The organism is Pseudomonas sp. JY-Q (genome assembly GCF_001655295.1).
Taxonomy (GTDB): domain Bacteria; phylum Pseudomonadota; class Gammaproteobacteria; order Pseudomonadales; family Pseudomonadaceae; genus Aquipseudomonas; species Aquipseudomonas alloputida.
The window spans coordinates 1988356-2046026 of sequence record NZ_CP011525.1 but is presented as its reverse complement, the minus strand read 5'-3'; the positions used below and the strand labels follow the sequence as shown (position 1 = coordinate 2046026).

The following is a 57671-nucleotide window of genomic DNA, read 5'->3' as shown; positions in this document are numbered from 1 at the left end:
AGCTTTTCCAGCTTCGGCTGGCGCTTGGCCTTGTAGTCCAGCTCGCCACTGATGGCACGCTTGATCAGGTCGAGGGCACCGGCCAGCAGCAGCTCAGGGGCGACCACCGCGTCGACGGCCCCCACTTTCAGGGCGTCTTCGGCACGGTTTTCCTTGCCGGCGGCGATCCACTCGATGGCGTTGTCCGAGCCGATCAGGCGCGGCAGGCGCACGGTACCGCCAAAGCCCGGGTAGATACCCAGCTTGACTTCCGGCAGGCCGATCCTGGCGCTGGTGGACATGACCCGGTAGTCGGCCGCCAGGCACATTTCCAGGCCGCCGCCCAGCGCGATGCCGTTGATGGCGGCAACGGTCGGCACTTCGAGGTCTTCGAAGGCGTTGAAGATACGATTGGCTTCCAGGTTGCCGGCGACCAGTTCGGCCTCAGGCAGCTTGAAGTTGTCGACGAACTCGGTGATGTCGGCGCCGACGATGAACACGTCCTTGCCACTGCTGACGATCACGCCTTTGACCGAGGCATCGGCCTGGATGGCATCGACGGCCTGGCGCAGCTCGTTCAGGGTAAGGCGGTTGAACTTGTTGACGGACTCACCCTTGAGGTCGAACTTGAGCTCGACGATGCCACTTTCAAGAGCCTTAACCGTGATGGCTTTACCTTCGTAAATCATCAACTGATCTCCACGATATGGAAGCTGAACTGTACACGCCGATCACTGCAGCAGAAGCAGGCCTAAGCTGCCTTGCCCCAGGCACACCCGTCAGCGCGCTAGTCGGAAGTATGGCTTGGCGTCATGACATACAAACGCTCAATTCATACGCCCGTTTGATTTGGGTGTGCACACATTCTCCGAAAAGATGGGCGTTGTCAAATGCTCACGAGCACGGCGAAAACGCGACTTTCCAGTCATTTTCTATCGTCCGGGTACAAAACATGATGACAGTGATCGCCGGTCATTCATGTCAGCGATTGACCACAAGCATTGGCTGACGGCTTTGCGCTTGCGCGGCGAGCCAGTGCGACTACACTGGCACTTGCTTGAATGAATAACCCGGCCTGCCTGGCCTTTTCTGCGCAGCAGAACGCAAAGCGGCGACTTGGCACCCCACCCCTTCAGGGTTATGCCGAGCCGCCGCTTTGTCGTTGCAGAACAGATTGACCAGCCTGGATGCCCCGTAGGAGCGGGTTTACCCGCGAAGCAGGCACCGCGCAGTTTGGCACCGGCTCTGCCGGTGTTCGCAGATGAATCCGCGCCTACAGGAGTCGCGCATGGGCGGCGCTCAAGCCAAGGTTTCGAGGGCGTAGGCAACATCCTGCAACACAGCAGTATCGCCACGTTCGGTCCAGTACAGGGCAATCATCCGCGCATCGGCCTCGACCTTGTACACACTCGCCGGCAAGCGCGACAACGCGCCCATGAAACGTGGGTCTTCGCAGGGCTCGCGCCACTGGTTCCACCACACCCCGGGGCTGACCTGCCAGAAGCTGAAGCTGTCCTCATGCCCACGGCGCCGGGCTCTGTGATACTGCGGGCAGGGGCTTGGCGGCTCCTTTTCCAGCCAGTGCGGCCACTGCTGCGGCGCCAGTTGCATGGCCAAACCCATGCGCCGCGCCTCCAGGCGCAACTTCATCTGCTCGCTCTGCTTGCGCGAGCTGCGCAGCCAGGAAAGCGGGCTGAGAATCAGCGCAAGGATTGACACCACCAGCAATACCGTCATATCAGTAGTTCCCATAAAGCGTTGCAAATGAGCTGGTTAGCCATTTTTCACGGAAGACCCGCCCGAAAGCGACCATACTTCTTCTATCGCGATTGCCAGGAGTACCGCTCATGGAATACGAACATTTGTTGGTCGCCGTCGACCTGACCGAAGAATGCGACCCGGTGATCAAGCGCGCCATGGCGCTCGCCAAACCTTCGAACGCCAAGGTATCGCTGGTGCATATCGTCGAGCCGATGGCGATGGCATTCGGCGGTGACGTGCCGATGGACCTGTCGCAGCTGCAACAGCAGCAGTTCGACCAAGCCAAGGAGCGCATGGAACGCCTTTTCAACAAGTACCCGGACATCCAGCGTGGCGATTCGCATCTGACCTACGGCCAACCGCGCCAGGAAATCCACCAGCTGGCCAAGGAGCAAAAGTGCGACCTGATCGTGGTGGGCAGCCATGGCCGTCATGGCCTGGCGTTGCTGCTGGGGTCCACGGCCAATGATGTGCTGCACGGTGCGCCGTGTGACGTGCTGGCGGTACGCTTGCTGAAGAAGGATTGACTGGACCTGAACCCGCCTCTTCGCGGGCCAGCCCGCGCCTGCAAGGGTATGGCAATCCCTGCAGGTGCGGCTTTACCCGCGAAGAGGCCGGAACAGGCTAACGCCAATCAGCCTTCCAGCTCAGCCCAGCGCTCCACCAATACATCCAGCTCGCCCTGCAGCTTCTCGATCCGTGCCAGCACCGCCGAAGTTTCTGCAATCGGCCGCTGATAGAAGCCCGCCGCATTCACTTCTTCCTGGGCTTCAGCCATACGCTGCTCCAGCTCATCAATCTGCCCCGGCAGCATCTCCAGCTCACGCTGCAGCTTGTAGCTCAGCTTCTTCTTCGAAGCGTCTTCCACCACCGGCGCCGCAACAGGCTCAGGCTTGGCCTCGACCTTCTCCACTACCGCGCTGTTGAGCGCAGACTTACCGCCCTTGCTCTCGGTCACACCCAGCAGCTTCGGCGAGCCGCCCTGGCGAATCCAGTCCTCGTAACCGCCCACATACTCACGCACCTTGCCCTCGCCTTCGAACACCAGGGTGCTGGTCACGACGTTGTCGAGGAAGGCCCGGTCGTGGCTGACCATCAGCACGGTGCCCTTGTAGTTGGACAGCACCTCTTCCAGCAGCTCGAGGGTTTCCACGTCCAGGTCGTTGGTCGGTTCGTCGAGTACCAGCAGGTTGGCCGGCTTGCTGAACAGCTTGGCCAGCAGTAACCGTGCACGCTCACCCCCCGACAACGCCTTGACCGGCGTACGCGCGCGCTGGGGGCTGAACAGGAAGTCGCCCAGGTAGCTCAGCACGTGGCGGTTCTGGCCATCGATCTCGATGAAATCACGGCCTTCCGCCAGGTTGTCGATTACGGTCTTTTCCAGGTCGAGCTGGTGGCGCATCTGGTCGAAATAGGCCACCTCAAGCTTGGTGCCGCGCTCCACTTTGCCCGCAGTGGGCTCAAGGTCGCCCAGCATCATCTTGAGCAACGTGGTCTTGCCAGTGCCGTTTGCGCCCAGCAGACCGATGCGATCCTGCCGCTGCAGGACCATGGAAAAGTCCTTGACCAGCAGGGGGCCGTCCGCGTGATGGAAGCTGACATTTTCCAGCACCATCACCTGCTTGCCGGATTTGTCCGCGGCTTCGATCTGGATGTTGGCCTTGCCCTGTCGTTCACGGCGCTCGCCACGCTCCACACGCAGGGCCTTCAGTGCACGCACGCGGCCTTCGTTGCGGGTACGGCGGGCCTTGATACCCTGGCGGATCCACACTTCTTCCTGGGCCAGGCGCTTGTCGAACAGCGCGTTGGCGGTTTCTTCGGCGGCCAGTGCGGCCTCCTTGTGCACCAGGAAGCTGGCGTAGTCACCGTTCCAGTCGATCAGGCCGCCGCGGTCCAGTTCGAGGATACGGGTGGCCAGGTTCTGCAGGAACGAACGGTCGTGGGTGATGAACAATACCGCGCCGTTGAAGCCACGCAGGGCCTCTTCGAGCCAGGCGATGGCACCGATGTCCAGGTGGTTGGTCGGTTCGTCGAGCAGCAGCAGGTCGGGCTCGGACACCAGCGCCTGGGCCAGCAGTACGCGGCGGCGCCAGCCACCGGACAGCTCGGCCAGGGTCTTGTCGGCCGGCAGCTGCAGGCGGCTGAGTGTGCTTTCCACCACCTGTTGCAGGCGCCAGCCGTCGCGGGCCTCCAGCTCGTGCTGGACGTGCATGAGTTTTTCCAGGTCTTCATCGCCCTGGATGTTCATGCTCAGGTGGTGGAACTGCGCCAGCAATTCGCCCACGCCGTCCAGACCAGCGGCTACCACGTCGAACACCGTGCGCTCGTCGGCTACCGGCAGCTCCTGTGGCAACTCACCGATCTTCAGGCCAGGCGCACGCCAGATTTCACCGTCGTCGCCCTTCTGCTCGCCCTTGACCAGGCGCAGCATGCTCGACTTGCCGGTGCCGTTGCGGCCGATGATGCACACCCGCTCGCCACGAGCGATCTGCCAGGACACTTTGTCCAGCAGCGGCATGGCGCCGAATGCGAGGGACACATCGCTGAATTTGAGCAGGGTCATGTTCGTCTCCATAAATCGGGCGCGCATTCTACCTGACTTGGCCTTCGACGGCATCCGCCAGGCCAACCAGTGAGCACCTGGTGACATCTGGTCGAACTTAATATCCCGATACAAGCACAGTGCTTTCACCCACTGCCGGCAAACAGCTAAGCTAAGGCAATAGCTTTCAATAGTGCTGGCTCCGCCGACACTTCCCATGGTTCAACTGCCCGGACGTATCATGCGCAGCCGCCTGTTACATATCGCATCCTGCCTGCTGCTTACCGCTGCCACCTGCGCAGCGCAGGCCACCGACCTGACCCTGCAACGCCAGTACTATGACGAGGCCAAGCGAGCGCTGGCCAAAGGCGACAAAGGCCCGTACCTGCGCTATGCCCAGGCCTTGAGCGACTACCCGCTGACGCCCTACCTGGTCTACGACGAACTCACCGCCCGCCTGAAGAGTGCCAGCAACCAGGAAATCGAAGGTTTCCTTGCCAAGCATGGCGACCTGCCCCAGGCCAACTGGATGAAACTGCGCTGGTTGCGCTGGCTGGCCGAACGCGGCGAGTGGGATACCTTCGTCAAGTACTACGACCCCAAGCTCAACTTCACCGAACTGGACTGCCTCAACGGCCAATACCAGCTCAGCCACGGCCTGCGCGCCGAAGGTTACGCCACCGCCGACAAGCTGTGGAGCGTCGGCAAATCGCAACCTGCCGCCTGCGACACGCTGTTCGGCATGTGGGCAGCCGAAGGCCAACTGACCGAGGCCAAGCGCTGGGAACGCACCAAGCTGGCCGCCCAGGCGCGCAATTACGGCCTGGCCAACACCCTGGTCAAGACCCTGACCACCCTCGGCCCGCAGGGGCGCCTGCTGATCGACGTCGCGCAGAAGCCCGAGCTGCTCAACCAGCCGTCGCGCTTTACCCCGGTCAACGAGGCCATGTCCGACGTGGTCAGCCTCGGCCTTCGTCGCCTGGCCCGGCAGGACCCGGAGCGGGCCATGGCGCTGCTCGACGATTACGCCCAGCGCATGCACTTCTCGCGTGACGAAAAGGTGGCCATCGCCCGCGAAATCGGCCTGACCCTCGCACGCCGCTACGACCCACGCGCGCTCGACCTGATGACCCGCTATGACCCCGAGCTGCGTGACAACACTGTCAGCGAATGGCGCCTTCGCCTGCTGCTGCGCCTGGGCCGCTGGGAGGACGCCTACGAGCTGACCAAACGCCTTCCCCAGGACCTGGCCAGCACCAGCCGCTGGAAGTACTGGCAGGCTCGCAGCCTGGAGCTGGCACAGCCAAACAACCCGCAGATCCCGCTGCTTTACAAGACCGCAGCGCGTGAGCGTGACTTCTATGGCTTCCTCGCCGCCGATCGGGCACAGACACCCTACCAGCTGAACAACAAGCCGCTGCTGCTGAGCCCACAACTGGTCAAGAAGGTCCGCAACACGCCCGGCATCCAGCGCGCACTGGAATTCCACGCCCGCGGCCAGATCGTCGACGGCCGCCGTGAGTGGTACCACGTCAGCCGCCACTTCACCCGTGACGAAATGGTTGCGCAGGCACGCCTGGGTTATGAGCTGCGCTGGTACTTCCCAGCCATCCGCACCATCAGCCAGGCCCAGTACTGGGACGACCTGGACATCCGCTTTCCCATGGCCCACCGCGACACGCTGGTGCGTGAAGCCAAGGTTCGCGGCCTGCATTCGAGCTGGGTATTCGCCATCACTCGCCAGGAAAGCGCCTTTATGGAGGACGCACGCTCACCCGTGGGCGCCAGCGGCTTGATGCAACTGATGCCGGCCACGGCCAAAGAAACCGCACGCAAGTTCAGCATCCCGCTGGCCTCACCGGCGCAAGTGCTGAACCCGGACAAGAACATCCAGCTGGGTGCGGCCTACCTGAGCCAGGTACACAGCCAGTTCAACGGCAACCGGGTGCTGGCTTCGGCAGCCTACAACGCCGGCCCCGGGCGCGTGCGACAGTGGCTCAAAGGGGCCAAGCACCTGAGCTTCGATGTGTGGGTGGAGTCGATCCCGTTCGACGAAACACGCCAGTATGTTCAGAACGTGCTGTCGTATTCGGTGATCTACGGGCAGAAGCTGAATTCACCGCAGCCACTGGTGGATTGGCATGAACGGTATTTCGATGACATGTGATTGCTGTTGAGCCTGTACCGGCCTCTTCGCGGGTGAACCCGCGCCTACAACGACCGCGTAACCCTTGTAGGAGCGGGTTCACCCGCGAAGAGGCCGGTTCAGGCAACACATCTACTCCAGGATTTCTACTTCCATCCCCACCTCCAGCCACCCACTGCCATCCACAGCCAGGTTCTGGCCGAACAGCACGTCGCCTTCTTTTTCGCGGAAAGTCTTCAGCGTAGCCATCGGCTCACGGTCAGCGCTACGCTCCCCGGTGGCTGGATCGATGGTCGTGAAGATGCACCGCACACTGGGCTTGAGCACGCGAAACGCCAAGCTGCCGATGCGAATCCGCTTCCAGCCATCCTCGGCAAACGGCTCCGCGCCCTGCACCACCAGGTTGGGCCGAAAGCGCCGCATCGACATGGGCCGGCCAATACGCCGGTTAAGCTCGTCCAGCGAGCCCTGCCCAATCAGCAGCAAGGGGAAGCCATCCGGAAACGCCGCACGGTCACTGTTGAAGCCGTAACCATTGGGCAGGTAACGCGCGCGCTGCTCCGGGCAATGCACCAGGCGTACGGCTTTGCCCAGCAACTCACTCAACCAGGCCGCTGCGGCATCGCCAGCGTCCGGCACACGCAGGGTATCGCGCCAGATCGTCACGCCGCGCAGGGCGTCATCGGCAGGCGGTACAGGCACCCGCAACGGCGCCTGTCCAGGGGCTTGCAGCAGCAACTGGCCGCTGTCGTCATCACTCGCGTCGATCTGGCCAAGTTGTGGCCAGGCACGCTGGGTCAGGAAGCGTCCGTTTTCTTCCTCGACCACCATCCAGCGCCGGTCGCCTTGCAACCCCAGCAACCCCACCGGTGATGCCTTCAGGCTTTGCGCCTGCCCCGACTTCACCGGGTATCGATACAACTCACTGAGAAACATCCCTGCTGCCTCGCTTCATGCCAAAAGCCAAGCTTATACCTGGCCGGCACAACGTTCACGCGGCGGTGGTATCCAGCAGCAGGCGCTGCTTGACCACATCGACCAGGCGATCAGGCTGGAACTTGGAAAGGAAGTTGTCACAGCCCACCTTCTTCACCATGGACTCGTTGAAACTGCCCGACAGCGAAGTGTGCAGCACCACATAGAGCTGGCGCAGACGGGCATCGCTGCGGATCTCGGTGGTCAGCCGATAGCCGTCCATTTCCGGCATTTCTGCATCGGTGAACACCATCAGCAGCTTTTCGCACACGTCCTCGCCGGCGTCGGCCCAGCCCTTGAGCATGCGCAGCGCCTTCAGGCCATCACTGGCCACGTGCAGCTTCATGCCCAACTGAGACAGGGTATCGCGCAATTGCGCCAAGGCCACACTGGAGTCGTCCACCAGCAGCACTTCGCGGCCGCGGGCCCGGGCCAGCACTGGGTCGGCGAGTTTGTCGCCAGAAACCCGGGCGTTGTAGGGCACGATTTCGGCCAGCACCTTTTCCACGTCGATCACTTCCACCAGCTTCTCATCAACCTTGGTGATGGCAGTCAGGTAGTGCTGGCGACCGGCACTGGAAGGCGGCGGCATGATCGACTCCCAGTTCATGTTGACGATGCGGTCGACACCGCCCACCAGGAAGGCCTGCACCGAGCGGTTGTATTCGGTGACGATGATGGTGCTGTCCGGCCCCGGCTGTAGCGGGCGCATACCGATCGCCTGAGACAGGTCGATCACCGGCAGGGTCTGCCCACGCAGGTTGACCACACCACAGACATAGGCGTGGCGCTGGGGCATCAGGGTCAGCTTGGGCAGTTGCAGTACTTCCTGCACCTTGAACACGTTGATCGCGAACAGCTGGCGACCGGCCAGACGAAACATCAGAATTTCCAGGCGGTTCTCACCCACCAGTTGCGTGCGTTGGTCTACCGTGTCGAGAATGCCAGCCATTGGAAAGCCCCCAGGCTTGAGTCTTAAAAGGTGAAATCATCTACCCTGTATCGGCGGCTTCACGCACACCTTGACCCCTGCGGGAAAATGCCGCGCAGATAATTGATATCACTTTACCATCATGCTTTACTGCCGACACGCCAGGGCAAATCAGGGGCACGACAAAAGTTCCCTACCCTAGCCCTTGATCAGGGAAACCCTTAGCGGCAATCGGGTGCAACCTGATGTTCGCGATATCCTTTAGCCATTAATGTGACGCCATTCTCATTGCATGAATGGAGTCAGGCTTTTGCTAGCTATCGTTTCGGCGTGCCCGCCCCCTGCGCCTACCCCACGCGCGGGGACTTGATGATGGACACTGCCTTATCGTTCGATGACGCCCTGCAGGGCTTCCTGCTGGATGCCCAGGTACTGCTGACCCAGGCCCAGGAATGCCTGCAGCATCTGGAGCTTATAGACAATGACCCGGATGCCTGCAGTTGCCTGAACAACACCCTCGACACTATCGCCCGTCAAGCTACGCGCCTTGGCCTGCGTGAAGTTGCCCACTACACCACCGCCCTGCAACAGTTGCTCGCCCCGGCCTGTCACGGTGGTTGCCTGCAGCGTGAAGCCCTACCCGCCATAGGGGCATGCCTGACCTTGCTGGCCTGGCAGTTGGAGCTGGTCGATAGCCGTACAGGGCGGCTGAACCTGGACATCGGCGAGCAACTGGTGCTGCTGGGTGAATTGGCCAAAGTCGTACAAGCACCCTTTGCGCCAGCCTGCGCGTCCTGCGATGAAGAAGGCAGCGCGTGCATTCACCCGCACAGTGACGTGGCAACCGGCAACCGCCCCAGCCGCTCTAATCGCATGCATTAACCTGACGCAAAGTGCAACTAAGCAACTTGATTGAAACCCGACCATGGTCGAACTTGGAAAGTTCACCAGGCTTTCGGTGCATGCCGTTGAATCATTGCCGCGCTAGTTACAGCACAAGTGGGTACAGCGCGATTAAAGGGTGGCACTTTGCTACCCGAAAAGGCCCGACCAGTAGGCGTTTCAACGCGTTACACGGCCGCGACCAATGCAATGCAAAGTGATAATATGCGCCCCCACAAACGCTTGCTGCCGGAACAACGGTGGCAAGAATGCGTGTTCGAAAAAACATCGAAAGTACTGCGCCAAAGCCTCTGACCAGCATTGTGCAAGGCCTCCATCAGCAATACTTCAGTGGCCTCCCTACCTATGTTTCCACGCTTGAAGACTTCTTTGCATTGCTGCTCCCGTGCCGCCGTGCTGCGTTGGGCAACGGTCGGGCTTTGCGTGGCCTCACTGGTTGCCAACATGGCGCTGTACCTGGCCAACCAGACAATCCCGGCCACCCTGCTGGTGCTGCAGTTGGTCGCCACGCTGGGTGCTGTTGTACAACTGGGCCTGAGCGCCAGGTCGATCCACCTGCGCCCGGCCGAGCTGGCCGAGCGCATGCTCAAGGTGCAAGAAGACGAGCGTCAGCATCTGAGCCGGGAACTGCACGACGACATCGGCCAACTGCTCACCGCTGCCAAGCTGCAACTGCAGTGGCTGCAACGGCGCATGCCCGAAGACTTGCAGGGGCACTGCGAGGCCCTGCGCAGCACGCTGGATGACACCCTCGGTAACGTGCGCGATGTTTCCGCGCTGCTCAACCCCCGGCAGTTGGCCAGCCTTGGCCTGGAGGCCAGCCTGCGCGCGCACCTGGTACGCACCCTGGCCAGCAGCGGCGTGCACTGGAGCCTGGCGTGCAACCAGCGCCTGGGCGGCATCGACGAAGCCGTGGCCATGGCGGTGTTCCGTATTACCCAGGAGGCAGTGACCAACATGCTGCGCCACGCCCAGGCACACAACCTGGTCATCCGCCTGCAACGCACCCCTGAGGGGCTGGCGTTGTCGATCCACGACGATGGTCGTGGTTTCGCCCCTGCCCGGCACCCGGCCGAGGCCGGTCAGCGCGGCTTGGCCGGCATGCAGGAGCGGGTAATCGCGCTGCAGGGCAGCCTCGACATCACCAGTCAGCCTGGCCGAGGCACACAGATCGAAGCGATGTTCCCGTGGTCCCCGCGCACTCAGCAACGCGCCAGGAGTATTACCAACCATGACCTGTAGACTACTGCTGGTAGATGACCACTCGCTGATCCGCGCCGGGGTGCGTGCACTGGTCTGCGATATCCCCGGCTATGACGTGGTCGGCGAAGCCGACGACGGCAGCCAGCTACTCGACCAGGTACGCACACTGGCGCCCGACATCATCTTGCTGGACATCTCCATGCGTTCGACCAGCGGCCTGGACGCCCTCACCCAACTGCGGGCCAGCGGCAGTACCTGCAAAGTGCTGATCCTGTCCATGCACACCGACCCGGACCTGATCATGCGGGCCCTGGAAAGCGGTGCCCACGGCTACCTGCTCAAGGACACCAGCGCCACCGAGCTGGAACAGGCGCTGGGTGCCGTACGCCACGGTGAGCGCTACCTCAGCCCGGCCATCGCCCACACCGTCATCAACCAGGCGCTGCGGCACACCAAACTAGGCAAGCAAAGCGCTGGCGAACGGCATAATCTGACTTCACGGCAGCTTGAGATCCTCCGCCTGATCGTGCGCGGCAAGTCCACCCGGGAAATCGCGGCAGGCCTGGGCCTGTCGATCAAGACCGTGGAAACTCACCGCTCACAAATCATGAAGCGCCTGCAGATTCACGACGTGGCCGGCTTGGTGCTGTTCGCCGTACGCGAAAAAATCATCAGCCTGGATGACTGAGCAACGGTGACCCGGCCGGCAGGTGCAGGTGCAACGCCGCCGGCCTTGCCTGAAAGCGCAGGTTGGCAGCTTGCAACGGCTCGCCATCGAGGTTGATGTCCAACCCTTGCGAACTCTTGATCTCGACCCATGGCAGCCTGGCCCGAACGAACAGGCCGTCACCGCCCAACAGGTCCCGCAGAGCCCCCACCACTTCCTGTGGTGCAGGCAGAATAGCGACGTCAAGCAAACCGTCGTTGACCATGGCTTCGGGGCACAGCACCTGCCCGCCCCCAGCCTGTCGGCCATTGCCGATACCCAGCGCCAGCAAATCCCCTTGCCAGTGGAAGCCTGGCCCTTGTAGCTCTACCGAAGCCGCCTGTAGCTCACTGAAGCGGGATAACCCGGTGAACAGGTAGGCGGCAGCGCCCAGCACTTTCTTGAGGTCTTCGGAGGTATTGGCGGTGACCTGGCTGCCAAAGCCACCCGTGGCCATGTTGAGGAACAACTGATCGCCAGCCTGCCCCAAGTCTATTGGTTGTGGCGCGATATTCAGCAAGGCCAGCGCCGACGCTGGCTCCAGGGGGATGCCAGCGGCTTTGGCGAAATCGTTGGCCGTCCCCAATGGCAACAAGGTCAGGCTGGCGTTGGTAGCAGCCAAGCCCATGGCCTCGGCCACATCCCGCAACGTGCCGTCCCCGCCACCGGCGACGATATGGCTGTAACCCGCCGCCAGTGCCTCGGCGACCAGCCGTTGGGCGTCGCCCGCCTCCCAGGTAACCCGTACATCCAGCACCCAGCCGCTATCGCGCAGGTCGCGCACGGCGCTGCGCACGTCTTCGTTCATCGCCTGCTTGCCGTGCAGCACCAACATTGCCTTGCGCCCTTGCATGTGCGCGTCTCCGTAAAGTGGACCACCCCCTATCTCGACCACTGGCCCACCCGGATCGTTGCATGCCCTGGAAAAAACAGTGTGCCGGCGCCAGGCCTGCAACTGGTCACGTCGCCGGTCATTTTTTCCACACCTGACAATCCCGGCTATGCTCAGCAAATACCCCTATTGCCATGGACGCGCCCGGCAGTGGCTCCCCCACTGCTCCCAACGGGCGCGTTTTGCTATCTGCAGCCTTTCGCGAGGACTTCGGGTCATGCGCATTCTCTGGACACTGCCCTACCTGCCTTGGCCGACCACCAGCGGCCACAAGACCCGGCAATACCATCTGCTGCGCGCACTGGCCCAGCGCGGCCACCGGATTACCCTGCTGGTGCAGTCGAAGATCCCTCTCTGCGACGCAGCACGTGAGGCCCTTGAGCCCCTACTCGAACGCCTGATCGTGCTACCCCGCAGACCGCTGCACAGCCCACTCAACCTGCTGGCTTCACCCATCATCGACTACCCCATGCGGGCTATCATCAATGGCCTGGCGCCTTGCCTGCGGCACCGGTTCGAGCAACTGCTGGACGAACCCTGGGACGTGATCCAGATTGAGCACAGTTACAGCTTCCAGCCGTTCGAAAAAGCCCTGCAGGCCCGCAGGCTGCCCTACATGCTTAGCGAGCACACCCTGGAGTCGGTAATGGGCGGCGCCTGCCACGATCGCCTGCCGCTGTGGCTGCGCCCGCTCAACGCCTTCGACCGCTGGCGCTACCGGCGCTGGGAGCACCGTGTGCTGCGTCAGCCCACCGAACTGGTGGCAGTCAGCGCCCATGATGCCGAGCTGATCGCGCAGATCAGTGGGCGCCCGGTGAATGTGGTGGTTAACGGCGTGGACTGTGATTTCTACCAGCAGGTGCAACCTGCGCTGCACAGCCAGCGTCTGTTGTTCGTCGGCAATTTCGAATATGGCGCCAATCTGGAGGCCATCGAATGGGCACTGGACGACATCATGCCGAAGGTGTGGATGAGCAACCCGGCGGTGCGCCTGGCGATTGCCGGGCACGCCATGCCGGCCAACTGGAAGCTTCACTGGAACGACCCACGCATTGAATGGTTCGGCTACCGCCCCGACCTGCGTGAACTGCAACGACGTTCAGCGCTGTTCTTTGCTCCCCTGCGTTATGCCGGTGGCTCGAAGGTGAAAATCCTCGAAGCGATGGCCGCCGGCTTACCCGTGATCACCACCGACAAGGGCGTTTCAGGCCTGACCGTGAACAACGGCGAACACTACTTGGGCAGTGACGACGGTGATCAACTGGCATTGCTGATCACCCAGCTGCTCAATCAGCCCTGGCGCATGAGCCAGTTGAGCGCCGCCGGGCGCCAGTTTGCCCGCCAGCGCCACGACTGGAGCGTGGCTGCCCAACAACTGGAGAATGTGCACATACGCCTGACCCAGGCGGCACCGGCCGAGGCCGCGCCGCTGGCCAGTGCCTGGCTGGGCCGCTCAGCCAAGTAGCTCGCTGAAGGGGATGAATGGCACGATGTCGCCCTGCTTCGGCGTGCTGCCTTCACGCACTTCCACCAGGCCCTCCGCCCAGGCTGCGCTGCGCAGCACACCCGAGCTCTGGTTCTTGTAGATGCGCACTCGGCCCTGTTCGATGCGCGCGCGCAGGTATTCGCGACGCGTACCCGGCTTGGGCCAGTCAAACCCTGCCGGCATGTCGAACCGCAACGGCGTGACGTCAATCACACCCTGACGACGCAGCAGGTAGGGCCTGGTCAGCAGACCGAAGGTGACCAAGGTCGAGGCGGGGTTGCCCGGCAAGCCAATCACCGGCACGCCCTGGAAGTGGCCGAAGGTCAGCGGCTTGCCCGGTTTGATCGCCAGCTTCCACAACGCCAGTTCGCCGGCCTCGCGCAGGGCGGCACCGAGGTAGTCGGCCTCGCCCACCGAGACGCCTCCGGTGGACAGAATCAGGTCTACGCCACCCAGTTCAGCCAGGCAGGCGCGAGTGCGGGCCAGGTCATCCGGCAGGATGCCGGCATCGACCACTTCGCAACCCAGCCGCTGCAACCAGCTGACCAGCAGCCTGCGGTTGCTGTTGTAGATCTGCCCAGGCCCGAGCGGCAGGCCTGGCTCGACCAGTTCGTCGCCGGTGGACAGCACCGCCACTTTTACCTTGCGCACCACGTCCAGACGGCCATGCCCCAAGGTCGCCGCCAGGCCCAGTTCGATCGGCCCAAGGCGGGTGCCGGCGCTCATCACCTGCTCGCCCTTGCGGGTCTCCTGACCTTGAGGGCGTATGTTCTGCTCGGTGCGCAACGCTTCGAGAAAGCGCACCCGGCCATCTTCGAGTACTTCGGTGTTTTCCTGCATCTCGACGCAGTCGGCCCCCTCCGGCACAGGCGCGCCGGTGAAGATCCGCGCGCAGGTACCCGGTTGCAGCGGCTGGGGCGCATGGCCGGCGAAAATACGCTGGCTGACCGGCAGCGGCTGGCCCTGCCAATCAGCCAGGCGCAAGGCATAACCGTCCATGGCGCTGTTCGGCCAAGGCGGCAGGTCGAGGGAGGCCACCAGGTCAGTGGCCAGCACGCGGCCTTCGGCTTCGGCCAGCGGCAGGTTTTCGGTCTCGCGGATCGGTGCAGCTTCGGCCAGCGCCAGCAGTTGCTCCAGCGCCTGTTCCACCGGCATCAGCGGCCGGGCCTGGCTGACCTCAGCCACGGCTGTCACAGGCCGCTGCCTGCTTCAGGTGCGCCACGAAGTTGCACGGGCGATGACGGGCATCAAGCTGCTCGGCAAGGATGCCATCCCAACCGGTGCGCACAGCGTTGGTCGAGCCCGGCAGGCAGCACACCAGCGTGCCGTTGGCCAGCCCGGCCAAGGCTCGCGATTGCACGGTGGAGGTGCCAATGTCGGCCACGGAAATCTGCCGGAACAACTCACCAAAGCCGTCCACTTGCTTGTCCAGCAGGCAGGCCACCGCCTCGGGGGTGCTGTCGCGGCCAGTAAACCCGGTACCGCCGGTAATCAGCACCACTTGCACGCTGTCATCGGCGATCCAGGTGGCAACCTGGGCTCGGATCTTGTACAGGTCATCCTTGAGCAGCACGCGCTCGGCAAGGCGGTGACCGGCGGCGCTCAGGCGGTCGACGAACATCTGGCCAGACGTGTCGGTGTCGAAGGTACGGGTGTCGCTGACCGTGAGTACGGCGATGCTTAGCGCCACGAAGGGGGTATCTGCCTTGGCTTTCATGGGTGTCCGTCACAACAGGATGAGATGGACGCAGTTATATCACAGCGCACCTTTTCCAGCGTTGCCCCCCTCAGCCTTGCCTTGGGTCAAGAGAACGAATTAATCGCTATGCTGCACTTGGAGTGAACTTGCACTAACGTCCTGCGTCATAAAAGTCATCTAGCACCATCGCACTTGGAGAAACACGATGATCAAACGGACCCTACCCGCCTTCCTGCTTGCCTTGGGTTTGGGCGCCCTTGCTGGCTGCTCGACCCCAACCGTCATTACCCTGAACGATGGCCGGGAGATCCAGGCAACCGACAAACCGTCCTACGACGAAGACTCTGGCTTCTATGAATTCGAGCAACTCGACGGCAAGCGCACGCGCCTGAACAAGGACCAGATCCGCACCGTCAAAGAGCTCTGATCAAGGCCCCGTTCAGGCCATGGCCCTTTAAACAACAAGGGCTTGCGGGCAAAAACGGGATGCAGTAGGATTTTGGTCATCGGAGTGTAGCGCAGCCAGGTAGCGCGTCTCGTTCGGGACGAGAAGGCCGCAGGTTCGAATCCTGTCTCTCCGACCAAATCCTTGTCGAAAAGCCCGCCTTGCGCGGGCTTTTTGTTGTGTGCGAAAAATACGTCAGTGCGCCGTTTCAGCCTCCAGGGGCACATGCAACCCCTGCAGACCCAGTCAGGCGGTCAGCCGGGAGGTGACTTCGCCCAACTGCCCTGACAAACCATGCAGGCGCTGCCCCGCCTGCTCGGTATGCTGCACCGCTTCCTGGTTGGCCGTGGCAATCCGGGTAATTTCGATCAGGTTACGCGAGATATCTTCGGCCACGCTGGTCTGCTCCTCGGCCGCAGTGGCGATTTGCCTGTTCATGTCGCGGATCGCCTCCACCGCCTGGGTGATACGCTGCAGCATCTGCCCGGCCTGCTCGACCTGCTCAGCCCCTTCCTGGCTGCGTTGCTGGCCGCTTTCGATGGCCTTGACCGCCTCCACCGCCCCTGACTGTACCGCTTCGATGATCTGGTGAATTTCTGCAATCGACGCTGCCGTGCGCTGGGCCAGGCTGCGCACTTCATCAGCGACCACCGCAAAACCACGCCCGGCTTCGCCCGCACGGGCCGCTTCGATGGCCGCGTTAAGCGCCAGCAGGTTGGTCTGCTCAGCAATGCCGCGGATCACTTCCAGCACTTTGCCTATACGTGTGCTGTCATGCTCCAGGTCGCGAATTACCGACGCCGTGCCGGCAATTTCGCGGTTGACCGCGCCGATAATGTCGATGGTCTGCTGCATCACCTGCTCGCCGGCCTGAGCGCTGTGGTCGGCGTCATTGGCCGCGCGGGCAGCCTCGGCGGCGTGGCGAGCGACCTCTTGGGCAGTGGCGGACATTTCGTGCATGGCCGTGGCCACCTGGTCGGTACGCTGGAACTGGTCATGAGTACCGCGGGCCATGTCACCGGCAATACTGCGCAACTGCCCGCTGGCACCTTCCAGCTCCTGAGCGTTGTCCTGCAGCCGGCCGACAGTATCGGCAAGGAAGTCACGCAGGGTGTTGGCCGCCCGCGCCAGGCGCCCCAGCTCATCCTCCCGACGGCTGTCGACCCGGGCAGCAAAGCAGCCCTGACTGAGCTGCGCGACGTACTCGATCAACTGGCGGATCGGCTCGATCAGGCTACGGTTGACCAGCCACAGGCTGAGCAGCCCCACCAGCACCGCAGAAGCCAGCATCACCAGCAGGCCCAACCATACCGTGCGCTCGGCACTGGCATTGATGCTGGCGGCACGCTGGCGGGCATCGGCGCGCAGTTGCTCGACCAGTTCGCTCATTTGCTCACTGGCGGCACGGTCCACGCCTTTGACCGCCCGGTCGCCCGCTACCGGGTCGCCGCCTGCCGCCAGGAAGGCCTGGCGACCTTGCGCATAGGCCTGGCCCAACTGGCGGTGGCTGTCCCGCAATTGCTGCAGCGACACCTTGAGCCTGGCATCGCTGTTGTCGATCAATTGCCCGAGCAGTTGTTGAACTTGCTGTTCTCGGGCCTGGAACTGCTGCCAGTACTTGTCCATTTCCGCAGGCTGGCGCCCGCGCAACAGCACGTTCTTCCATTCCTGCACCTGGATCTTGAACTGCAGGTTGGCTTCGTCAATCAATTGCGAGGCCCGCAGCGGCCCGTCGACCAGCTCGGCGTAGCCCCGCACGCTGGACGACAGGAACTGGAAACACACCAGGGCGATCAGCAGCATCGCCAGCACACTGCCGCCGAGCAGCGAGAGAATTTGCACTCTGAGGGATTTACGCAACATCGAGGGTCTCGGAACCAGAGGGAGTAGGCTGAGGCCGCTGTGCAGCCTCATTACTGGCAGGCCAAAAAAAAGCTGCCATCACGCAATGGCAGCCAGGTCGAGCACTTACGCAACAGTTGAAGCAAATCTTCTCAGGCAATTACTACAGAAATGTTACAAAGCCACGACACGCTAGCCCGTGGTGAACTGCAGCGCTGCCAGCCGCGCATACAGCGGGCTGTCCTCGATCAACTGACGGTGGGTGCCCACCGCCACCAGCCGGCCTTGGTCGATGACCGCGATGCGCTCGGCATGCTGTACCGTGGCCAGGCGATGGGCGATCACCAGCGTGGTACGGCCGGCCATCAGGCTGGGCAGCGCTTGCTGGATCAAGTATTCGCTTTGTGCATCCAGGGCACTGGTGGCTTCGTCCAGCAACAGGATCGGCGCATCGACCAGCAAGGCCCGGGCAATCGCCAGGCGCTGGCGTTGCCCGCCGGAAAGGCCGATGCCGCCCTCCCCCAGTTGTGTCTGGTAGCCTTGGGGCAGTTGCCGGATGAATTCGTCGGCATGGGCGCCGCGGGTTGCTGCTTCGACTTCAGCCAAGGTCGCCTCGGGCCGGCCATAACGAATGTTGGCCTCCACCGTGCCACGGAACAGCGAGGGGTTTTGTGCCACCAAAGCAAACTGCCGGCGTAGCTGGTCGGGATCACATGCGGTAACCGGCTGGCCATCGAGCAGGATGCGCCCTTGTTGGGGGTCGTAAAAGCGCAGCAACAGATCGAACAGGGTCGACTTGCCTGCCCCGGAAGGGCCAACCAGGGCGACGGTCTGCCCGGGTTCGATGGTCAGGCTCAGGCCGTCGACAGCTGCCACCGTGGGCCGTGAAGGGTAAGCGAACACGACCTGTTGCAGTTCGATATGCCCGCTGGCCCGCGGCTGCGGCAGCACCTGCGCCACGTCGGGGGGCAGGATGGCACTGCGCGCTGCCAACAGTTCGGCAATGCGCTCGGCGGCACCCGCGGCCCGTTGCAGTTCGCCGATCACCTCACTGAGGGTACCGAAGGCACTACCGACGATCAGGCTGTAGAACACGAATGCAGCCAGCTCGCCTGCGGATATACGCCCGGCGATCACATCCATGCCGCCGACCCACAGCATCACCCCCACCGCCCCCAACACCAGCACGATCACCAGGGTTATCAGCCAGGCACGCTGTGTAATCCGCTTGCGGGCAACAGTAAACGCTGCTTCGACCGTATCGGCGAACAGTTCGCGGTCGTGCGCCTGGTGGTTGTAGGCCTGCACGGTCTTGATCTGCCCCAGCGTTTCAGCCACGTAGCTGCCCACATCGGCGACCCTGTCCTGGCTCTGCCGCGACAGGCTGCGCACCCGACGGCCGAACAACAGGATCGGTGCCAACACCAGTGGCAGCGTTACCACCACGATGCTGGTGAGCTTGGGGTTGGTGATGAACAGCAAGACCACACCGCCAATGACCATCAGCGCGTTGCGCAGGAACATCGACAGCGATGAACCGATCACCGATTGCAGCAAGGTGGTGTCCGCAGTCAGCCGAGACTGGATCTCGGAACTGCGATTGTCCTCGAAAAAACCTGGGTGCAGGCCGATCAGGTGATCGAAGACCGCACGACGGATATCGGCCACACAACGCTCGCCAATCCACGACACCAGATAGAAACGGCTGAAGGTACCCACCGCCAGCGCCAGCACCAGCAGCAGGAACAGCCCGATGGTCTGATTGAGCTGATGCGCGGAGCGGGTCATGAAGCCTTGATCCACCAGCAGGCGGATGCCTTGGCCCATCGACAGGGTAATGGCAGCGGTGACCACCAGCGCCAGCAATGCCAGCAGCACCTGGCGGCGATAAGGGCGAACGAACTGCCAAGCCAGGCGCAAGGCGCGGCGTTGGCGCGGGGAAACCGATTCGGGCATGGCAACGACCACAAAGGGTGGGGAAGCCGCAGCCTACCACTCATCCCGGTCGGGAGACTGCATGAAGGTTGCTATAACGCATCGATCTAACCAGCTTATGGAGCTTTCACAGGGTTTCTGCTGGACTGTTGCTGCCGTGACCCGGAAGCTGTCACAGGCCAGTCACGGCGCAGGGCTACCCTGAGCTTGAACCTGAAGAGGAGACAGTGCATGAGCTTGCAGCATGGCAGTGATAACCAGAAGCCCCAAACCTCCCCTCAACCGCAAGTATGCGGTTCGATCATCGACGCCAAGGGGCGCGAAGTGCCGATCACCGAGCAGATGATCCAGCAGGCCTGCAAGGCCCTGGAAGAAAGCCGTGTCGAGCGCGTACGCAAAGGTTGATCGGCGAATTTTTTGCAACCCGGCGCTTGCGCCGGGTTTTTATTGGCCCAGCCAGTGGGCTTGGCCGCCCCCACAGGTAACCGCACCTACCTGCAAGATCAAGGCAAGGCGTGCTTAGACCAACACCCCACCCAGGGCACTGACCAACTGCGCCAACTGCGGCGCCTCCCCGTGCAAGCGCACGGCCAGCCCCTCGATCTCGCGCCTTGGCGGGTATTGCTTGCGCAACTGGTCGAACGCTGCTCGCTGTTGCTGCGGATCATCGCTGAGGCTACGGCGGAAATCGGCATCATCACGGCGCGGGTCATACACGGCGCGACACAGGGTGGCCAAGGCCCAGGACAGGTCGGTGCTGGCATCCAGCTCGATCTGCGCCAGCGGTGGCTTGGGCAGCAGCTCGGCCAGTCGCACCTGCTCATTCACACCGAGGAAGCGACACAGCGCCTGGTAGATCTGCGCCGTGCCACGCTGGCGGCCATCGAGGCTATAGCCGGCAATGTGCGGCGTAGCCAGGGTGCACAGGTCGGCCAACGTCAGGTCGACCTGCGGCTCCCCTTCCCACACATCCAGCACCGCGTGCACGTCTTCACGGTCCAGCAGCAGCTCGCGCAGGGCCACGTTGTCCACTACCGGGCCACGGCTGGCGTTTACCAGCCAGGCACCCGGGCGCAACTGTGCCAGCTGCGCCTGCCCCAGCAGGTGCCAGGTCGGGTGCTGGCCGCCGCGTTGCAACGGGGTATGCAAGCTGATCACATCGCACTGCTGCAGGATGGTTTCGAGGCTGACGTAGTCGCCGCCCTCCGCGGCCTGACGCAATGGGTCGCACACCAGCACCTTCCAGCCCAGGCCATGCAGCACCCGCACGAGGCGGCCACCCACTTCACCCGCGCCGACAACGCCATACACGCGCTCAGGCAATGCCACGCCATCCAGTTCGGCCAGGGTCAGCAGGCTGCCCAGCACGTAATCGACCACGCCGCGGGCATTGCAGCCAGGTGCGCTGCTCCAGCGGATGCCAGCTTCTGCAAAGTAGTCCAGGTCCAGGTGATCAGTGCCGATGGTGCACGTGCCGACAAAGCGTACACGGCTGCCTTCGAGCAACTGACGGTCGACCTTGGTCACCGAGCGCACCAGCAGGATATCGGCGTCCTTGACGCTGGCAGCATCGAGGCTTCGGCCGGGGTAGCGGCGAATTTCACCGAAACCCTGGAAGAAGGCATCGAGCAGCGGGATGTTCTCGTCGGCAACTATCAGCATGGCGCTCTCCTGTCTGGGGAGCGCAGTGTAGGCGCAACGCCGGGCGTGTTCCAGAGCGATTCAGTCGGCTTTCTTGCGGATCCAGTACAGGAAAGTGCCGGCGTCCTCTTGTTGCTGCAGCAGCTCGTGGCCGAGGAAGTTGCAGAACTTGGGGATGTCGCGGCGGGTCGACGGGTCGGTGGCGATGACCTTGAGCAGGCCGCCGGCGGCCAGGTTGCGTACGTGCTGGTGCAGCATCATCACGGGTTCCGGGCAGTTCAGGCCGGTGGCATCGAGGATGGCGTCGGGGGTGAAATCGGTCATGGGGGGCTCCGAAAATGATCGCTATTGTCGCGCATAGCGCGACGCGGTCCAAGCACGGCTTTCAAACCCAGCGCTCTTGATCTTGATCTTGATCTTGATCTTCGCGACTTCAGGAGGCCGAACGCAGGCCTTGCGGAGGGAGGTGACGGGCATGGATGCCCGTCAAGCGCTGGGCCCCAGGATGGGGCCTGCAGCGCGGTCCTCCCGGGAGCGAGGCCGGAGAGAGGGAACCCCGGAGCGCAGCGCAGGGGCCGGATGATGGGAGCGCAGCGTTTTTTGGTGGGCCTGCCCCGTGACAACGGACGCCAAGAAGCGATACTTACATCGCTATCTTGGAGGTTGTCATGTACCCAACCACTCGCCGCAATTACACCGATGAGTTCAAGATTCAGGCCGTTGCGCTGGCTGAAACGCTTGGCAGGACGGAAGCTGCTCGCCAGCTGGAGATGTCTGTGAAGACGTTGGACAACTGGGTCAACGCTTCCCGCAACGGCCAGCCGTTGAGCTCTCCTGACCGTCGCGCAATCACCCGAGAGGACAGCGAGTTAGCACGATTGCGAGCCGAGAACGCCGAGCTGAAACTGGAGCGTGAAATCCTAAAAAAGACGGCGGTATTCTTTGCCAAAGAGTCCAGGTGAGATACGCCTTCGTCGCTGAAGAACGGGCTCAGTTCCCGGTGCGTCTGTTGTGCCGGGTAATGGGTGTCTCGGTTTCAGGGTTTTACGACTATCAGCATCGCCAAGGCCGTCCAGATCCGGATGCACAAATACGCATCGATCTACACAAGGTTTACGCGGCTAGCCGCAAGACCTATGGCCGACCACGGCTAGTCGAGGCGCTAAGGCAGCAGGCCTATGCGGTAGGTCATAAGCGCGTTGACCGGCTGATGCATGAAGAGCACATACAAGGCCGATCCAAGGGCGGTTTCAGGCCGTGCACCACCGACAGTCACCATGCGCTGCCAGTGGCGAGCAATTTATTGGGTCGTCAGTTCTCCGTTCAAAGCTCCACCCCAGCCTGGGTCAGTGATATCACTTACATCGCTACGAAAGAGGGCTGGCTTTATCTGGCAGTGGCACTGAGCATCCAAACCCGCCAGGTGCTAGGTTACAGCCTGGCGGACAGGATGCCTGACGACTTGGTCGAGCGCGCTTTTATGAACGCCTGGAACGCATGTTTGGGCGTCTACGGAGTGATTTTCCATTCCGATCAAGGGCGCCAGTACGCGAGCAGCAGGTTTCGTCTCGCTTTGGCCAAGAAGGGCTTCGCGCAAAGCATGAGTCGGAGAGGAAACTGCTGGGATAACGCCGTAGCTGAAAGTTTCTTCGCTACATTGAAGAGAGAGGAAGCCTGCGCGGTCTACCCCACAAAGAAACAGGCTCACCTGGCAATTGCCAGCTACATCCATGGGTTTTACAACAGCTGTCGACTGCATTCAGCACTGGGTTACCGTTCACCGAACGAATACGCAAAAGGCTTAAGGCAGTTGGCTTTGTAGCCAGCTTCTTGGCGTCCGCTGTCACGGGGCAGGCCCAGTATTCATTTGCGAAGGTGGCGCATAGTCACCTTTCCGCCCTTACGGCGGGTCCCTTTTTGTCGTGGCAAAAAGGAACCAAAAACCGTCGGCTCCCATCATCCGGCCCCTGCGCTGCGCTCCGGGGTCCCCTCGCTCCGGGCTTGCTCCCGGGAGGACCGCGCTGCAGGCCCCATCCTGGGGCCCAGCGCTTGACGGGCATCCATGCCCGTCACCTCCCTTCGCAAGCCCTGCACTCGGCCTCCTGAAGTCGCAATCTGCGTCGCCTGAACTATCGCGCGCTTAGAAGCAACAGCAAAAGCAAAAGCAAAAGCAAAAGCAGACGCAGACGCAGACGCAGAAGCACAAGCAGAAGCAGAAGCAGAACGACGCGCTGGCCTCAGCGGGGCTTCAAGTCGAGCCGCCGCAGGTGGCAGGTTACTTCTTCACGGTCGTGGTACAGCTGCTTGCAGGCAATCGACACCTTGATCTTGCGTGCCTTGAATGTTGCCTCCATACGGTCGAGCAGGCGCCGTACTTCGGCATAACGCTGCTTCATCGGCAACTTCAGGTTGACCACCGCCTCGCGGCACAGCCCCTCACCCAGCCAGGTTTCAATCAGCGAGGTGGTACGCGCCGGCTTCTCGACGATATCGCACACCATCCAGTCTACCGGCTGCTTCGGCTGCCAGGTAAACCCATCGGCCATCAAGTGCTGGACCAGGCCTGTGTCCATCAGACTTTCGGCCATCGGCCCGTTATCGATGGCTGTCACCAGCATGCCACGGCGCACCAGCTGGTAGGTCCAGCCACCCGGTGAGGCTCCCAGGTCGACGCCGGTCATGTCATCCCCCAGGCGCTGCTCCCACTGCTCACGCGGAATGAACTGGTGCCAGGCCTCTTCCAGCTTGAGTGTCGAACGGCTAGGTGCCTCGCGAGGGAACTTCAGGCGCGGGATGCCCATGGGCCACAAGGCGCTGTTGCTGGCCGATGCCACGCCGACAAATACCCGCCGGCCGCTGATGAAGGTCAGCAGCAAGCGTGGGCGACCGGGGTCGTCGACCAGGCGGCCGGCCTTCTCCAGGGCCTTGCGCAACGGCACTTCGAACTTTCGGCAAAAAGTGGACAATTCCTTGCCTTCGTTGCTGTCCAGCACCTCCAGCCAAAGGCTACCGAACACCGGGAAGTCAGCCAGCTGCGCCAGCAGTACGCTGATGCGGTCACTTTCCGGCAGTTCAACGTAACCGCCACGTGCCCACTGCCGCGGGAAAATCAGCTGGTTGAAACGCAGTTCCCCCATCAAGCGCTCGGCACCGCCCTCCTCGCTACAGACAAACTCGGCACTGGCACTTTGCGGCTTGCCTTTGGCATAGCCGGCAACACCCAGGCGGGCGGCATGTTCGCTGATTTCGGCGCAAACCTCGCCCTCGAAACCGGGCCGGCAATGCATGAACAGGGTATTCATCTCTCACTCCACGACGGCTGGCGCACCACAGGCGCCGGCAGGGCGGCGATGATAAAGGAAGTTCGGAACCTGCGACACGCCCCGCCGGTCCAGAAAAGGGTCAGGTAGCGTAAACCGGTCTAACCTGACCATTCAGCCAGGTCCGTGCCGTGCGGACCGATACAGAGCGGTGCTGCCGGCAAACCGTGAATATTTGCCGGGCACCGGTGCAGAAGGAGTTGGCAATGCCCTCGCTCGATAGCCTGAACACCCTCAAGCCCCTCAAGGTCGGCGACCAGACCTACCACTACTTCAGCCTCACCGAGGCCGCCCGCCAGCTGGGTGACCTGCAGCGCCTGCCCATGTCGCTGAAAGTGCTGCTGGAAAATCTGCTGCGCTGGGAGGATGGCGCGACCGTCACCGGCGACGACTTGCGCGCCATTGCCCAATGGCTTGGCGAACGCCGCTCGGACCGCGAGATCCAGTACCGCCCGGCGCGGGTGTTGATGCAGGACTTCACCGGCGTACCCGCCGTGGTCGACCTGGCGGCCATGCGCGCCGCCATGGCCAAGGCTGGCGGCGACCCGCAACGGATCAACCCGCTGTCACCGGTCGACCTGGTGATCGATCACTCGGTAATGGTCGACCGCTACGGCACGCCGCAAGCCTTTGCCGAAAACGTCGACATCGAAATGCAGCGCAATGGCGAGCGCTATGCCTTTCTGCGTTGGGGCCAGAGCGCCTTCGACAACTTCCGCGTAGTTCCCCCGGGCACCGGCATATGCCACCAGGTCAACCTGGAATACCTGGGCCGCACGGTGTGGACCCGTGAGGCCGACGGCCGCACCTATGCCTTCCCCGATACCTTGGTGGGCACAGACTCGCACACCACCATGATCAACGGCCTGGGCGTACTCGGCTGGGGTGTCGGCGGCATCGAAGCGGAAGCGGCCATGCTCGGCCAGCCGGTATCGATGCTGATCCCCGAAGTGATCGGCTTCAAGCTGACCGGCAAGCTGCGGGAGGGCATCACTGCCACTGACCTGGTGCTGACCGTGACACAGATGCTGCGCAAGAAAGGCGTGGTGGGCAAGTTCGTTGAATTCTACGGCGACGGCCTGGCCGAGCTGCCCCTGGCCGACCGCGCGACCATCGCCAACATGGCACCGGAATACGGCGCCACCTGTGGCTTCTTCCCGGTCGACCAAGTCACCTTGGACTATCTGCGCCTTTCGGGCCGCCCCGAAACGACCGTGCAGCTGGTCGAACATTACTGCAAGGCGCAGGGCATGTGGCGCCTGCCCGGCCAGGAGCCGTTATTCAGCGACACGCTGGCGCTGGACATGGACGACGTCGAAGCCAGCCTGGCAGGGCCCAAACGGCCACAGGACCGCGTAGCGCTGGGCCAGGTCAGCCAAGCCTTCGACCACTTCATCGAGCTGCAGCCCAAGCCGCTGGCCAAAGAAGTTGGCCGCCTGGAAAGCGAAGGTGGCGGCGGTGTCGCGGTGGGCAACGCCGACCAGACCGGCGCAGTCGACTACAGCCATCAGGGCCAGACCCACACCCTGCGCGATGGCGCCGTGGTGATTGCCGCGATCACCTCATGTACCAACACGTCCAACCCCAGCGTGATGATGGCTGCCGGGCTGGTGGCAAAAAAAGCACTGGAAAAAGGCCTGCAACGCAAACCTTGGGTCAAGAGCTCGCTGGCGCCAGGCTCCAAGGTAGTCACCGACTACTTCGAGGCAGCCGGGCTCACGCCTTACCTCGACCAACTGGGTTTTGATCTGGTCGGTTATGGCTGCACCACCTGCATCGGCAACTCCGGCCCGCTGGACGAGGCTATCGAAAAAGCCATTGGCAGCGCCGACCTGACCGTGGCCTCGGTGCTATCGGGCAACCGCAACTTCGAGGGCCGCGTGCACCCACTGGTCAAGACCAACTGGCTGGCCTCGCCCCCGCTGGTGGTGGCCTACGCCCTGGCCGGCAGCGTGCGCCTGGACCTGACGCGCGATCCGCTGGGCTCAGGCAAGGACGGCCAACCGGTCTACCTGCGTGATATCTGGCCGACCCAGCAGGAAATTGCCGAGGCCGTGGCCAAGGTCGATACGGCGATGTTCCACAAGGAATACGCCGAAGTGTTCGCCGGTGATGCGCAATGGCAGGCCATCGAGGTGCCACAGGCCGCCACTTACGTGTGGCAGGCTGACTCCACCTACATCCAACACCCACCGTTCTTCGACGGCATCGGCGGGCCGCCGCCACAAATTGCCAATATTCACGGCGCACGGGTGCTGGCGCTGCTGGGCGACTCAGTGACCACCGACCACATTTCCCCCGCGGGCAACATCAAGACCGACAGCCCGACCGGGCGCTACCTGCGGGAACAGGGTGTGGAGCCTCGCGACTTCAACTCCTACGGTTCGCGGCGTGGCAACCACGAAGTGATGATGCGCGGCACCTTCGCCAACATCCGTATCCGCAACGAAATGCTGGCAGGTGAAGAAGGCGGCAACACCTTGCATGTGCCCACTGGCGAGAAGCTGTCGATCTACGACGCGGCCATGCGTTACCAGCAGGAGGGCACCCCGCTGCTGGTGATTGCCGGCCAGGAGTACGGTACCGGCTCGAGCCGCGACTGGGCAGCCAAGGGTACCAACCTGCTGGGGGTCAAGGCCGTGCTGGCAGAAAGCTTCGAGCGTATTCATCGCTCCAACCTGGTGGGCATGGGCGTGTTGCCGCTGCAATTCAAGGCCGGGCACAACCGCAAACAGCTGGGGCTGACCGGCAAGGAACAGATCGATGTACTGGGGCTGGACGGCGCACATATTCGCCCCGGCATGAGCCTGCCCTTGCGCATTACCCGCGAGGATGGCCAGCAGGAACAGATCGAGGTGCTATGCCGGATTGATACCCTGAACGAGGTGGAGTACTTCAAGGCCGGGGGGATTCTGCACTATGTGTTGCGCCAGATGATCGCCGGTTGAGACGGAGCGTCTGGCCGAAGATGTGTTCCGCTCTCTAGACCGAGCGCTGCGCGGGCGGCGCTCGGTCTCCTACACGCCAATACCTCAAAGCTATATGCTTTAAAGTCCCACGCGACAGCACTGGCCCTTGGCCATCCATTCGGTCATCATCTGACTTACCCGTCATTGAGTGCAATCAATGAACCAAATATCCATTCAATAAAACCAGCGGCTTGCCGATACCTGTCGAAAGCCCTGCGGACTATCACCCATGCGTAACAACCAGCCGATTACCCAGAGAGAACGGACTTTCCCTGCCCAGCAGCGGTTGATCTCCACTACCAACGCCAAGGGTGTGGTCACCTACTGCAACGATGCCTTTATCGAAATCAGTGGATTCACCCGCGAGGAGCTGACTGGCGCACCGCACAACCTGGTGCGTCACCCCGACGTACCGCCTGCCGTGTTTGCCCATATGTGGCAAACCCTCAAGCAGGGCCAGCCGTGGATGGGCATCGTCAAGAACCGCTGCAAGTCCGGTGACCATTACTGGGTCAACGCCTATGTCACCCCCATCTTCGATAACAACCAGGTTGTCGGTTTCGAGTCGGTGCGGGTCAAGCCCACCGCCGAGCAGATCCGCCGCGCCGAGGCCCTGTATCAGCGCATCAACCAGGGCAAGCCACCGGTACCGCGCCGCGACAAGTGGCTGCCAGTGCTGCAGGACTGGCTACCGTTCATCCTGATCAGCCAGGTGGGCTTCCTGATCGGCAACTGGCTGGGTCATTCCTGGGGCTTTGCCTTGGCCGCAGGGCTATCGGTACCACTGGGCCTGCTCGGCCTGAGCTGGCAGCAGCGCGGCCTCAAGCGCCTGCTGCGCCTGGCCGAGCAAACCACTTCCGACCCACTGATCGCGCAGATGTACACCGACAGCCGTGGCGTGCAGGCGCGCCTGGAAATGGCCATGCTCAGCCAGGACGCACGCATGAAAACCTGCCTGACCCGCCTACAAGACAGTGCCGAACTCCTGAGCGACCAGGCACGCCAGTCCGATGCCTTGGCGCACAAGAGCTCTACGGGGCTGGAGCGCCAGCGGGTGGAGACCGAGCAAGTCGCCGCTGCGGTAAACCAGATGGCCGCCACCACTCAGGAAGTGGCCAACCATGTGCAGCGCACCGCCGATGCCACCCAGGAAGCCAACCGCCTGACCAGCCAAGGCCGGCAGATTGCCGGAGAAACCCGCGAGGCCATCGAACGTCTGTCGGCGGCAGTGGGCGAGACCGGCCAGACGGTTACGCAACTGGCCAAAGACAGCGACGAGATTGGTGGCGTGGTCGACGTGATCAAGGGCATCGCCGACCAGACCAACCTGCTGGCACTGAACGCAGCCATTGAAGCGGCGCGCGCCGGTGAAATGGGCCGTGGTTTTGCCGTAGTGGCTGATGAAGTGCGTCAGTTGGCCCAGCGCACCGCCGAATCCACCGGGCAGATCCATGGCCTGATCGCCAAGCTGCAACAGACCGCCAGTAACGCAGTGCAGACCATGGAAACCGGCCACCGCCAGGCACAGGAAGGCGTCGACCGGGTAATGCAGGCTGACGAGGCGTTGGTAGGCATCAGCGAAGCGGTGGCCAATATCACCGACATGGCCACCCAGATTGCAGCTGCAACCGAGGAGCAGACCGCAGTGGCTGACGAGATCAGCCGCAACATCAGCACCATTGCCGAACTGGCCGACCAGACCGCCGAACAGGCGCAGCACTCGGCACTGCTGAGCGAGGAACTGACCAGCACGGCGGGCAGCCAGTATTCGCTGGTGGAGCGCTTCAACCGCTGAAGCTCGCGACTTGGCCCTCCGCCGCGGTGGAGGGCACCGGCTCTGCCGGTGTTCGCGGGCAAGCCCGCCCCTACAACGGAATGTGCCGAACCACCGATGCGTGCGTAGGAGCGGGTTTACCCGCGAATACGGTAGCGGCGGCAACGGTGAACGGCGGGTGGAGATTGGCCAGCAGGGCCGGCCCTTTCGCGGGTGAACCCGCTCCTACGACGGCCTGTGCCGAACCACCTACGCGTGCGTAGGAGCGGGTTTACCCGCGAATACGGTAGCGGCGGCAACGGTGAACGGCGGGTGGAAATTGGCCAGCAGGCCCGGCCCTTTCGCGGGTGAACCCGCTCCTACACGCGGCCTGTGCCGAACCACCGATGCGTGCGTAGGAGCGGGTTTACCCGCGAATACGGTAGCGGCGGCAACGGTGAACGGCGGGTGGAGATTGGCCAGCAGGGCCGGCCCTTTCGCGGGTGAACCCGCTCCTACACGCGGCCTGTGCCGAACCACCGATGCGTGCGTAGGAGCGGGTTTACCCGCGAATACGGTAGCGGCGGCAACGGTGAACGGCGGGTGGAGATTGGCCAGCAGGGCCGGCCCCTTCGCGGGTGAACCCGCTCCTACACGCGGCCTGTGCCGAACCACCGATGCGTGCGTAGGAGCGGGTTTACCCGCGAATACGGTAGCAGCGGCAACGGTGACCGGCGGGTGAAAATTGGCCAGCAGGCCCGGCCCTTTCGCGGGTGAACCCGCTCCTACACGCGGCCTGTGCCGAACCACCGATGCGTGCGTAGGAGCGGGTTTACCCGCGAATACGGTAGCGGCAGCAACAGTGAACGGCGGGTGGAGATTGGCCAGCAGGCCCGGCCCTTTCGCAGGTGAACCCGCGTGCTGTGTTACCAGTCCAACCGCAACCGGCTCTCGAAGTAGCGCTCTTCGCCACTCAGCGGGTCCTCGAAACGCAGGCTCTGCGCCAACAGTTTCAGCGGCCGCTGGTAGTCATCCTCTTCATTGAGCAACTGCGGATAGAACGGGTCATTGCTGATCCCTGCCCCCAAGGCCGCCATGTGCACACGCAACTGATGGGTCTTGCCGGTCACGGGCGATAGCCCATAGCGCCATCGCTCACCGTTCTTCTCCAGCACCTCGGCCAGGGTTTCACTGTTGGCCTCACCCTCCACCTCATGCATGCGGAAAAATGGCTCGCCATGCACCAGGCGGCTTTTGTGCACCAGCGGAAATGCATGCTGCGGCATGGCAGCGGCAATGGCCTGGTAACGCTTGTCGATACGCCGCTCGGGGAACAGCCGCTGGTAGGCGCTGCGGCTGTGCGGGTTGGCGGAAAACAGCACGAGCCCAGCGGTGTGCCGGTCGATGCGGTGCAACGGCACCAGGTGCGGATTGTCCAGGCGACGGATCAGGCGACGCAACAAGGTCTGCTCGACGTATTCACCGGTCGGCGTCACCGGCAGGAAATGCGGTTTATCGGCCACAACCAGGTGCTCGTCCACATGCAGCACCACCTCCTGCACCGGAATCGGCCGTTCGTTCGGCACTTCGCGGAAGTAATGCAAACGCATGCCACGCTTGTAAGGCAGGTCGGCGGCAACTGCGTGCCCGTTGGCATCCAGCACCCGGCCACGGGCAAAGCGGTCAAGCCACTGGGCGCGGTCGATGGCCTTGAAATGGTCACACAAGCAATCGAGCACCGTCACCCAGTTACCAGGTGGCAGGCACACCGTACTGGCTTGCTGGCGGGCGGGGTCGAAAGGCGTGGTCATGGCTGGGCTCGAGACGTTCATGGCCGCGCATTATCGCCCAAGCCCGCCCCCTCAACCAGCCTGGGCCATCGCCTCGCAGCGCTCCTTCAGCCAGCGCAGTACCTGCACCGGCTCCCAGCGGCCAGGGTCGTAGAGTGCATAGAGCAACCCCTCATAACCCACCACATCCAGCCCTCGGTGGTAACCGGCCCGCTGGAACAAGGCCTCGATCTCGGCGAAGCAGGTATTGAAGTGCACTTTGCCGAACGGCGTGCAGTCGCCCGTCACCAGGCCTTCGAGGCGCAGTTCCAGAACGGCGTCAGCCACCCGATCCACGGGCATGCGATTGACGCTGTACTTGAGTTGCTCGACATTGAGCATGGCTTCACCTCGATACTGTATTTATATACAGCATACGAACATCCCCTTGCTGCCGTCAATGCGCTTCATTGCAGCCCCGCCAGGTAGCCGCTGCCTTTACGCAGGGTCAGCACCTGCCTGCGCGGCGTGCCGCGCGTCACCGACAGGTGCACCCATTTATCGAATTCCAGGATCAGCTGATCGAAGGGCACCGTACTTTCGCTGACTCGCCGAACGGTCTCGCGCGGGCTGACCTCGATCACCGTGAAGTCCGCCGCCAGCCCTTGCACGTGCTGGCTATCGGAGGCGCCACCGATCAACCGATTGACCCTTTCACAGCGATACCCGCTGCTGATGATGATGGGCGCGTCGAACAATGCACGTACCTGTTCCAGCGCACAGCACAGCAATTGCAGGTTGGCCCTGGCTTCGAGGGGCGGTGCATTATCGAACCCTTCGCGGGCGGCGAGCTGGGAAACGGTCATTTCATCGAAGGTGAAATGTGGAGTGATGAACATGGCGAGCTATTCCGATGATGGAGAAGGTTACCGGCGACGGTGCGCCTCCACCGGATCATCAGCTCGCTTCACAGATCATGGAGCAGGGTTGCAACTCCTCTGCAGCCATCATTGCCCAAGAAAAGCCACCACTTGTTCGGTATCGAACGGCCAGTGCAGCTCGGCGCCGTTGTCACAGCGCCGCAGCACCGGAATGATCAGGCCATAACGTTCGAACAAAAGCTCGCTCTCGGCGATATCGACCAGCTCTACCAGCAGGCCATGATCGACGAGAGGCATCAACACAGCCTCGGCCACTTCGCAGAGGTGGCAGCCGAGGGTGCCGAACAGTTGACATTCAGGCAGCATGTGGCAGGTCCCGGGTTGGCATACACAGAAGCCTATTCTAGGCGCGCCACGCCCACCCTGCACCTGACCAGGCTCAATCCTGGCTGGTAGCACCGATCCGGTGCAGCGACAGGTCCGCGCCCTGGAACTCCTGCTCATGGCTCAAGCGCAGGCCATGCAACGCACGAATGGCTCCGTACACGGCAAAGCCACCGGCCAAGGCCACCAGCACGCCCATCAGGCTGCCCAGCAACTGGCTGACCAGGCTGACACCGCCCATGCCGCCCAGCGCCACCTGGCCGAACACGCCACAGGCGATGCCCCCCCACACGCCACACAGGCCATGCAACGGCCACACACCCAGGACGTCGTCGATTTTCCAGCGATTTTGCGCGGCGGTGAAGGTCCAGACAAACAGAGCGCCGGCCACCAGGCCGGTGGCGAGCGCACCCACCGGGTGCATCAGATCGGAACCTGCGCAAATCGCCACCAGCCCGGCCAGCGGGCCGTTATGCAGAAAACCCGGGTCGTTGCGCCCGGCCAGCAACGCCGACAGGGTGCCACCCACCATCGCCATCAGCGAGTTGATCGCCACCAGGCCGCTGACGCCCTGCAAGGTCTGGGCACTCATGACGTTGAAGCCAAACCAGCCGATGATGAGGATCCACGAGCCCAACGCCAGAAAGGGAATGCTCGACGGCGCAAACGCCACCAATCGGCCCTCGCGGTAGCGCCCACGGCGCGCCCCCAGCAGCAGCACCGCCGCCAGCGCCAGCCAGCCCCCCATGGCGTGTACCACCACAGACCCGGCAAAGTCGTGGAACGGTGCGCCGAAGCGTGCCTGCAGCCAAGCCTGCACGCCCAGGTTGCCGTTCCACACCACGCCCTCGAAGAACGGATAGACGAACGCCACGATCAACGCCGTGGCGCACAACTGCGGCACGAACCGCGCCCGCTCGGCAATGCCCCCGGAGATGATCGCCGGAATCGCCGCCGCAAAGGTCAGCAGGAAGAAGCACTTGACCAGCGCATAGCCATGGTCGACAGCCAGCGTTGTCGCCGGCTGGAAGAAGTTGACCCCGTAGGCGATCCAGTAGCCTATAAAGAAGTAGACCAGCGCCGAGATGGCAAAGTCGCTGAGGATCTTCGACAAGGCGTTGACCTGGTTCTTGTGGCGCACCGTGCCCACTTCAAGGAACGCGAAGCCGGCATGCATGGCCAGCACCAGAATGGCGCCCATGAGAATGAACAGGGTGTTGGAACCGTGGACCAGAGAGTCCATAGCGCTGTGCATGTTTTCCATGAAATAGGCAGACCTGCTGAAAAAGGCACCAGGACAGTTCAAGAACCTGCATCCCTGCACCGAATCGGTGCCAGCCCCTACCCTGTTCAGGTGAGCGGGGTGAAGCCTGCGTGGTTTTTTCTTGGGTTTGTCGTGGATTGGGTTAAGGTTTATCGGTATCCGCTGCGTGGGCGCCCTGAATCGGCGCAAAACCGGTCATAGGCGCTCCGCAACGTGGCAAAAACTTAGCAAGGCCCATACCAGCAGCCGCACTTGAACCTTCCATGCGTGCTGTCACTCGAACTACCAACACTCATCGACAGGGAGAGACCCATGGCCAGCAAATCGGCAAAGAATGCACAAGAGATATTGATGGCTGACTTCCAGGCCTTGGTGCGCGACACCGAGAAGCTGCTGGCCGACACCGCCAACCTGGCCGGCGACCAGGCCGACGAGTTGCGCGAGCAGATTCACGAGCGCCTGACCCAGGCCCGCGAAACCCTGCAACTGACCCAGGACTCGGTACGTGAACGCGGTCAGGCAGCGCTTGGCAGCGCCGAGCAGTACGTGCAGGAAAACCCGTGGCGGGCAATCGGCATCGCGGCCGGCGTCGGCCTGTTGATCGGTCTGCTGGCCAACCGGCGCTAAGGGGAACCCATGGAGAATGACGCCAACGGCGCCGGCGCTTCGGGTAAGCGCCTGGGCGCGGCCATGCTGGGGCTGCTGCACAGCCACATCGAGCTGTTCGGTATCGAGTTGCAGGAGCAGAAGGGCCGTACCTTGAGCCTGCTGCTGTTCGCCGGCCTGGCGCTGGTGTTCGCCCTGCTGCTGCTGACCGCGCTGTCCGGGCTGCTGCTGGTGCTGCTGTGGGACAGCTATCGACTGGCCGGTATCATTGGCCTGTGCGTGTTCTATGGCATTGCCGCCCTGTACTGCGGCGTGCGCCTGAAGGCGGCGGTGTTCGACGAATCATCGCCCTTCGGCGCCACCCTCGACGAACTTGCCAAGGACAGGGAGCGCCTGTTGCCATGAGCCTGCCAGAACTGCCAAACACGCGTAACCCGCGCGAACTGCGCAAGGCGCTGCTGCGCCTGCGCATGGAGATGCACCGCCAGGAAATCCGTCATGAGTCCGGTCAGTTGCTTGAACCGCTGCGCCGCGTGCGCGGCATGGGCAGCTCGCTACATGAAGGCCTGGGTATCAAGCATGCGCCACTGTGGGGCATCGGCGCTGTGGTGGCGCTGGGCTTTCTCACCGGCAAGGGCGTACGCAGCGGCAACCTGACGCGCCTGGTACGGTTGGGCAGCACCCTGCTGCCGCTGGTACGCCTCTACCTGCAAGGCGGCCGCCGGCCCTGACGCTCGCCCCGGCAGAAGCAGCCTTGTGCTGCGAAGAGGCCCGTACGATCGATACAAATGCATCAAAGGGCCGGTCTTTTCTTCGCAGCACAATGCGCTCCCTGCAGGGTATGCTGCTGCCTTCGAACGACAGGAGACCGCGCCTTGGACTGGCACACCTTGCTTACCCGCGAACGGCTGGGCAAAGCCCTGTACAGCGCCGATGAACTCGGGCGCAGCCCCTTCCACAAAGACCATGACCGCATCATTTTCTCCGGTGCCTTCCGCCGCCTCGGCCGCAAGACCCAGGTGCACCCGGTGTCGAGCAACGACCATATCCATACGCGCCTGACTCATTCGCTGGAAGTCAGCTGCGTCGGCCGCTCGCTGGGGATGCGCGTCGGCGAGACCCTGCGCGACAACCTGCCGGACTGGTGCGCCCCCAGTGACCTGGGGATGATTGTGCAGTCAGCCTGCCTGGCCCACGACATCGGCAACCCGCCATTCGGCCACTCCGGCGAAGACGCCATTCGCCACTGGTTCCAGCAGGCCGCCGGGCGTGGCTGGCTGGACGACATGAGCGATGACGAACGGGCCGACTTTCTCAACTTCGAAGGCAATGCCCAGGGCTTTCGTGTGCTCACCCAACTGGAATACCACCAGTTCGATGGGGGGACCCGGCTGACCTATGCCACCCTCGGCACCTACCTCAAGTACCCGTGGAGCGCCCGCCATGCCGACGCCCTGGGCTACAAGAAGCACAAGTTCGGCAGCTATCAGAGCGAACTGCCCCTGCTCGAACAGATCGCCCGCAAGCTCGGCCTGCCGCAGCTGGAACACCAGCGCTGGGCGCGCCACCCACTGGTGTATCTGATGGAGGCTGCCGATGACATCTGCTACGCGCTGATCGACCTGGAAGACGGCCTGGAAATGGAGCTGCTGCAATACGCAGAAGTCGAAGCGCTGTTGCTTGACCTGGTCGGCGAAGACCTGCCAGAAACCTACCGCCAGCTCGGCCCACGCGATTCTCGTCGGCGCAAACTGGCCATCCTGCGCGGCAAGGCCATCGAACACCTGACCAACGCCGCCGCCCACGCCTTCGTCGAGCAGCAGCAGGCGTTGCTGGCCGGGCAACTGGCGGGCGACCTGGTGGAACACATGCATGGCCCAGCCAAACGCTGTGTACTGCAAGCCAAGGACATGGCACGCAACAAAATCTTCCAGGACAAGCGCAAGACCCTGCACGAAATCGGCGCCTACACCACCCTGGAGATTCTGCTGAACACGTTCTGCGGTGCGGCCCTCGAGCAGCACGGTGGACGTACGCCATCGTTCAAGAGTCGCAGGGTGCTGGACCTGATCGGCAACAATGCGCCAGACCCGCATGCCTCGTTGCACAGCGCCTTCCTGCGCATGATCGACTTCATCGCCGGCATGACCGACAGCTATGCCAGCGAAATGGCCCGAGAGATGACCGGGCGCTCCAGCCCGACCTGAAACGCGTCGGTGCAGCGCGGGCTCGGCCAGGCGCTGCACCACGCTGCAGGAAACTTCCTACACCGAGGTAACCACACTAAACGGCACGAATAAAAACTAATGAAAAGTTACCAAAATCGCTTTGACAGCGAGTTAAGCACACCTATTCCGTAGCCCATTTTGCTTTATCTTGTAAGCCGTTTCCCATATAAGCCTAACAGCCATTCCTCGCACGCCTGACGACTTCCAACTGCGATAAGGTGCCCACTGTCACCCTCAATCGACCGCAGGGAAGTTGAACATGCATTCCATATTTATCGTTGACGACCATCCGGTGATTCGCCTGGCCGTCCGTATGCTGCTGGAAAACCAGAACTACAAGATTGTCGGCGAGTCGGACAACGGCGTAGACGCCATGCAGATGATCCGCGAGAGCAACCCCGACCTGGTCATTCTCGACATCAGCATCCCCAAGCTAGACGGCCTGGAGGTGCTGGCCCGCTTTCAGAGCATGGCCCTGCCCTTGAAGGTTCTGGTACTGACTGCACAGTCCCCGGCATTGTTTGCCGTACGTTGCATGCACTCGGGCGCAGCGGGTTATGTTTGCAAGCAGGAAGACCTGAGCGAACTGCTCAGTGCAATCAAGGCCGTACTGGCCGGTTATAACTACTTCCCCAGCCAGGCAATAAAAAACAACCAGACGACCGACAGTGACCTGCAACTTTTCCGCCAGGTAAATGACCGCGAACTGATGGTGCTTCAACTTTTCGCCCAAGGCCGCAGCAACAAGGAAATTGCCAAGGGCATGTTTCTCAGCAGCAAGACTGTCAGCACCTACAAGAAGCGCCTCATGCACAAACTGCAAGTCAATACGCTGGTCGATCTGATCGAGATGGCCAAGCGCAACGCGCTGGTCTGAACATGGTCATGGCCCGAGCTATCAACTGCCTGCTGCTCGTTCTGCTGCTGCTCAGCGGCGCAACACAGGCTGGCCATCGTGAAGCCGCGTCTTTTACGTTACTGGCGCGCTCATCGGCCCGCCCGGTCCAGCCCGTGCTCACGCCCGAACAACGGCAATGGCTCGAAGGCCAGCAGGAACTGGTACTGGGCACGTCGGCCCCCGACTATCCGCCGTTCGACATCACCGGTGGCGGCAACGACTACCAGGGCCTGACCGCCGAGTATGCAAGCCTGATCGGCAAGGCCTTGCAGTTGCCAGTGAGGGTGCTGCGTTTCTCCAGCCGGCAGGCGGCGGTGGAGGCGCTCAGGCACGGGGATATCGACCTGCTGGGCAGCGCCAATGGCTACGAAGCGGCCAGTGACGGCCTGGCACTGTCGCGCCCCTATGCCGTCGACCAACCTGTACTGGTAACGCGTGAAGACGAAAACCGGGCACTGGACATGGACCTTGCCGGCATGCGCCTGGGTATGCTCTACCACTATTTGCCCAGACAGGAAGTACTCACCGCCTACCCCAAGGCCGAGCTGCTGGCCTTTGGCTCTTCCAGCCAGGCACTGAATGCTGTCGCATTCGGCCAGGCCGACGTGTTCATCGGCGACACCATCTCCACGCACTACCAGCTCAACCGTGGTCATCTGCCCCGCCTGCGCATGGCCAACTTCGGCAAACACGAGGCCATCGGCTTCGGTTTTGCCTTGCGTCAGCAAGATACCGTGCTGCTGGACCTGGTGAACACCATCCTGGACAGGCAAAGCCCGGCCATACGCTCCAGTATCTTCAAACGCTGGAGCGCCGGCAGCGACCTGTTGCTGAGCGATCGCCAACTGCAATTGAGCGCGGCCGAGCAGCAGTGGCTGCAGAAGCATCCCGTGATGCGCGTGGCAGCCGATGACGCGGCTGCACCACTGTCCTATTTCGATGATTCGGGGCATTTCCGAGGCATCACCGCCGACCTGCTGGAACTCATTCGCCTGCGCACCGGGTTGCGTTTCGAAGTGCAGCGTGCCAGTGGCATTGCCGACATGGTCGCCCGCCTCAAGGATGGCCGGGCCGATGTCATCGCCGCACTGGCCAGCGCCGGTAAACCAGGGGACGACCTGCAAATCAGCCGCCCCTACCTCGAAAGCGCCTATGTGCTGGTCAACCACAAGGACAACAACACACTGAGTTCACTGGAGCAGTTGCAGGGGCATCGCATCGCCATTACCCGGGACAGCACCATGAACGCCATGCTGTCCCGGGACTACCCAAAGATAAGCTGGGTCGAGACCGAAAGCGCGTTCTACTCCATGGCGTTGCTCAACAGCGGGGCCGTCGATGCGGTGATCACCACCCTGATCGACGCCAACCACGCCTTGGCCAGCAACCCCGAACTGGTCATCCGCACCTCGGTCGGCAGCGAACCCGCCAACTTCGCCATGGCCACCACGGCTCCGTCACCGGCGCTGTTGTCTATCCTCGACAAGGCTTTGCTGAGTATCTCACCCGAGGAGCTGGGGGTAATCAACAACCGCTGGCGCGGCTTTGGCAGGCATGAGGATGACAACACCAAAGTCTACAGCCGCCTTGCCCTGCAGGTGGTGCTGGCCACGGTCGTGCTCTTGTTGCTGGCCCTGCTCTGGAATGCCCGCCTGCGCCTGCAGATTCGCCAGCGCCAGCGCGCCGAACGCGCGCTGAACGACCAGTTGGCATTCATGCGCGCCCTGCTCAACGGTACGCCCCACCCCATGTATGTGCGCGACCGCGAGGGTTGCCTGAAAAGTTGCAACTACAGCTACCTTGAAGCCGTGCAGGCCCGCTCCGATCAAGTGATCGGCAAAAAACTCAAGGACAGCCTGTTTGCCGATTCCGAGCAGGCTCGGCAGATCCAGGCTGATTACCAGAAAGTCATGGCGGCGGGCTCGCCGCTGATCAAGGACCGCCCACTACGGATCAAAGGCCGGGCATTGACTATCTACCACTGGATCTTGCCGTACCGCGACTCTCTGGGTGAGGTACAGGGGATCATCGGCGGCTGGATCGACATCAGCGAACGCCGGCAACTGGTCATGGAGCTGCGCCAGGCCAAGCAGCAGGCCGACGATGCCAACCGCGCCAAGAGCACGTTCCTGGCGACCATCAGCCACGAAATCCGCACCCCGATGAATGCCGTCATCGGCATGCTGGAACTGGCGGTCAAGCGCGCCGACCAGGGCCGGGTGGACCGCAGCGCGCTGGAACTGGCACACCATTCGGCCAAAGACCTGCTAGGCCTGATCGGTGACATTCTCGACATCGTGCGCATCGAGTCCGGGCACTTGTCCCTGGCCCCGGAGGTGGTCGACCTGGCGGCGCTGGTCGAATCGGTGGCGCGCATTTTCGATGGCCAGGCGCGACAGAAAGGCCTGGCCCTGGAGGTGCAGATCGCCCCGGCCGCACGCTGCCCTGTCCTGCTTGACCCGCTGCGCTTCAAGCAGGTGCTGTCCAACCTGGTGAGCAATGCCATCAAGTTCACCGAGCATGGTCAGGTGCGCATCTGCGTCAGTCTGCTGGATGACGGTACCAGCACACCCGCCGTATTGGAGCTGGAGGTGCGCGACAGTGGCATCGGCATCCACCCCGACGACCTGCAGCGCCTGTTCAACCCGTTCATCCAGGCCAACCCGCACAGCCAGGGCGCCCGCGCAGGTACCGGGCTGGGCCTGGCCATCTGCCGTAACCTGTGCGAAATGATGGGCGGCAGCCTGTCCATGAAAAGCCTGGAGGATGTCGGTACCCAGGTGCGCCTGAAGATGCCGCTGCAACGGGTGGATGGCGCAGAGCAGCCGAAACCGCTGCCCGAGCAGCTCGACGTGCCCGACCCACGGCTGAACGTGCTGGTCATTGATGATCACCCGGCCAACCTGCAACTGATGGCGCAACAACTTGGCTACCTGGGCCTGGAGCACGCCAGCGCCCGCGATGGGCGGGAAGGCCTGGCGACCTGGCGGGAAGGCGACTTCGATGTGCTGGTACTCGACTGCAACATGCCGCACATGAACGGTTACCAGCTGGCGACTGCCGTGCGCGCCGAAGAACGCCAGGGCAAGCGCCCCCCCTGCACCATCCTCGGCTATACCGCCAACGCACAGCCGGAAGTACGCCGCAAGTGCCTGACCGCCGGCATGGACGACTGCCTGCTCAAGCCCATCAGCCTGAGCACCCTCAGCCAGCGCCTGGCTGGCATTCGCCCGCGCCGCCAGCAACGCCCCCGCCGCAAGCTGTACCAGCTGGACGGCCTGGCCGCCGTGGTCGGGCCTGACCCGGTCGATCGCCAGCGCTTCCTGGAGGCCCTGCACCAGAGCCTTCAGGCCGACCTGGCCAGCCTGATGGCGCTTCACCCGCAACACGACAGCGGCGCCATTGCCGAGCAGGCCCACAAGGTGCTAAGCGCCGCACGCATGCTGGAAGCCCCTGACCTGATGGCGGCCTGTGAAGCCCTCGAGGCCAGCGACTTGCCCACTGCCCAGGTGCGCCTGCGGCGCCAGGCACTGGCACGGCATATGTGCCGAGTGGAACGTGCCCTGGCCAAGGAATTGGCCACCAGCAGAGATACTCAGGCAGGCAACCAGACGTGTTAACTGGTAGACTGCGCGGCGTTATTACCTAAGAGGATTGTTTCATGGCCACAAACCGCTCCCGTCGTCTGCGCAAGAAGCTGTGTGTCGACGAGTTTCAGGAATTGGGCTTCGAGCTGAACCTGGAATTCAAGGAAGATCTGGATGACCAGGCAATCGATGCTTTCCTCGACGCGTTCCTGGAAGAAGCCATGGACGCCAACGGCCTGGATTATGTAGGCGGTGACGATTTCGGCCTGGTGTGCTCGGTCAAACGCGGCTCGGTCAGCGAAGAACAGCGCGCTGCCGTTGAAGCCTGGCTCAAAGGCCGCAGCGAACTGACCAAAATCGAAGTCAGCCCGCTGCTGGATGCCTGGTACCCGGAAAAGCCTATCAACAAGGCTGAGTGATACTTGTCAGCTTCGAGCTGAAAGGTTGATTGCTGAAAAGGCCACCCCATTCGGGTGGCCTTTTTATTGGCGATGCTTTTCCGTCGAACGTGACGCATCGTGGCTGCGCTTGGGGCATAATGCGTAGTGTTTACGTCGTGGGGCCATCATCTCTTACAGCCCCAAAGCCCTTTTCCCTCGCCGCAGGGTATTCACTCACTATGATCAAAACGCTTCGTCCCCTCGTTCTTGCCGGCCTGCTGTTGCCACTTGCCTTGCCCAGCCACGCCGCCGTCAATACCACCCTGCCTGCCAAAGTGCAGCAGGCGCTCAAGGCCAACAAGCTGCAGGACACAGCGCTGTCGCTGGTGATGCTGCCGCTGGATGGCCCCGGCACCCCGACCGTGTTCAATGCCGATGTGTCGGTGAACCCGGCCTCGACCATGAAACTGGTCACGACCTACGCTGCCCTCGAACTGCTTGGCCCGACCTTTCAGTGGAAAACCGAGTTCTACACCGACGGCACCCTGAGCAACGGTGTGCTTAACGGTAACCTGTACCTTAAAGGTGGCGGTGACCCCAAACTGAACATGGAAAAGCTGTGGCTGCTGATGCGTGACCTGCGCGCCAATGGCGTGCGCACCGTCACCGGTGACCTGGTGCTGGACCGCAGCCATTTCGTGCAGCCCAACCTGCCGCAGTTCAACGACGACGGCGGCGATGATAACAAGCCGTTCCTGGTCAAGCCCGACTCGCTGCTGGTCAACCTCAAGGCCCTGCGCTTCGTGGCGCGCAATGATGGTGGCAAAGTCACCGTCGCAGTCGAGCCGCCGATTGCCAGTATCCGTATCGACAACCAGGTCAAGCCGGTAGCCTCAAAGAAATGCACCGGTGATGTGCGCTACAACCCGGTGCCCCAGGCCGACGGCATCAGTGTCACGGTCAGCGGCCAACTGGGTGACGGCTGCAACTCGCAAACCTACTTGTCGCTGCTCGACCATTCCACCTACGCCGCCGGTGCCGTGCGCGCAATCTGGAACGAACTGGGTGGCAACATCCAGGGTGGCGACCGCATCGAGAATGTGCCCAAGAGTGCTCGCCTGCTGGCCCGCGCCTTCTCGCCAGACCTGGTGGAAGTGATCCGCGACATCAACAAGTACAGCAACAACACCATGGCCCAGCAGCTGTTCCTGAGCCTTGGCGCGCAGTTCCGCACCGATGCCGATGGTGACGACGCCCGTGCTGCCCAGCGCGTGGTACGCCAATGGCTGGCGAAAAAAGGTATTACTGCGCCGCATCTGGTGATGGAAAACGGCTCTGGCCTGTCGCGTGCCGAACGGGTCAGTACCCGGGAAATGGCCGAGATGCTGAAAGCCGCCTGGAAGAGCCCTTACGCTGCCGAATTCATGAGCTCGATGCCGCTGGTGGGCATGGACGGCACGATGCGCAAGCGTCTCAAGCGCACCGCGATGACCGGTGAAGGGCACATCAAGACCGGCACACTGAACACTGTGCGGGCGATTGCCGGCTTCAGTCGCGACAGCAACGGCCATACCTGGGCAGTGGCAGCGATTCTCAACGACCCTAAACCGTGGGGTGCCTCGCAGGTGCTGGATCAGGTGTTGCTTGACCTGTATCGCCAGCCGAAGCTGGCTGGCAGTACAGCAGCTAATTGATTGGTTAGCCTGTATTGGCCTTTTCGCGGGTGAACCCGCTCCTACAGGGGTGAGCACGGCTTACCAAACCTGTGCAACCTGTAGGAGCGGTTTTCGCCGCGAAAGGCTCGGTACCGGCAACCGACAGCGCTTAGGCCGACTCCCCCTCCACCCGGTCCCGCCCGGCCTGTTTGGCCGCATACACGCCGGCGTCGGCGCGCAACAGCAAGGCATCAGCGCCTTCGCCCGACCGCCAACCCGCCACCCCAAAGCTTGCAGTCACCTGGCCCACGCCTTCCACCGGCACATTGCGCACCCCTTGCCACAACTCCAGCGCCAGCAACCGCGCCTGATCGACATCGCTGCCCGGGCAAAGCACCATGAACTCTTCCCCGCCCAAGCGGCAAAACACATCGGTACGCCGTAAACGCTGACCGATGCGCTGGCACAGGCTACGCAGCACCCGGTCGCCGACGGCATGGCCGAAGCGGTCGTTGATGCGCTTGAAGTGATCGATGTCGAGCATGATCACCGCCAGCGCCAAGCCATCGCGCTGGGCCCGTTCCAGTTCGATCTTGAGCCGCTCCTGGAAGTAGCGACGATTATGGATACCGGTCAGGGAGTCTGTGACCGACAGCGCCCGCAACTCTTCCTCCACGCCCTTCAGGTCGGAGATGTCAGTCAGGTAGCCATGCCACAGCGTGCAGCCCTGCTCGCCCACTTCCGGGGTCGCCTCGCCACGCACCCAGCGCAGTCCGGCCCGGGGCAGGCAGACCCGATACTCCTCGCGCCAGGGTGACAGGTGTTCGGCTGAATAGCGCACCGAGCGGCGCACGCGCTCCAGGTCATCGGGGTGGATACGTTCGAACACCCCCGAGGCATCCTCACGTAATTGCATGAGGTCGACCTCATAAATGTCATACAGGCCCATGCTGGCATATGGAAAACACGAATGGCCGTTGGCATCCAGGCGATATTGGTAGATGCCGCCCGGCACCTCGGCACTGAGCTTTTCCAGCAACCGGTCACGCGCTGCCAACGCCTCATGCACCCGGCGCCGCTCGGTCACGTCAATGCAGATGGCCAGGTAGCCAACCCACAACCCCTGTTCGTCGAGCATGGCAGTCACTAGCATGTTGGCGACCAGCTGGCTGCCATCAGCCCGTAGCAAGGTCCACTCGCCAGGCTCGGCCCCGTGTTCCTGTACCGTTTCAGCGAACATCGCCTGGCCCCCAGCAATGGCGCGGCCAAAACGCAAGCTCAAGGCATGGGCACGCAGGTTGAGCTCCTCCGGCAGCACCAGGTCTTCAAGGCGCAAGCGGCCGATCGCTTCGCTGGCCGCGTAACCGAGCATGCGTTCGGCACCGGCGTTGAACGTGCTGACCACCCCCTTGAGGTTGGTGGCGATGATCGCCACCTGGGTCGCGGCATCCAGCACACTGCGCAGTTGGTTGTGGGTGCCACGCAACGACTGCTCGCTGACCTGCAACTCGGCCGTACGCTGAGCGACCAAGGCCAGGGCGCGCTGACGCTGGCTCAACAGGCTGTAGAGCAGCACGCTGAGCAACAGGCTCAACAGTCCGCCCAACAAACCGACCGCCAGCACTGCCGAGGAGCGGTTCGCCTGCACGAACGCCTGGCTCGGCTGAATGCTCAGCTGGAAATAGTGATCGGCCAGGCGCAACAACTGATTGCTGGCCAGGGCCAAGGGCGCGACCTGATTTTGCGAATCGAACATCACGACGGGGCCTTGTAACCCAGACGGGTCCGTGATGCGCACGACAAGGTTGTCATCAGTCGCTACCGGCCGACCGTCGCTGACCAGCTCGCGCATGCTCAGCAAGGCCACCACATAACCCGCTGCAGCACCGCGGGGGTCGGCATCGGAAAATACCGGCGCGACCATCAACAGGCCGCGCTCTGCCGAGTGGGTATCGAACAGGGCCAATGGCTCGGACACCGCCATGCTGCCTGGCCCCAACGCCCGCGCCAAGGCCGCCTGAGGCTCGCTTCGGCCAGCGAGGTCCAGGCCGTAGGGCAACCCGGGCAGTTCGCCCGATTGGGTATAGAGTACCGGGAAGTAATGATCGCGCTGCGACGCCGGGCGCCACTGGCCTTGCGCGTCCTTGTCCCGGATCACATAGCCTGGGCCGGTATGGTCACTGGCCAGGCGCTCGAATTCGGCGCGTTGCGCAGCCTCGACGCGCGGCGCCCAGGCATAGGCCAGGGTGCGCTGTAGCAGTGGCCGGGCATAGCCGTCAAATTCGCGCGGGCTGATGTCGTTGGAAAAGCTGAAAAACCGCCGCAGCCCGTCCAGGCGCTGCTGCTGTTCGTCAAAGCGCTCGGCAATACGGCTGGCGCGCTCGCTGGCCAGCAGCTCGAAGCGCTGGCGCAGTTGCTGTTTGTAGAAGGTGTGCGCGGCAAATGCCAAGGCGGCGGTCAACAAGCCGCCCGCCACCAGTGCAATCAGCGCCATCGCCCAGGCGGACGCCCTCTCTGTGCACAAGCCAAGCAACCGCGCACGCACGCCACACTTTGACATACACCCATCTCGTCACGTCAGCGTCCTGCGGATTATCTTGCCCTGCCCTCAGTTATAGCTATTGGCCATTAGCCGTGCAATGTACCTCGTCGCCTCAACGAAGCTGCAAACGCCAGGCGCGATGGATACGGTTATTACGGGCGAAGTCCGGGTCCAGGGTCTGGGCGCTGATTTCTTCCACCACGTAACGCGCCATCAGGTGCTCGTCCAGCTGGAACTTGCGGAAGTTGTTGGAGAAATACAGCACACCACCCGGCGCCAGACGGGCCATGGCCAGGTCCAACAGCTGAACATGGTCACGCTGCACGTCGAATACACCTTCCATGCGCTTGGAGTTGGAGAAGGTTGGCGGGTCGATGAAGATCAGGTCGTAGCTGTCACGGTTGCCTTCCAGCCACGCCATTACATCGCTTTGCTCCAGGCGGTTGCGCTCGGAATAGCCATTGAGTGCCAGGTTACGCCGCGCCCAGTCCAGGTAGGTTTTCGACAGGTCGACGCTGGTGGTGCTGCGCGCACCGCCCTTGGCCGCGTGCACGGTGGCCGTGGCGGTGTAGCAGAACAGGTTGAGGAAGCGCTTGCCGGCAGCCTCGCGCTGGATGCGCATACGCATCGGGCGGTGGTCGAGGAACAGCCCGGTATCCAGGTAGTCGGTGAGGTTGACCAGCAGCTTGACGCCACCTTCGTTCACTTCCTGGAAGCGGCCCTCGGTAGCCTGACGTTCGTACTGGCGCGTGCCGCTTTGCCGCTCGCGACGTTTGAGCACTACACGCTGCGGCGAAATGCCCAACGCCTGCGGGATGGCCGCCAGTGCATCGAGCAGACGCGCCTGAGCCTTGTCCGGGTCGACCGAACGTGGCGCGGCGTATTCCTGCACGTGTACCCAGTCCTGGTACAGGTCGACCGCCAGGGCATATTCAGGCATGTCGGCATCGTACAGGCGATAGCAGTCGACCTGCTCGCGACGGGCCCACTTGCCCAGTTGCTTGAGGTTCTTCTGCAGGCGGTTGGCAAACATCTGCGCCCCTTCCGACAGCCGCGCGGGCTCGCTGGCCTGCGGCACCTGCTGGCGGGCCTCGGTGCCTTCAGGCTGCGCTTCGCGGCGTTCACCGGTGACGAACTGGTCAGGCTGCACCTTGAACAGCAGCAGCTTGCATGGCAATGCGCCGTTCCAGAACGCGTACTGCTTGTGGCTACGAATGCCCATGCGCTTGCCCAGTTGCGGCGCACCAGTGAATACCGCTGCTTCCCAGCCCATGCAGGCCTGGCGCAGGCGCTCGCCCAGATTCTGGTAGAGGTACAGCAGGCTGGCTTCGTCACCCAGACGCTCACCGTAGGGCGGGTTGCTGATGACCAGGCCTTTCTGGTTCTGGTCCGGGCGTGGCTCGAAGGTACTGACTTCGCCTTGGTAGATCTTCACCCAGTCGCCCAAGCCGGCACGCTCGACGTTGTTGCGGCCCGGCTGGATCAGTCGCGGGTCAGCCTCGTAGCCACGGATCCACAGCGGTGGCTTGGCCAGGCCGGCCTGCGCGCGCGCCTGCGCTTCGTCATGCACCTTGCGCCACAGCGCCGGCACATGGCCGAGCCAGGCACTGAAGCCCCAGCGTTCGCGCTTGAGGTTGGGGGCGATATCGGCGGCGATCATCGCGGCCTCGACCAGGAAGGTACCCACACCGCACATCGGGTCGGCCAGCGCACCACCTTCGGCAGCAATACGCGGCCAGCCAGCACGGATCAGCACCGCTGCCGCCAGGTTTTCCTTCAGCGGCGCGGCGCCTTGCTGCAGGCGGTAGCCACGCTGGTGCAGGCTGTGCCCGGACAGGTCGAGGGACAAAATGGCCTCGCCGCGGTCCAGGCGCAGGTGCACACGCACGTCAGGGTCGATCTTTTCCACTGACGGGCGCAGGCCTTCGCGGTTACGCAGCTTGTCGACGATCGCATCCTTGACCTTCAGCGCACCGAAGTGGGTATTGTCGATGCCTGAGCCATGGCCGCTGAACTCCACAGCCAGGGTGCCGTCGGCTGCCAGGTGGTCAGCCCAGTCGACCGCGTGCACACCGTCGTAAAGGTCGTCGGCGTTCTTCATCGAGAAGCGCTTGAGCACCAGCAATACGCGGTTGGCCAGACGTGACCAGACACACAGGCGGTAAGCAGTTTCCATGTCGGCGGCGCCGCGAATGGCCGAGGTGTGCTCGCGCACCTCGTCAAGGCCGAGGCCCTTGGCCTCTTCGGCGAGCAGGCTTTCAAGGCCTTTGGGACAGGTGAGGTAAAGTTCGAAACGGTCCGACATGAGTATTCCAGCGCCTTGGGCTATTTGACTGACGGGGCGACGCATCGCCCCGCGATGTTTGCCCGTACACCTTTCCAGCAGGCGTGCGGGTGGCCCTCTGCGGCACACAACGTGCTGCAGAAAAGCCGGGCCGCCTGACCGATCCGTGCTTGGCCCAGTGGCAAAGACAGCTTAGATCATCAGGCAGTACGCGTAATTCTGGCGATCTGCGGGCCAATGTGACCCTTCGTCGCATTTCAAATTATTTCTGTCATCCGCAAACAACGCTGGCGAAATGACGTCAAAGAACGGCAAACCCCGATCATTGCAGGGCTAAACACCAAACAAGGTTGAGTCGCATTTATTTACTTATCCCCTCACCCTTGGAAAGGTTACGTGCTTATGACAAATCGATCATTCACACCGTGACTCGCATTCGATAGAACTGGTCTCAGGCCGCTTCGCAACGAGGCGGCACTTTCAGCTCGCCACGCCGGCAGCGAGCGCAAACCGGCAGAACGACTCTGCCCGGCCTCGGAGAGGCCGACGGGACATTACAGTCAACAAGTGAGGGCAACACCCTATGAGAAGACTTAAGCGTGATCCGTTGGAAAGAGCATATTCACGTGGCTACCAATACGGGGTTACCGGCAAATCCCGCGAACTTTGCCCCTTCAATCTTCCTTCTGTTCGCCAAGCCTGGATCAACGGCTGGCGTGAAGGTCGCGGTGATAACTGGGACGGAATGACTGGCACCGCTGGCATCCATAGACTCAACGAAAATCACGCCGTTGGCTGAACGAGGACACTGAATTCGATTTACCATGCACGCCCCATCCGGGCGGCGGGCGAAGGCCCAGGGGCCCCTTGAAGGGGCCCTTTTTTATGCCTTGGCAAACCTCATAAGCTGTACCCACTATCCCTGCAAGAGCGGGCTTGCCCGCGAACCGGCCCGTCAGGTCACCGCGGCATTGCCGCGATAGCATCCACCGCTTCGCGAATCAGCGCCGGCCCTTTGTAAATGAAGCCCGAGTAGATCTGCACCAGGCTCGCCCCGGCCGCGATCTTCTCGGCAGCATGGCGGCCTTCGGTAATGCCACCGGCGGCAATGATCGGCAACTTGCCGCCCAGCTCACCTGCCAGCACCTTGACGATATGAGTGCTCTTCTCCCGCACCGGTGCGCCCGACAGGCCGCCCGCCTCACCACCGTACGGCAGTGCTTCGACACCTTCACGCCCCAGCGTGGTGTTGGTGGCGATCACCGCATCCATGCCCGACGCCATCAGCGCGGCGGCCACCAGCGCCGTTTCTTCGTCGCTCATGTCCGGTGCGATCTTGATTGCCAGGGGCACGCGCTTGCCATGTGTACCGGCCAGTTGCTCGCGTCGCTCGGCCAGGGCATCGAGCAACTGCTTGAGCGAGTCGCCGAACTGCAGGCTGCGCAGGCCCGGGGTGTTGGGCGAGCTGACATTGACCGTGATGTAGCTGGCGGCGGTGTAGACCTTGTCCAGGCAGATCAGGTAGTCATCGACGGCACGTTCGACCGGGGTATCGAAGTTCTTGCCGATGTTGATGCCCAGCACCCCCTTGTAGCGCGAGGCGCGTACGCGCCCCAGCAGGTGATCAACGCCCAGGTTGTTGAAGCCCATGCGGTTGATGATGGCCGTGGCTTCCGGCAGGCGGAACAACCGTGGCTTGGGGTTGCCTGGCTGCGGACGCGGGGTGACAGTGCCGATTTCGACAAAGCCGAAGCCCAGCTGGGCGAAGCCGTCGATGGCCGCGCCGTTCTTGTCCAGGCCAGCTGCCAGCCCCACCGGGTTGGCGAAGTTCAAGCCCATGACCGAAACCGGCAATGACGCCGGTTGCTTGCACAGCATGCCGTTGAGGCCCATACGGCCACCGGCGCCGATCAGGTCCAGGGACAGGTCGTGGGAAGTTTCCGGGGAAAGCTTGAACAGCAGCTGGCGGGCCAGGGTATACATGGGCGGGCAAGGCTCAGGGTGAGTGAGGGGGCGATTATAGCCAGCGTGGGGCTGGCAGGACAGCAAATCGTGGAGCGCTTGGCACATCGGTTGCACCTGTTCAGCCCACAGCCTTATCAGTAAGGGCGAGGACTCTTGTGAACACTGTACCCCGAGCAACGCCCCTGGCCTGGGTCAACGGCAGCGACGCGCCGGAAAAAACCAGCCTGAACATCGGCTACATGGCCCTGACCGACTGCGCCTCGGTCGTGGTCGCCGCCACCCAGGGCTTCGCCCAGCAGCACGGCCTTACCCTCAACCTCAAGCGCCAGGGCTCGTGGGCCGGGCTGCGCGACAAGCTGGTCAGCGGCGAGCTGGACGCCGCGCATTGCCTGTATGGCCTGGTCTACGCCGTGCATCTGGGCATTGGCGGCGTACCCGCCAGCGACATGGCCGTGCTCATGGGCCTGAACCAGAACGCCCAGGCTATCAACCTGTCCCCTGCCTTGCAGCGCAAGGGCGTGACCAACCCTGAGGCGCTGGCGCGCCTGGTGCACCAGCATGGCGCACGCCTGACGTTCGCCCAGACCTTCCCCACCGGCACCCACGCCATGTGGTTGTATTACTGGCTGGCCAGCCAGGGCATCCACCCGCTGCGCGACGTCGACAGCGTCGTGGTGCCACCGGCGCAGATGGCTGCACACCTCCAGGCCGGGCGCATTGACGGCTTCTGCGTTGGTGAGCCCTGGGCCGCCGACGCGGTGGCCAAAGGCCAAGGCTTCACCCTGGCCACCAGCCAGTCGATCTGGCCGGATCACCCGGAAAAGGTCCTGGCCTGCGCCCGCGTCTTTGCCGAGCAATACCCCAACAGCGCCCGTGCGCTGATCAAGGCGATCCTCACCGCCAGCCGGTTCATCGAGCAAAGCCCGGAAAACCGCCGCAGCACCGCGCAACTGCTCAGCGCAAGTGCCTATCTGGACACCCCGCTGGACAGCATAGCCCCCCGCCTGCTCGGCCACTATGAGGATGGCCTGGGCAACCAATGGCAAGACCCACATGCCCTGCGCCTGTTCGACCAAGGCCGGGCCAACCTGCCCTACCTGTCCGACGGTATGTGGTTCATGACCCAGTTCCGCCGCTGGGGCCTGCTGCGCGAAGACCCCGACTACCTCGGCGTGGCCCGGCAAGTCCAGCAACTGCAGTTGTACAGCGAGGCCGCACACAGCCTGGGCATCGCTTGCCCAGGCCAACCGATGCGCAGCAGCCTGCTGATCGATGGCTCCCGCTGGGATGGCAGCGACCCCTTCGGCTATGCCCGCAGTTTCAGCTTGCATGCCTTGGGTGACTTGCCCGATGCCCGTGTCGGCGCGTGAGGGGGACGAACATGCTGCGCATCCTGCTGATCGACGACACCCAGAGCAAGCTCGGCCGCCTCAGGGCGGCGTTGAGTGAGGCCGGCTTCGAGATCATCGAAGCCCCAGACCTGACCATCGACCTACCCGCCTGCGTCGAAACGGTGCGCCCCGACGTGGTATTGATCGATACCGACTCACCAGACCGCGATGTGATGGAACAGGTAGTGCTGGTGAGCCGTGACCAGCCGCGGCCCATCGTGTTGTTCACCGACGAGCACGACCCCGGGATGATGCGTCAGGCGATCCAGGCCGGGGTCAGCGCCTACATCGTCGAGGGTATCCATGCTGCGCGGCTGCAGCCGATCCTGGACGTGGCCATGGCCCGCTTCGAGAGCGACCAGGCACTGAAGGCGCAGCTGCTGGCGCGCGACCAGCAACTGGCCGAACGCAAGCGCATCGAGCAAGCCAAGGGTTTGCTGATGAAGATGAAGGACTGCAACGAAGAGCAGGCCTATACCCTGATGCGTCGCCAGGCCATGAGCCGGCAGCAGAAGCTGATCCAGGTGGCCGAACAGATCATTGCCATGCATGAGATGCTCGGCTGATGCGCTGAAAATCTCAAGCCAGCCCCACCAGAAGTTGGCCCATCTCTTGCTCAACAAAACTCACCGGTAGCCAACGGCGGTTACCCCACTTGAATCCCGACAAAGACGTCGCTCTCCCCTCCACGCCCGTGGAGCGGGTAGCGGCGTTTTTTTCGTTCCGTTGTACTACCGAGTGAGGTGTTCGATGAGTACCAGCTTCTGGAAATCCGGGCATGTGCCCACGCTGTTCGCCGCATTTCTGTATTTCGACCTCAGCTTCATGGTCTGGTATCTGTTGGGCCCGTTGGCGGTGCAGATTGCTGCCGACCTGCAACTTAGCGCACAACAACGGGGCCTGATGGTGGCCACGCCGATCCTGGCCGGGGCGATCCTGCGCTTTGCCATGGGCGTTCTGGTCGACCGCCTGTCGCCCAAGACGGCTGGCCTGATCGGCCAGGTGGTGGTCATCGTCGCCCTGGCCGCAGCCTGGTACCTTGGCGTACACAGCTATGAACAGGCCCTGCTGCTCGGCGTGTTCCTGGGCTTTGCCGGTGCGTCCTTCGCCGTCTCGCTGCCGCTGGCCTCACAGTGGTACCCGCCACAGCACCAGGGCAAGGCCATGGGCATCGCCGGCGCCGGCAACTCCGGCACGGTGTTCGCGGCCCTGCTGGCACCGGCACTGGCAGCGGGCTTTGGCTGGGACAATGTGTTCGGCTTTGCGCTGATCCCGCTGTCACTGGCGCTGGTGGTGTTCGCCCTGTTGGCGCGCAATGCCCCGCAACGGCCCAAGCCGAAAGCCATGGCCGACTACCTCAAGGCACTGGGCGACCGTGACAGCTGGTGGTTCATGTTTTTCTACAGCGTTACCTTCGGCGGTTTCATCGGCCTGGCCAGTGCCCTGCCCGGCTACTTCAGTGACCAATACGGCCTGAGCCCGGTCACCGCCGGCTACTACACCGCCGCTTGCGTGTTCGCCGGCAGCCTGATGCGCCCGCTTGGCGGCGCCCTGGCTGACCGTTTTGGCGGCATCCGCACCCTGCTGGGCATGTACGGCGTCGCCGCCATCTGCATTGCCGCCGTCGGCTTCAACCTGCCCTCTGCCGCGGCCGCACTGGCGCTGTTCGTCAGCGCCATGCTCGGCCTGGGTGCCGGCAATGGCGCCGTGTTCCAACTGGTGCCCCAACGCTTCCGCCAAGAAATCGGGGTAATGACCGGTCTGATCGGCATGGCCGGTGGCATCGGCGGCTTCCTGCTGGCGGCCGGGCTTGGCACCATCAAGCAGCACACTGGCGACTACCAACTGGGGCTGTGGCTGTTCGCCAGCCTGGGCCTGCTGGCCTGGTTCGGCCTGCACGGGGTGAAACAGCGCTGGCGCACCACCTGGGGCTCGACTGCAGTCACTGCAGCGCGGGTCTGAGGCACGCCGATGAGCCTGCAACTGAGCTTTGCCCAGGCCAGCGCCACCGGGCCGCGCGCGGAAAACCAGGACGCCCTGCGCCTGGTGACACCGGCACCAGAACTGGCCGCCAGCAAAGGCTACCTGTTCGCCCTGGCCGACGGCGTCAGCCAATGTGCCGACGGCGGCCTGGCGGCACGCGCCAGCCTGCAGGCACTGGCCCTGGATTACTACGCCACGCCGGCCACCTGGAGCGTGGCCCAGGCCCTCGACCGTCTGCTGCTGGCGCAAAACCGCTGGTTGCGCGCCCAGGGCAGCGGCCAGCCGTTGTTGACCACGCTTAGCGCGTTGGTGTTGCGCGGCCGACGCTTTACCCTGGCCCATGTAGGCGACTGCCGGGTGTACCGCTGGCACGGAGGGACGCTGCAATGCCTGAGCGAAGACCATGTCTGGGACCAACCGGGCATGCAGCATGTACTGAAACGGGCATTGGGCCTGGACCAGCACCTGCTGGTGGATTACCTGGAAGGCGAGCTGCAACCGGGTGAATGCTTCCTGCTGCTCAGCGACGGGGTCTGGGCCAGCCTGGGCGAACAGCACATCCAGGCCGTGCTGCGCGAGCAAACTGACCTGCAACTGGCCGCCGACACCCTGGTGGCCAGTGCGCACCTCAACGGCAGCAAGGACAACGCCAGCGCCTTGCTGGTGCAAGTCGATCAACTGGGCACGGCCAACCTGGGCGATACCCTGGCGCAACTGCAACAATGGCCAGTGCCCGGCCCGCTGCGCGAAGGCCAGGTGATCGACGGCTGGCAGGTCGAAACACTGCATGCGCACAGCCGCCAGTCCTTGCTGTACAAAGTGCGCGATAGCCAGAACCAGCCTTGGCTGCTCAAGACCCTGCCCCCGGCACGCGAACAGGAACCGGGGGCGGCACAAGGGCTGTTGCTGGAAGAGTGGTTTCTGCGCCGCATCGCCGGCCGGCACTTCCCCGAGCTACACACCGCCAGTCAGCGTCAGCACCTGTACTACGTGATGCGCGAATATCCGGGCCAAAACCTGGCGGCGTTGCTGGCCGAACAAGGCCCGCTGCCCTTGCCGCAATGGCTGGAAGTCGCCCGGCAACTGCTACAGGCAGTCGGTGTGCTGCATCGGCACAACTTGCTGCACCGCGATATCAAGCCAGACAACCTGCACCTGGGCCGTGATGGCCAGCTGCGCCTGCTGGACTTCGGCCTGGCTTATTGCCCGGGCCTGTCCGAAGACCCGCTGCACGAGCTGCCCGGCACACCCTCGTACATCGCCCCGGAAGCATTCGAAGGCCACCCGCCCAGCCCGCGTCAGGACTTGTATGCAGTGGGCGTGACCCTGTACCACCTGCTGACCGGACATTACCCGTACGGCGAGGTAGAGGCCTTTCAGCGCCCGCGCTTCGGCCAGCCGGTCAACGCCGCGCGCTACCGACCCGACCTGCCGGAATGGCTGCAGCACAACCTGCTGCAGGCCGTGGCGAGCGACCCGGCGCAGCGCTTCGAAACCGCCGAACACTGGTTGCTGCTGCTCGAGCGCGGCGACCGCCAGGAACTGCCCAGTCGACCCCGGCCGCTGCTGGAGCGCGAGCCGCTGAAGGTGTGGCGCACCCTGGCCCTGTTGTCGTTGCTGATCAATTTGATACTGCTGTTCACCCTGCTCAAGGGCTGAACGCACCTTGCCGATGAGGAAACCCTGATGAATGCAAAAGTATGGCTGGTCGGTGCCGGCCCTGGTGACCCTGAACTGCTCACCCTCAAGGCCGTGCGTGCGTTGCAGCAAGCCGCCGTGGTCATGGTCGACGACCTCGTCAACCCGGCAGTGCTCGAGCATTGCCCGCAGGCCCGGGTAATGACCGTGGGCAAGCGCGGCGGCTGCCGCTCTACACCGCAAGCGTTCATTCAGCGCCTGATGCTGCGCCACGCGCGACAGGGCCGTTGCGTGGTGCGGCTCAAGGGCGGCGACCCTTGCATCTTCGGCCGTGGCGGTGAGGAGGCACTGTGGCTGCAGGGCCATGGCATCGAAGTGGAGGTGATCAATGGCATCACCGCCGGCCTGGCCGGGGCCACGCAGTGCGGGATCCCCCTGACTTCACGGGGCGTGAGCCGAGGGGTGACGCTGGTGACGGCGCACACCCAGGACGATAGCGAGCTGAACTGGGCAGCCTTGGCTCAGGGCGGGACAACACTGGTGGTCTACATGGGGGTGGCGCGGCTGGAACAGGTGCGCCAGGGATTGCTGGCGGGGGGTATGGCGCCGGGAATGCCGGTGGCGATGATCGAAAACGCCTCGCTGCCGCAGCAGCGGGAGTGCAGAAGCGATGTGCAGGGAATGGTGGAAGCTGCGCGGGCGTTTGGCTTGCGTAGCCCGGCAATCCTGGTGATTGGAGAGGTGGTGGGAGAGCAACAGGCTGTGGGGCGGATCGCAATCGCAGGCTAACAGCAGGAACAGCCTTCGAGGCCGGTTAAACCCCAGGCAAAGAAAAACCCGGCCGAGGCCGGGTTTTTCATGAAGCTTCAAACCAATTACTTGGCCTGGGCTTCTACCTGAGCTTCAACGCGACGGTTGATAGCACGGCCTTCTTCGGTGGCGTTGTCAGCAACCGGACGGGTTTCGCCGTAGCCAACCGAGTCAACACGGCTGGATTCTACGCCGTACTGCTGGGTCAGCACTTGCTTGACAGCGTTGGCACGACGCTCGGACAGCTTCTGGTTGTAAGCGTCTGGACCCACGGAGTCAGTGTGACCTTCAACCACGGTGGTGGTTTGTGGGTACTGCTTCATGAAGTCAGCCAGGTTTTTGATGTCGCCGTAGCTGTTAGGCTTGACGACCGACTTGTCGAAGTCGAACTTGACGTCCAGCTCAACGCGAACGACTTCGGCAACAGCCGGGCAGCCGTCGGCGTCAACGGTAACGTTGGCCGGGGTGTCTGGGCACTTGTCGACGTTGTCGCACACGCCGTCGTTGTCGGAGTCGGAGCAGACTTCAGCAACTGGAGCAGGAGCAGCTTCAGCTTGCTTCGGGCTACCGCCGAAGTTCAGGCCAACACCAACGCTCGGGGCCCACTCGGTGTCGCCCTGGTCGATGTTGTACTGAGCTTCTACGCCGGCACGGGCATAGAACATGTCGGTGATGTACCACTTGGCGCCAGCGCCAACGTTGGCGAAGGTGGAGTGGTCACGACCGCCACGGCCGGTCTGGCCCAGCGACTGGTGCGAGAAACCAGCGGAAACGTACGGACGGATGGCGTCGTACGGGTTGTTGAAGTGGTAAACGGCGTCCAGGGCGGTGTTCGAGCCCTTGATGTTCTTGCCGTCTTCGCCACGAGCGTTGTGCACTTCGTCGTAGCCCAGACGCAGCTCAACGTCGTCGGTCAGGAAGTAACCGATCGAGCCGCCGAACAGGTTACCGTCGTTCTTGAAGTCGCGCTGGCTGTCGAAGAATTCTTTCTTGTAGAAGATTTCAGTCTCGACGGCGCCTTGACCTTGTGCCATAGCGCCAATCGAAGTGGCGGCTACAAGCGAACCAATGGCCAAGCCCAAGGTGTTTTTCAATTTCATCCGTTAAATCCCCATCTGGTGATAGTTAAGCAGTCCCACCACAAACAAGAGGGACAACTCGACGGCGAGTCTAGCAGAACTCGCCGGTTCGTTAGAGATATTTGCACGCCCCTAAGTTTCATCAAGGCCGGCAAATTTCTCCCGAAGCTTGTCTAGCGCGCGCTTGTAACGCATTTTCGTCGCGCTCAGGCCCATGTGCATGATGTCGGCAATTTCCTGAAATTCCAGCTCTGCGACAAAACGCAGCACCAGAATTTCCCGGTCAATCGGGTTCACATGCACCAGCCACTTGTCCAGCCCGCCTTTTTCTTCCGGCTTTGGAGCCTTGTCCTCGGACGCCTCTTCAACAGGGTCCAGACTCAAGGCATCCATCAACCGACGTTTGCGGCGCTCCTTGCGGTACTGGGTAATGCACTCGTTGTAGGTGATGCTGTAGAGCCAGGTCTTGAACTTCGACTTACCCTCGAAGTTTTTCAGCCCGTACAGCACTTTTAGCATCACTTCCTGACAGACATCGTCCGCGTCACGGTCGTTCCCCAGATAACGCGCACAGACGTTGAACAGGGTCCGTTGGTAGCGCCGCATGAGCTCTTCATAGGCGCGGGTAACGTGGTACAGCTCCTCATGCGAACGCGCCACCAACTCTTCGTCTGTGAGCTCGCGGGGGTCATAGCGCATGGGCGGCGAATGAACTTTATTCAAAACGGATCTGGCCGACAGTCAGGTCAATGTCGCCGCGCGACCCCGTGGGTCGAATTTCGCGGCGGCATACATTAACAGCTTTTGTGCGGTTAGCGGCTATTGACGCGCTGTTCAAGCAGCTCGCGGTTAGACAGCGACACCAGTTCGCCATCATCGGTCAGCAGCGTCGTCTTCACCGTACCGATCTCCTCGATATGCCCTTCGACCTCTCCAATCCGCACCTGCTGGCCCACTTGGTACAGCTCGCGCACGTAGATGCCGGCCAGGATCTGCCCGGCAATTTCGCGACTGCCAAGGCCCATGGCCAAGGCAACGGCCAGACCAACGGTAATCAGCCCGATAACGATGACGTGGTTCAGCAGGTCGGTTTTCACTTCCAGCTGGCTGATGGCCACCGAGATGCTGATGATGATCACAAGGCCTTGGGTGATACGCCCCAGGCCTGCCGAGTATTCCAGGCCGATGCCTTCGGCAGC

At 62.8% G+C, this 57671-nt stretch carries 50 protein-coding genes, 1 tRNA gene and 1 pseudogene (2 of these 52 only partly in view); 27 read left to right on the top strand and 25 right to left on the bottom strand.

From position 1 onward, the window contains the following. Nucleotides 1-668: the start of a fatty acid oxidation complex subunit alpha FadB gene (gene fadB, locus AA098_RS09145; RefSeq protein ID WP_003248763.1), read on the bottom strand. The gene continues 1480 nt to the left of window position 1, outside the view; the window shows 668 of its 2148 coding nt (coding positions 1-668); the start codon lies at nt 666-668; its stop codon lies off the left edge, out of view. Nucleotides 669-1278: 610 nt separating this feature from the next. Beyond that, complete coding sequence (locus AA098_RS09140; RefSeq protein ID WP_003248762.1) at nt 1279-1716, bottom strand: hypothetical protein; 438 nt, start codon at nt 1714-1716, stop codon at nt 1279-1281. Between the two features lie 110 nt (nt 1717-1826). Here AA098_RS09140 and AA098_RS09135 point away from each other — a divergent pair, with 110 nt between their 5' ends. Continuing rightward, nucleotides 1827-2267: a universal stress protein gene (locus AA098_RS09135; protein ID WP_003248761.1), complete on the top strand. Its 441-nt coding sequence runs from the start codon at nt 1827-1829 to the stop codon at nt 2265-2267. Between the two features lie 107 nt (nt 2268-2374). Here AA098_RS09135 and AA098_RS09130 read toward each other — a convergent pair whose 3' ends face one another. Further along, nucleotides 2375-4303 carry an ATP-binding cassette domain-containing protein gene (locus AA098_RS09130; RefSeq protein ID WP_003248759.1) on the bottom strand — a complete coding sequence of 643 codons (1929 nt, stop codon included), beginning with the start codon at nt 4301-4303 and terminating at the stop codon, nt 2375-2377. 220 nt (nt 4304-4523) lie between these two features. Here AA098_RS09130 and AA098_RS09125 point away from each other — a divergent pair, with 220 nt between their 5' ends. Beyond that, entirely contained in the window at nt 4524-6449 is a 1926-nt protein-coding gene (locus AA098_RS09125; RefSeq protein WP_003248757.1) for a transglycosylase SLT domain-containing protein, read from the top strand. Nucleotides 6450-6560: 111 nt separating this feature from the next. On the opposite strand, the gene AA098_RS09120 is transcribed toward AA098_RS09125, so the two are convergent. Continuing rightward, nucleotides 6561-7364, bottom strand: a complete 804-nt coding sequence (locus tag AA098_RS09120) for an MOSC domain-containing protein (protein WP_004577097.1) — start codon at nt 7362-7364, stop codon at nt 6561-6563. Nucleotides 7365-7419: 55 nt separating this feature from the next. Continuing rightward, on the bottom strand, nt 7420-8355 hold the full coding sequence (locus tag AA098_RS09115; protein ID WP_003248753.1) for a chemotaxis protein CheV: 936 nt from the start codon (nt 8353-8355) through the stop codon (nt 7420-7422). A 351-nt stretch (nt 8356-8706) separates the two neighbouring features. Here AA098_RS09115 and AA098_RS09110 point away from each other — a divergent pair, with 351 nt between their 5' ends. From AA098_RS09110 to AA098_RS09100, 3 genes are all read left to right on the top strand, one after another. Continuing rightward, nucleotides 8707-9216, top strand: coding sequence for a hypothetical protein (locus AA098_RS09110; protein WP_003248752.1), 510 nt, complete (start codon nt 8707-8709; stop codon nt 9214-9216). Between the two features lie 366 nt (nt 9217-9582). Further along, nucleotides 9583-10479: a sensor histidine kinase gene (locus AA098_RS09105; RefSeq protein WP_014859338.1), complete on the top strand. Its 897-nt coding sequence runs from the start codon at nt 9583-9585 to the stop codon at nt 10477-10479. Next, on the top strand, nt 10469-11128 hold the full coding sequence (locus AA098_RS09100; protein ID WP_003248748.1) for a response regulator transcription factor: 660 nt from the start codon (nt 10469-10471) through the stop codon (nt 11126-11128). Before AA098_RS09105 ends, AA098_RS09100 begins: the two co-directional genes overlap by 11 nt. Here the strand turns inward: AA098_RS09100 and yegS are convergent. Beyond that, the gene (gene yegS / locus AA098_RS09095; protein ID WP_003248746.1) at nt 11112-11999 is read right to left on the bottom strand and encodes a lipid kinase YegS; all 888 of its coding nucleotides are present in this window, start codon (nt 11997-11999) and stop codon (nt 11112-11114) included. The genes AA098_RS09100 and yegS overlap by 17 nt on opposite strands. A 256-nt stretch (nt 12000-12255) precedes the next feature. Here yegS and AA098_RS09090 point away from each other — a divergent pair, with 256 nt between their 5' ends. Then, nucleotides 12256-13503: a glycosyltransferase family 4 protein gene (locus AA098_RS09090; RefSeq protein ID WP_064614101.1), complete on the top strand. Its 1248-nt coding sequence runs from the start codon at nt 12256-12258 to the stop codon at nt 13501-13503. Here AA098_RS09090 and glp read toward each other — a convergent pair. After that, nucleotides 13492-14718 carry a gephyrin-like molybdotransferase Glp gene (gene glp / locus AA098_RS09085; RefSeq protein WP_003248742.1) on the bottom strand — a complete coding sequence of 409 codons (1227 nt, stop codon included), beginning with the start codon at nt 14716-14718 and terminating at the stop codon, nt 13492-13494. The two genes, AA098_RS09090 and glp, sit on opposite strands and share 12 nt — an antisense overlap. Then, on the bottom strand, nt 14702-15241 hold the full coding sequence (gene moaB / locus AA098_RS09080) for a molybdenum cofactor biosynthesis protein B (RefSeq protein WP_003248741.1): 540 nt from the start codon (nt 15239-15241) through the stop codon (nt 14702-14704). Before moaB ends, glp begins: the two co-directional genes overlap by 17 nt. A gap of 187 nt (nt 15242-15428) precedes the next feature. On the opposite strand from moaB, the gene AA098_RS09075 reads away from it, so the two are divergent. Next, entirely contained in the window at nt 15429-15650 is a 222-nt protein-coding gene (locus tag AA098_RS09075) for a YgdI/YgdR family lipoprotein (protein WP_003248738.1), read from the top strand. Nucleotides 15651-15730: 80 nt separating this feature from the next. Continuing rightward, nucleotides 15731-15807: transfer RNA gene (locus tag AA098_RS09070), tRNA-Pro, on the top strand. Between the two features lie 107 nt (nt 15808-15914). Here AA098_RS09070 and AA098_RS30145 read toward each other — a convergent pair. The 3 genes and pseudogenes from AA098_RS30145 to AA098_RS09060 form a co-directional block, all read right to left on the bottom strand. Beyond that, nucleotides 15915-16628, bottom strand: coding sequence for a methyl-accepting chemotaxis protein (locus AA098_RS30145; protein WP_371914705.1), 714 nt, complete (start codon nt 16626-16628; stop codon nt 15915-15917). Between the two features lie 171 nt (nt 16629-16799). After that, a pseudogene (locus AA098_RS30140) lies at nt 16800-16958 on the bottom strand (HAMP domain-containing protein); the annotation flags it as partial. A 744-nt stretch (nt 16959-17702) separates the two neighbouring features. Next, nucleotides 17703-19466 carry an ABC transporter transmembrane domain-containing protein gene (locus AA098_RS09060; RefSeq protein ID WP_064614098.1) on the bottom strand — a complete coding sequence of 588 codons (1764 nt, stop codon included), beginning with the start codon at nt 19464-19466 and terminating at the stop codon, nt 17703-17705. 210 nt (nt 19467-19676) lie between these two features. Here AA098_RS09060 and AA098_RS29460 point away from each other — a divergent pair, with 210 nt between their 5' ends. Beyond that, entirely contained in the window at nt 19677-19850 is a 174-nt protein-coding gene (locus AA098_RS29460) for a PA1571 family protein (RefSeq protein WP_003248731.1), read from the top strand. Between the two features lie 114 nt (nt 19851-19964). On the opposite strand, the gene pdxB is transcribed toward AA098_RS29460, so the two are convergent. After that, on the bottom strand, nt 19965-21107 hold the full coding sequence (pdxB, locus tag AA098_RS09055) for a 4-phosphoerythronate dehydrogenase PdxB (RefSeq protein WP_004577094.1): 1143 nt from the start codon (nt 21105-21107) through the stop codon (nt 19965-19967). A gap of 60 nt (nt 21108-21167) precedes the next feature. Beyond that, the gene (tusA, locus tag AA098_RS09050) at nt 21168-21410 is read right to left on the bottom strand and encodes a sulfurtransferase TusA (RefSeq protein ID WP_003248727.1); all 243 of its coding nucleotides are present in this window, start codon (nt 21408-21410) and stop codon (nt 21168-21170) included. 344 nt (nt 21411-21754) lie between these two features. Here tusA and AA098_RS09045 point away from each other — a divergent pair, with 344 nt between their 5' ends. Then, nucleotides 21755-22048 (top strand): transposase, encoded by a 294-nt coding sequence (locus tag AA098_RS09045; protein WP_064614096.1) that lies wholly within the window; start codon nt 21755-21757, stop codon nt 22046-22048. Then, nucleotides 22045-22908, top strand: a complete 864-nt coding sequence (locus AA098_RS09040; protein ID WP_054889722.1) for an IS3 family transposase — start codon at nt 22045-22047, stop codon at nt 22906-22908. The genes AA098_RS09045 and AA098_RS09040 overlap by 4 nt, the downstream gene beginning before the upstream one ends. A gap of 415 nt (nt 22909-23323) precedes the next feature. Here AA098_RS09040 and rlmM read toward each other — a convergent pair whose 3' ends face one another. Then, the gene (gene rlmM, locus AA098_RS09035) at nt 23324-24388 is read right to left on the bottom strand and encodes a 23S rRNA (cytidine(2498)-2'-O)-methyltransferase RlmM (protein WP_003248725.1); all 1065 of its coding nucleotides are present in this window, start codon (nt 24386-24388) and stop codon (nt 23324-23326) included. Between the two features lie 224 nt (nt 24389-24612). Here rlmM and acnA point away from each other — a divergent pair, with 224 nt between their 5' ends. Then, nucleotides 24613-27354, top strand: coding sequence for an aconitate hydratase AcnA (acnA, locus tag AA098_RS09030; RefSeq protein WP_064614094.1), 2742 nt, complete (start codon nt 24613-24615; stop codon nt 27352-27354). Nucleotides 27355-27604: 250 nt separating this feature from the next. Continuing rightward, nucleotides 27605-29170 (top strand): PAS domain-containing methyl-accepting chemotaxis protein, encoded by a 1566-nt coding sequence (locus tag AA098_RS09025; protein WP_003248720.1) that lies wholly within the window; start codon nt 27605-27607, stop codon nt 29168-29170. Between the two features lie 884 nt (nt 29171-30054). Here the strand turns inward: AA098_RS09025 and AA098_RS09020 are convergent. The 5 genes from AA098_RS09020 to AA098_RS09000 form a co-directional block, all read right to left on the bottom strand. Then, entirely contained in the window at nt 30055-30939 is an 885-nt protein-coding gene (locus tag AA098_RS09020) for a pseudouridine synthase (protein WP_003248719.1), read from the bottom strand. Nucleotides 30940-30990: 51 nt separating this feature from the next. After that, entirely contained in the window at nt 30991-31299 is a 309-nt protein-coding gene (locus tag AA098_RS09015; RefSeq protein ID WP_003248718.1) for a hypothetical protein, read from the bottom strand. 65 nt (nt 31300-31364) lie between these two features. After that, complete coding sequence (locus tag AA098_RS09010) at nt 31365-31796, bottom strand: D-Ala-D-Ala carboxypeptidase family metallohydrolase (protein WP_064614092.1); 432 nt, start codon at nt 31794-31796, stop codon at nt 31365-31367. Nucleotides 31797-31904: 108 nt separating this feature from the next. Then, nucleotides 31905-32144, bottom strand: a complete 240-nt coding sequence (locus AA098_RS09005; protein ID WP_003248714.1) for a glutaredoxin family protein — start codon at nt 32142-32144, stop codon at nt 31905-31907. 73 nt (nt 32145-32217) lie between these two features. Further along, on the bottom strand, nt 32218-33426 hold the full coding sequence (locus AA098_RS09000) for an ammonium transporter (protein ID WP_012053177.1): 1209 nt from the start codon (nt 33424-33426) through the stop codon (nt 32218-32220). Between the two features lie 312 nt (nt 33427-33738). Here AA098_RS09000 and AA098_RS08995 point away from each other — a divergent pair, with 312 nt between their 5' ends. The 8 genes from AA098_RS08995 to dacB all read left to right on the top strand — a co-directional run bounded on the left by AA098_RS08995 (nt 33739) and on the right by dacB (nt 42819). Continuing rightward, nucleotides 33739-34053 (top strand): YqjD family protein, encoded by a 315-nt coding sequence (locus AA098_RS08995; protein WP_003248709.1) that lies wholly within the window; start codon nt 33739-33741, stop codon nt 34051-34053. A 9-nt stretch (nt 34054-34062) separates the two neighbouring features. After that, the gene (locus tag AA098_RS08990) at nt 34063-34437 is read left to right on the top strand and encodes a phage holin family protein (protein ID WP_003248706.1); all 375 of its coding nucleotides are present in this window, start codon (nt 34063-34065) and stop codon (nt 34435-34437) included. Next, nucleotides 34434-34763 (top strand): hypothetical protein, encoded by a 330-nt coding sequence (locus tag AA098_RS08985; protein ID WP_003248704.1) that lies wholly within the window; start codon nt 34434-34436, stop codon nt 34761-34763. Before AA098_RS08990 ends, AA098_RS08985 begins: the two co-directional genes overlap by 4 nt. Nucleotides 34764-34907: 144 nt before the next feature. After that, on the top strand, nt 34908-36239 hold the full coding sequence (locus tag AA098_RS08980; RefSeq protein WP_003248702.1) for a deoxyguanosinetriphosphate triphosphohydrolase: 1332 nt from the start codon (nt 34908-34910) through the stop codon (nt 36237-36239). A gap of 280 nt (nt 36240-36519) precedes the next feature. Further along, complete coding sequence (locus AA098_RS08975; protein ID WP_003248700.1) at nt 36520-37137, top strand: response regulator transcription factor; 618 nt, start codon at nt 36520-36522, stop codon at nt 37135-37137. A gap of 8 nt (nt 37138-37145) precedes the next feature. Beyond that, on the top strand, nt 37146-40778 hold the full coding sequence (locus AA098_RS08970; RefSeq protein ID WP_003248698.1) for an ATP-binding protein: 3633 nt from the start codon (nt 37146-37148) through the stop codon (nt 40776-40778). A 41-nt stretch (nt 40779-40819) separates the two neighbouring features. After that, nucleotides 40820-41164, top strand: coding sequence for a YggL family protein (locus AA098_RS08965; RefSeq protein WP_003248695.1), 345 nt, complete (start codon nt 40820-40822; stop codon nt 41162-41164). A gap of 200 nt (nt 41165-41364) precedes the next feature. Beyond that, a complete protein-coding gene (dacB, locus tag AA098_RS08960; RefSeq protein WP_004576444.1) occupies nt 41365-42819 on the top strand; it encodes a D-alanyl-D-alanine carboxypeptidase/D-alanyl-D-alanine-endopeptidase in 1455 nt (484 codons plus the stop codon). 130 nt (nt 42820-42949) lie between these two features. Here dacB and AA098_RS08955 read toward each other — a convergent pair whose 3' ends face one another. Beyond that, nucleotides 42950-45340: a GGDEF domain-containing protein gene (locus AA098_RS08955; protein WP_060538912.1), complete on the bottom strand. Its 2391-nt coding sequence runs from the start codon at nt 45338-45340 to the stop codon at nt 42950-42952. Between the two features lie 94 nt (nt 45341-45434). Next, on the bottom strand, nt 45435-47627 hold the full coding sequence (gene rlmKL, locus AA098_RS08950) for a bifunctional 23S rRNA (guanine(2069)-N(7))-methyltransferase RlmK/23S rRNA (guanine(2445)-N(2))-methyltransferase RlmL (protein ID WP_004576445.1): 2193 nt from the start codon (nt 47625-47627) through the stop codon (nt 45435-45437). A gap of 562 nt (nt 47628-48189) precedes the next feature. On the opposite strand from rlmKL, the gene rmf reads away from it, so the two are divergent. Further along, nucleotides 48190-48405 (top strand): ribosome modulation factor, encoded by a 216-nt coding sequence (rmf, locus tag AA098_RS28250; protein WP_003248687.1) that lies wholly within the window; start codon nt 48190-48192, stop codon nt 48403-48405. A gap of 161 nt (nt 48406-48566) precedes the next feature. On the opposite strand, the gene AA098_RS08945 is transcribed toward rmf, so the two are convergent. Then, entirely contained in the window at nt 48567-49589 is a 1023-nt protein-coding gene (locus tag AA098_RS08945) for a quinone-dependent dihydroorotate dehydrogenase (RefSeq protein WP_004576446.1), read from the bottom strand. A 137-nt stretch (nt 49590-49726) separates the two neighbouring features. Between AA098_RS08945 and AA098_RS08940 the strand changes: the two genes are divergently transcribed. The 5 genes from AA098_RS08940 (at nt 49727) to cobA (ending at nt 55372) form a co-directional block, all read left to right on the top strand. Next, nucleotides 49727-50941, top strand: a complete 1215-nt coding sequence (locus AA098_RS08940; protein WP_019752135.1) for a CmpA/NrtA family ABC transporter substrate-binding protein — start codon at nt 49727-49729, stop codon at nt 50939-50941. An 11-nt stretch (nt 50942-50952) separates the two neighbouring features. After that, nucleotides 50953-51528 carry an ANTAR domain-containing response regulator gene (locus AA098_RS08935; protein ID WP_003248677.1) on the top strand — a complete coding sequence of 192 codons (576 nt, stop codon included), beginning with the start codon at nt 50953-50955 and terminating at the stop codon, nt 51526-51528. Nucleotides 51529-51712: 184 nt separating this feature from the next. Beyond that, nucleotides 51713-52924, top strand: a complete 1212-nt coding sequence (locus tag AA098_RS08930) for a NarK/NasA family nitrate transporter (RefSeq protein WP_064614090.1) — start codon at nt 51713-51715, stop codon at nt 52922-52924. Nucleotides 52925-52933: 9 nt separating this feature from the next. Next, complete coding sequence (locus tag AA098_RS08925) at nt 52934-54604, top strand: bifunctional protein-serine/threonine kinase/phosphatase (RefSeq protein WP_064614088.1); 1671 nt, start codon at nt 52934-52936, stop codon at nt 54602-54604. A 27-nt stretch (nt 54605-54631) separates the two neighbouring features. Continuing rightward, on the top strand, nt 54632-55372 hold the full coding sequence (gene cobA / locus AA098_RS08920) for a uroporphyrinogen-III C-methyltransferase (protein ID WP_003248669.1): 741 nt from the start codon (nt 54632-54634) through the stop codon (nt 55370-55372). A gap of 86 nt (nt 55373-55458) precedes the next feature. On the opposite strand, the gene AA098_RS08915 is transcribed toward cobA, so the two are convergent. The 3 genes from AA098_RS08915 to AA098_RS08905 all read right to left on the bottom strand — a co-directional run. Beyond that, a complete protein-coding gene (locus tag AA098_RS08915) occupies nt 55459-56493 on the bottom strand; it encodes an OmpA family protein (RefSeq protein ID WP_003248667.1) in 1035 nt (344 codons plus the stop codon). Between the two features lie 111 nt (nt 56494-56604). After that, nucleotides 56605-57171, bottom strand: coding sequence for an RNA polymerase sigma factor SigX (sigX, locus tag AA098_RS08910; protein WP_003248665.1), 567 nt, complete (start codon nt 57169-57171; stop codon nt 56605-56607). Nucleotides 57172-57284: 113 nt separating this feature from the next. Further along, on the bottom strand, nt 57285-57671 hold the 3' end of the coding sequence (locus tag AA098_RS08905) for a mechanosensitive ion channel domain-containing protein (RefSeq protein ID WP_003248659.1). It continues 438 nt past the right edge of the window; 387 of the gene's 825 nt are visible here — the last part of the coding sequence; its start codon lies off the right edge, out of view; the stop codon is at nt 57285-57287.

What these genes read in the sequence shown, in the direction of transcription:
- AA098_RS09000 (WP_012053177.1), bottom strand. Translation starts at nt 33,426, where the DNA reads ATGGAAAACATGCACAGCGCTATGGACTCTCTGGTCCACGGTTCCAAC.
- AA098_RS08985 (WP_003248704.1), top strand. Translation starts at nt 34,434, where the DNA reads ATGAGCCTGCCAGAACTGCCAAACACGCGTAACCCGCGCGAACTGCGC.
- acnA (WP_064614094.1), top strand. Translation starts at nt 24,613, where the DNA reads ATGCCCTCGCTCGATAGCCTGAACACCCTCAAGCCCCTCAAGGTCGGC.
- AA098_RS08970 (WP_003248698.1), top strand. Translation starts at nt 37,146, where the DNA reads ATGGCCCGAGCTATCAACTGCCTGCTGCTCGTTCTGCTGCTGCTCAGC.
- AA098_RS09020 (WP_003248719.1), bottom strand. Translation starts at nt 30,939, where the DNA reads ATGACCACGCCTTTCGACCCCGCCCGCCAGCAAGCCAGTACGGTGTGC.
- AA098_RS09045 (WP_064614096.1), top strand. Translation starts at nt 21,755, where the DNA reads ATGTACCCAACCACTCGCCGCAATTACACCGATGAGTTCAAGATTCAG.
- AA098_RS09110 (WP_003248752.1), top strand. Translation starts at nt 8,707, where the DNA reads ATGGACACTGCCTTATCGTTCGATGACGCCCTGCAGGGCTTCCTGCTG.
- AA098_RS09010 (WP_064614092.1), bottom strand. Translation starts at nt 31,796, where the DNA reads ATGTTCATCACTCCACATTTCACCTTCGATGAAATGACCGTTTCCCAG.
- AA098_RS08965 (WP_003248695.1), top strand. Translation starts at nt 40,820, where the DNA reads ATGGCCACAAACCGCTCCCGTCGTCTGCGCAAGAAGCTGTGTGTCGAC.
- AA098_RS09060 (WP_064614098.1), bottom strand. Translation starts at nt 19,466, where the DNA reads ATGCCCGAATCGGTTTCCCCGCGCCAACGCCGCGCCTTGCGCCTGGCT.
- AA098_RS30145 (WP_371914705.1), bottom strand. Translation starts at nt 16,628, where the DNA reads ATGCACGAAATGTCCGCCACTGCCCAAGAGGTCGCTCGCCACGCCGCC.
- AA098_RS09120 (WP_004577097.1), bottom strand. Translation starts at nt 7,364, where the DNA reads ATGTTTCTCAGTGAGTTGTATCGATACCCGGTGAAGTCGGGGCAGGCG.
- AA098_RS09130 (WP_003248759.1), bottom strand. Translation starts at nt 4,303, where the DNA reads ATGACCCTGCTCAAATTCAGCGATGTGTCCCTCGCATTCGGCGCCATG.
- AA098_RS08995 (WP_003248709.1), top strand. Translation starts at nt 33,739, where the DNA reads ATGGCCAGCAAATCGGCAAAGAATGCACAAGAGATATTGATGGCTGAC.
- AA098_RS08990 (WP_003248706.1), top strand. Translation starts at nt 34,063, where the DNA reads ATGGAGAATGACGCCAACGGCGCCGGCGCTTCGGGTAAGCGCCTGGGC.
- AA098_RS09075 (WP_003248738.1), top strand. Translation starts at nt 15,429, where the DNA reads ATGATCAAACGGACCCTACCCGCCTTCCTGCTTGCCTTGGGTTTGGGC.
- cobA (WP_003248669.1), top strand. Translation starts at nt 54,632, where the DNA reads ATGAATGCAAAAGTATGGCTGGTCGGTGCCGGCCCTGGTGACCCTGAA.
- AA098_RS09100 (WP_003248748.1), top strand. Translation starts at nt 10,469, where the DNA reads ATGACCTGTAGACTACTGCTGGTAGATGACCACTCGCTGATCCGCGCC.
- AA098_RS09025 (WP_003248720.1), top strand. Translation starts at nt 27,605, where the DNA reads ATGCGTAACAACCAGCCGATTACCCAGAGAGAACGGACTTTCCCTGCC.
- AA098_RS09090 (WP_064614101.1), top strand. Translation starts at nt 12,256, where the DNA reads ATGCGCATTCTCTGGACACTGCCCTACCTGCCTTGGCCGACCACCAGC.
- tusA (WP_003248727.1), bottom strand. Translation starts at nt 21,410, where the DNA reads ATGACCGATTTCACCCCCGACGCCATCCTCGATGCCACCGGCCTGAAC.
- AA098_RS29460 (WP_003248731.1), top strand. Translation starts at nt 19,677, where the DNA reads ATGAGCTTGCAGCATGGCAGTGATAACCAGAAGCCCCAAACCTCCCCT.
- AA098_RS08930 (WP_064614090.1), top strand. Translation starts at nt 51,713, where the DNA reads ATGAGTACCAGCTTCTGGAAATCCGGGCATGTGCCCACGCTGTTCGCC.
- AA098_RS08955 (WP_060538912.1), bottom strand. Translation starts at nt 45,340, where the DNA reads ATGTCAAAGTGTGGCGTGCGTGCGCGGTTGCTTGGCTTGTGCACAGAG.
- AA098_RS08975 (WP_003248700.1), top strand. Translation starts at nt 36,520, where the DNA reads ATGCATTCCATATTTATCGTTGACGACCATCCGGTGATTCGCCTGGCC.
- AA098_RS08945 (WP_004576446.1), bottom strand. Translation starts at nt 49,589, where the DNA reads ATGTATACCCTGGCCCGCCAGCTGCTGTTCAAGCTTTCCCCGGAAACT.
- AA098_RS09135 (WP_003248761.1), top strand. Translation starts at nt 1,827, where the DNA reads ATGGAATACGAACATTTGTTGGTCGCCGTCGACCTGACCGAAGAATGC.
- pdxB (WP_004577094.1), bottom strand. Translation starts at nt 21,107, where the DNA reads ATGCTGATAGTTGCCGACGAGAACATCCCGCTGCTCGATGCCTTCTTC.
- AA098_RS08915 (WP_003248667.1), bottom strand. Translation starts at nt 56,493, where the DNA reads ATGAAATTGAAAAACACCTTGGGCTTGGCCATTGGTTCGCTTGTAGCC.
- AA098_RS09005 (WP_003248714.1), bottom strand. Translation starts at nt 32,144, where the DNA reads ATGCTGCCTGAATGTCAACTGTTCGGCACCCTCGGCTGCCACCTCTGC.
- sigX (WP_003248665.1), bottom strand. Translation starts at nt 57,171, where the DNA reads ATGCGCTATGACCCCCGCGAGCTCACAGACGAAGAGTTGGTGGCGCGT.
- AA098_RS08935 (WP_003248677.1), top strand. Translation starts at nt 50,953, where the DNA reads ATGCTGCGCATCCTGCTGATCGACGACACCCAGAGCAAGCTCGGCCGC.
- dacB (WP_004576444.1), top strand. Translation starts at nt 41,365, where the DNA reads ATGATCAAAACGCTTCGTCCCCTCGTTCTTGCCGGCCTGCTGTTGCCA.
- rlmKL (WP_004576445.1), bottom strand. Translation starts at nt 47,627, where the DNA reads ATGTCGGACCGTTTCGAACTTTACCTCACCTGTCCCAAAGGCCTTGAA.
- AA098_RS09125 (WP_003248757.1), top strand. Translation starts at nt 4,524, where the DNA reads ATGCGCAGCCGCCTGTTACATATCGCATCCTGCCTGCTGCTTACCGCT.
- AA098_RS09105 (WP_014859338.1), top strand. Translation starts at nt 9,583, where the DNA reads ATGTTTCCACGCTTGAAGACTTCTTTGCATTGCTGCTCCCGTGCCGCC.
- rlmM (WP_003248725.1), bottom strand. Translation starts at nt 24,388, where the DNA reads ATGAATACCCTGTTCATGCATTGCCGGCCCGGTTTCGAGGGCGAGGTT.
- rmf (WP_003248687.1), top strand. Translation starts at nt 48,190, where the DNA reads ATGAGAAGACTTAAGCGTGATCCGTTGGAAAGAGCATATTCACGTGGC.
- yegS (WP_003248746.1), bottom strand. Translation starts at nt 11,999, where the DNA reads ATGCAAGGGCGCAAGGCAATGTTGGTGCTGCACGGCAAGCAGGCGATG.
- AA098_RS08925 (WP_064614088.1), top strand. Translation starts at nt 52,934, where the DNA reads ATGAGCCTGCAACTGAGCTTTGCCCAGGCCAGCGCCACCGGGCCGCGC.
- moaB (WP_003248741.1), bottom strand. Translation starts at nt 15,241, where the DNA reads ATGAAAGCCAAGGCAGATACCCCCTTCGTGGCGCTAAGCATCGCCGTA.
- AA098_RS09140 (WP_003248762.1), bottom strand. Translation starts at nt 1,716, where the DNA reads ATGACGGTATTGCTGGTGGTGTCAATCCTTGCGCTGATTCTCAGCCCG.
- AA098_RS09115 (WP_003248753.1), bottom strand. Translation starts at nt 8,355, where the DNA reads ATGGCTGGCATTCTCGACACGGTAGACCAACGCACGCAACTGGTGGGT.
- AA098_RS09015 (WP_003248718.1), bottom strand. Translation starts at nt 31,299, where the DNA reads ATGCTCAATGTCGAGCAACTCAAGTACAGCGTCAATCGCATGCCCGTG.